Source organism: Paenibacillus sp. HJGM_3 (assembly GCF_045062745.1).
Classification (GTDB): domain Bacteria; phylum Bacillota; class Bacilli; order Paenibacillales; family NBRC-103111; genus Paenibacillus_AA.
In genome coordinates, this window is sequence record NZ_JBJGED010000023.1 from 56,033 (window position 1) to 113,703 (window position 57,671).

At 58.2% G+C, this 57,671-nt stretch carries 55 protein-coding genes (2 of these 55 running past the window's edge); 41 read left to right on the forward strand and 14 right to left on the reverse strand.

Features of this window, described 5'->3' with window-relative positions; genetic code table 11:
- Positions 1–355, forward strand: the 3' end of a protein-coding gene (locus ACI5FR_RS23085; protein ID WP_405458736.1) for a sporulation protein YpjB. The gene continues 527 nt to the left of window position 1, outside the view; the window shows 355 of its 882 coding nt (coding positions 528–882); its start codon lies off the left edge, out of view; it ends in the stop codon at positions 353–355.
- 5 nt (positions 356–360) lie between these two features.
- Here ACI5FR_RS23085 and ACI5FR_RS23090 read toward each other — a convergent pair whose 3' ends face one another.
- Positions 361–1,230 (reverse strand): YitT family protein, encoded by an 870-nt coding sequence (locus tag ACI5FR_RS23090; RefSeq protein ID WP_405458737.1) that lies wholly within the window; start codon positions 1,228–1,230, stop codon positions 361–363.
- Positions 1,231–1,442: 212 nt separating this feature from the next.
- Between ACI5FR_RS23090 and ACI5FR_RS23095 the strand changes: the two genes are divergently transcribed.
- The 14 genes from ACI5FR_RS23095 (at position 1,443) to ACI5FR_RS23160 (ending at position 14,721) form a co-directional block, all read left to right on the forward strand.
- Complete coding sequence (locus ACI5FR_RS23095; protein WP_405458739.1) at positions 1,443–1,772, forward strand: nucleotide pyrophosphohydrolase; 330 nt, start codon at positions 1,443–1,445, stop codon at positions 1,770–1,772.
- 40 nt (positions 1,773–1,812) lie between these two features.
- Positions 1,813–2,316: a tetratricopeptide repeat protein gene (locus tag ACI5FR_RS23100; protein ID WP_405458741.1), complete on the forward strand. Its 504-nt coding sequence runs from the start codon at positions 1,813–1,815 to the stop codon at positions 2,314–2,316.
- A gap of 13 nt (positions 2,317–2,329) precedes the next feature.
- Entirely contained in the window at positions 2,330–3,133 is an 804-nt protein-coding gene (gene dapB / locus ACI5FR_RS23105; RefSeq protein WP_405458742.1) for a 4-hydroxy-tetrahydrodipicolinate reductase, read from the forward strand.
- Positions 3,134–3,205: 72 nt separating this feature from the next.
- Positions 3,206–3,628: a methylglyoxal synthase gene (gene mgsA, locus ACI5FR_RS23110; protein WP_405458743.1), complete on the forward strand. Its 423-nt coding sequence runs from the start codon at positions 3,206–3,208 to the stop codon at positions 3,626–3,628.
- On the forward strand, positions 3,625–4,332 hold the full coding sequence (bshB1, locus tag ACI5FR_RS23115; RefSeq protein ID WP_405458746.1) for a bacillithiol biosynthesis deacetylase BshB1: 708 nt from the start codon (positions 3,625–3,627) through the stop codon (positions 4,330–4,332). Before mgsA ends, bshB1 begins: the two co-directional genes overlap by 4 nt.
- A 65-nt stretch (positions 4,333–4,397) precedes the next feature.
- A complete protein-coding gene (gene bshA / locus ACI5FR_RS23120) occupies positions 4,398–5,567 on the forward strand; it encodes an N-acetyl-alpha-D-glucosaminyl L-malate synthase BshA (protein WP_405458747.1) in 1,170 nt (389 codons plus the stop codon).
- A gap of 52 nt (positions 5,568–5,619) precedes the next feature.
- Complete coding sequence (locus tag ACI5FR_RS23125) at positions 5,620–6,945, forward strand: CCA tRNA nucleotidyltransferase (RefSeq protein WP_405458750.1); 1,326 nt, start codon at positions 5,620–5,622, stop codon at positions 6,943–6,945.
- The gene (locus ACI5FR_RS23130) at positions 6,938–7,906 is read left to right on the forward strand and encodes a biotin--[acetyl-CoA-carboxylase] ligase (RefSeq protein WP_405458752.1); all 969 of its coding nucleotides are present in this window, start codon (positions 6,938–6,940) and stop codon (positions 7,904–7,906) included. Before ACI5FR_RS23125 ends, ACI5FR_RS23130 begins: the two co-directional genes overlap by 8 nt.
- Positions 7,907–8,234: 328 nt before the next feature.
- Positions 8,235–9,086 carry a 3-methyl-2-oxobutanoate hydroxymethyltransferase gene (panB, locus tag ACI5FR_RS23135; RefSeq protein ID WP_405458877.1) on the forward strand — a complete coding sequence of 284 codons (852 nt, stop codon included), beginning with the start codon at positions 8,235–8,237 and terminating at the stop codon, positions 9,084–9,086.
- Positions 9,087–9,132: 46 nt separating this feature from the next.
- Positions 9,133–10,020 carry a pantoate--beta-alanine ligase gene (gene panC / locus ACI5FR_RS23140; protein ID WP_405458754.1) on the forward strand — a complete coding sequence of 296 codons (888 nt, stop codon included), beginning with the start codon at positions 9,133–9,135 and terminating at the stop codon, positions 10,018–10,020.
- Between the two features lie 5 nt (positions 10,021–10,025).
- Positions 10,026–10,412 carry an aspartate 1-decarboxylase gene (panD, locus tag ACI5FR_RS23145; protein WP_405458757.1) on the forward strand — a complete coding sequence of 129 codons (387 nt, stop codon included), beginning with the start codon at positions 10,026–10,028 and terminating at the stop codon, positions 10,410–10,412.
- 48 nt (positions 10,413–10,460) lie between these two features.
- Positions 10,461–11,108, forward strand: a complete 648-nt coding sequence (locus tag ACI5FR_RS23150; RefSeq protein WP_405458759.1) for a tetratricopeptide repeat protein — start codon at positions 10,461–10,463, stop codon at positions 11,106–11,108.
- A 114-nt stretch (positions 11,109–11,222) separates the two neighbouring features.
- The gene (dinG, locus tag ACI5FR_RS23155) at positions 11,223–14,087 is read left to right on the forward strand and encodes an ATP-dependent DNA helicase DinG (protein WP_405458761.1); all 2,865 of its coding nucleotides are present in this window, start codon (positions 11,223–11,225) and stop codon (positions 14,085–14,087) included.
- Positions 14,074–14,721 carry a redox-sensing transcriptional repressor Rex gene (locus ACI5FR_RS23160; RefSeq protein WP_405458763.1) on the forward strand — a complete coding sequence of 216 codons (648 nt, stop codon included), beginning with the start codon at positions 14,074–14,076 and terminating at the stop codon, positions 14,719–14,721. The genes dinG and ACI5FR_RS23160 overlap by 14 nt, the downstream gene beginning before the upstream one ends.
- 59 nt (positions 14,722–14,780) lie before the next feature.
- On the opposite strand, the gene ACI5FR_RS23165 is transcribed toward ACI5FR_RS23160, so the two are convergent.
- Both ACI5FR_RS23165 and ACI5FR_RS23170 read right to left on the reverse strand, forming a co-directional pair.
- Complete coding sequence (locus ACI5FR_RS23165; RefSeq protein ID WP_405458764.1) at positions 14,781–15,779, reverse strand: inorganic phosphate transporter; 999 nt, start codon at positions 15,777–15,779, stop codon at positions 14,781–14,783.
- A gap of 75 nt (positions 15,780–15,854) precedes the next feature.
- Entirely contained in the window at positions 15,855–16,475 is a 621-nt protein-coding gene (locus ACI5FR_RS23170) for a DUF47 domain-containing protein (RefSeq protein WP_405458766.1), read from the reverse strand.
- A gap of 240 nt (positions 16,476–16,715) precedes the next feature.
- Between ACI5FR_RS23170 and ACI5FR_RS23175 the strand changes: the two genes are divergently transcribed.
- From ACI5FR_RS23175 to ACI5FR_RS23230, 12 genes are all read left to right on the forward strand, one after another.
- Complete coding sequence (locus tag ACI5FR_RS23175; protein WP_405458767.1) at positions 16,716–18,014, forward strand: amidohydrolase; 1,299 nt, start codon at positions 16,716–16,718, stop codon at positions 18,012–18,014.
- The gene (locus ACI5FR_RS23180) at positions 18,011–18,499 is read left to right on the forward strand and encodes a cell wall elongation regulator TseB-like domain-containing protein (protein ID WP_405458769.1); all 489 of its coding nucleotides are present in this window, start codon (positions 18,011–18,013) and stop codon (positions 18,497–18,499) included. Before ACI5FR_RS23175 ends, ACI5FR_RS23180 begins: the two co-directional genes overlap by 4 nt.
- Before the next feature lie 236 nt (positions 18,500–18,735).
- The gene (locus tag ACI5FR_RS23185) at positions 18,736–19,272 is read left to right on the forward strand and encodes a heavy-metal-associated domain-containing protein (protein WP_405458771.1); all 537 of its coding nucleotides are present in this window, start codon (positions 18,736–18,738) and stop codon (positions 19,270–19,272) included.
- Entirely contained in the window at positions 19,265–20,782 is a 1,518-nt protein-coding gene (locus ACI5FR_RS23190) for an AAA family ATPase (protein WP_405458773.1), read from the forward strand. The genes ACI5FR_RS23185 and ACI5FR_RS23190 overlap by 8 nt, the downstream gene beginning before the upstream one ends.
- A 151-nt stretch (positions 20,783–20,933) precedes the next feature.
- Entirely contained in the window at positions 20,934–21,806 is an 873-nt protein-coding gene (locus ACI5FR_RS23195) for a 3-hydroxyacyl-CoA dehydrogenase family protein (RefSeq protein WP_405458775.1), read from the forward strand.
- A complete protein-coding gene (locus ACI5FR_RS23200) occupies positions 21,803–23,005 on the forward strand; it encodes an acetate/propionate family kinase (protein WP_405458778.1) in 1,203 nt (400 codons plus the stop codon). Before ACI5FR_RS23195 ends, ACI5FR_RS23200 begins: the two co-directional genes overlap by 4 nt.
- Before the next feature lie 8 nt (positions 23,006–23,013).
- Complete coding sequence (gene asnS / locus ACI5FR_RS23205; RefSeq protein ID WP_405458780.1) at positions 23,014–24,306, forward strand: asparagine--tRNA ligase; 1,293 nt, start codon at positions 23,014–23,016, stop codon at positions 24,304–24,306.
- Positions 24,307–24,321: 15 nt separating this feature from the next.
- Positions 24,322–24,996, forward strand: coding sequence for a DnaD domain protein (locus ACI5FR_RS23210; protein ID WP_405458782.1), 675 nt, complete (start codon positions 24,322–24,324; stop codon positions 24,994–24,996).
- Between the two features lie 244 nt (positions 24,997–25,240).
- Positions 25,241–26,917, forward strand: coding sequence for a spore germination protein (locus ACI5FR_RS23215; protein ID WP_405458784.1), 1,677 nt, complete (start codon positions 25,241–25,243; stop codon positions 26,915–26,917).
- A complete protein-coding gene (locus tag ACI5FR_RS23220; RefSeq protein ID WP_405458786.1) occupies positions 26,865–28,004 on the forward strand; it encodes a GerAB/ArcD/ProY family transporter in 1,140 nt (379 codons plus the stop codon). The genes ACI5FR_RS23215 and ACI5FR_RS23220 overlap by 53 nt, the downstream gene beginning before the upstream one ends.
- Positions 27,958–29,226: a Ger(x)C family spore germination protein gene (locus ACI5FR_RS23225; RefSeq protein WP_405458788.1), complete on the forward strand. Its 1,269-nt coding sequence runs from the start codon at positions 27,958–27,960 to the stop codon at positions 29,224–29,226. Before ACI5FR_RS23220 ends, ACI5FR_RS23225 begins: the two co-directional genes overlap by 47 nt.
- A gap of 21 nt (positions 29,227–29,247) precedes the next feature.
- A complete protein-coding gene (locus ACI5FR_RS23230) occupies positions 29,248–29,463 on the forward strand; it encodes a CLC_0170 family protein (RefSeq protein WP_405458790.1) in 216 nt (71 codons plus the stop codon).
- Positions 29,464–29,537: 74 nt separating this feature from the next.
- Here ACI5FR_RS23230 and mtnB read toward each other — a convergent pair whose 3' ends face one another.
- The 7 genes from mtnB to ACI5FR_RS23265 all read right to left on the reverse strand — a co-directional run bounded on the left by mtnB (position 29,538) and on the right by ACI5FR_RS23265 (position 37,090).
- Positions 29,538–30,185, reverse strand: coding sequence for a methylthioribulose 1-phosphate dehydratase (gene mtnB, locus ACI5FR_RS23235; RefSeq protein ID WP_405458792.1), 648 nt, complete (start codon positions 30,183–30,185; stop codon positions 29,538–29,540).
- Complete coding sequence (locus ACI5FR_RS23240) at positions 30,182–30,850, reverse strand: 2-hydroxy-3-keto-5-methylthiopentenyl-1-phosphate phosphatase (protein ID WP_405458794.1); 669 nt, start codon at positions 30,848–30,850, stop codon at positions 30,182–30,184. The genes mtnB and ACI5FR_RS23240 overlap by 4 nt, the downstream gene beginning before the upstream one ends.
- A complete protein-coding gene (locus ACI5FR_RS23245; RefSeq protein ID WP_405458796.1) occupies positions 30,847–32,094 on the reverse strand; it encodes a 2,3-diketo-5-methylthiopentyl-1-phosphate enolase in 1,248 nt (415 codons plus the stop codon). Before ACI5FR_RS23245 ends, ACI5FR_RS23240 begins: the two co-directional genes overlap by 4 nt.
- A 3-nt stretch (positions 32,095–32,097) precedes the next feature.
- Positions 32,098–32,988, reverse strand: coding sequence for a pyrroline-5-carboxylate reductase (proC, locus tag ACI5FR_RS23250; RefSeq protein ID WP_405458798.1), 891 nt, complete (start codon positions 32,986–32,988; stop codon positions 32,098–32,100).
- Between the two features lie 89 nt (positions 32,989–33,077).
- On the reverse strand, positions 33,078–34,325 hold the full coding sequence (locus ACI5FR_RS23255; RefSeq protein WP_405458799.1) for a glutamate-5-semialdehyde dehydrogenase: 1,248 nt from the start codon (positions 34,323–34,325) through the stop codon (positions 33,078–33,080).
- A complete protein-coding gene (gene proB / locus ACI5FR_RS23260) occupies positions 34,322–35,467 on the reverse strand; it encodes a glutamate 5-kinase (RefSeq protein WP_405458801.1) in 1,146 nt (381 codons plus the stop codon). Before proB ends, ACI5FR_RS23255 begins: the two co-directional genes overlap by 4 nt.
- Positions 35,468–35,890: 423 nt before the next feature.
- Positions 35,891–37,090, reverse strand: a complete 1,200-nt coding sequence (locus tag ACI5FR_RS23265) for a pyridoxal phosphate-dependent aminotransferase (protein ID WP_405458803.1) — start codon at positions 37,088–37,090, stop codon at positions 35,891–35,893.
- 134 nt (positions 37,091–37,224) lie between these two features.
- On the opposite strand from ACI5FR_RS23265, the gene ACI5FR_RS23270 reads away from it, so the two are divergent.
- From ACI5FR_RS23270 to ACI5FR_RS23285, 4 genes are all read left to right on the forward strand, one after another.
- Complete coding sequence (locus ACI5FR_RS23270; RefSeq protein ID WP_405458805.1) at positions 37,225–38,028, forward strand: carbon-nitrogen family hydrolase; 804 nt, start codon at positions 37,225–37,227, stop codon at positions 38,026–38,028.
- Positions 38,029–38,197: 169 nt separating this feature from the next.
- A complete protein-coding gene (locus ACI5FR_RS23275) occupies positions 38,198–39,457 on the forward strand; it encodes an aminotransferase class III-fold pyridoxal phosphate-dependent enzyme (protein WP_405458806.1) in 1,260 nt (419 codons plus the stop codon).
- 5 nt (positions 39,458–39,462) lie between these two features.
- Positions 39,463–40,200 (forward strand): amidohydrolase family protein, encoded by a 738-nt coding sequence (locus ACI5FR_RS23280; protein WP_405458808.1) that lies wholly within the window; start codon positions 39,463–39,465, stop codon positions 40,198–40,200.
- A gap of 37 nt (positions 40,201–40,237) precedes the next feature.
- On the forward strand, positions 40,238–40,999 hold the full coding sequence (locus tag ACI5FR_RS23285) for an amidohydrolase family protein (RefSeq protein ID WP_405458810.1): 762 nt from the start codon (positions 40,238–40,240) through the stop codon (positions 40,997–40,999).
- 69 nt (positions 41,000–41,068) lie between these two features.
- Here ACI5FR_RS23285 and ACI5FR_RS23290 read toward each other — a convergent pair whose 3' ends face one another.
- Complete coding sequence (locus tag ACI5FR_RS23290) at positions 41,069–42,238, reverse strand: hypothetical protein (protein WP_405458811.1); 1,170 nt, start codon at positions 42,236–42,238, stop codon at positions 41,069–41,071.
- Complete coding sequence (locus ACI5FR_RS23295; RefSeq protein ID WP_405458813.1) at positions 42,225–42,755, reverse strand: RNA polymerase sigma factor; 531 nt, start codon at positions 42,753–42,755, stop codon at positions 42,225–42,227. Before ACI5FR_RS23295 ends, ACI5FR_RS23290 begins: the two co-directional genes overlap by 14 nt.
- Before the next feature lie 290 nt (positions 42,756–43,045).
- Between ACI5FR_RS23295 and ACI5FR_RS23300 the strand changes: the two genes are divergently transcribed.
- Positions 43,046–43,477 (forward strand): methylglyoxal synthase, encoded by a 432-nt coding sequence (locus ACI5FR_RS23300; RefSeq protein ID WP_405458816.1) that lies wholly within the window; start codon positions 43,046–43,048, stop codon positions 43,475–43,477.
- A gap of 41 nt (positions 43,478–43,518) precedes the next feature.
- On the opposite strand, the gene ACI5FR_RS23305 is transcribed toward ACI5FR_RS23300, so the two are convergent.
- Both ACI5FR_RS23305 and ACI5FR_RS23310 read right to left on the reverse strand, forming a co-directional pair.
- Positions 43,519–44,319, reverse strand: a complete 801-nt coding sequence (locus ACI5FR_RS23305; RefSeq protein WP_405458818.1) for an MBL fold metallo-hydrolase — start codon at positions 44,317–44,319, stop codon at positions 43,519–43,521.
- 13 nt (positions 44,320–44,332) lie between these two features.
- Positions 44,333–45,250, reverse strand: a complete 918-nt coding sequence (locus ACI5FR_RS23310) for a LysR family transcriptional regulator (RefSeq protein WP_405458820.1) — start codon at positions 45,248–45,250, stop codon at positions 44,333–44,335.
- A 146-nt stretch (positions 45,251–45,396) separates the two neighbouring features.
- Between ACI5FR_RS23310 and leuC the strand changes: the two genes are divergently transcribed.
- The 9 genes from leuC to ACI5FR_RS23355 all read left to right on the forward strand — a co-directional run.
- Complete coding sequence (gene leuC / locus ACI5FR_RS23315; RefSeq protein WP_405458878.1) at positions 45,397–46,818, forward strand: 3-isopropylmalate dehydratase large subunit; 1,422 nt, start codon at positions 45,397–45,399, stop codon at positions 46,816–46,818.
- A gap of 27 nt (positions 46,819–46,845) precedes the next feature.
- Entirely contained in the window at positions 46,846–47,451 is a 606-nt protein-coding gene (leuD, locus tag ACI5FR_RS23320) for a 3-isopropylmalate dehydratase small subunit (protein WP_405458823.1), read from the forward strand.
- 91 nt (positions 47,452–47,542) lie between these two features.
- Positions 47,543–48,511: a Gfo/Idh/MocA family protein gene (locus ACI5FR_RS23325; RefSeq protein WP_405458825.1), complete on the forward strand. Its 969-nt coding sequence runs from the start codon at positions 47,543–47,545 to the stop codon at positions 48,509–48,511.
- 225 nt (positions 48,512–48,736) lie between these two features.
- A complete protein-coding gene (locus tag ACI5FR_RS23330; RefSeq protein WP_405458827.1) occupies positions 48,737–50,350 on the forward strand; it encodes an N-acetylmuramoyl-L-alanine amidase family protein in 1,614 nt (537 codons plus the stop codon).
- Positions 50,351–50,398: 48 nt separating this feature from the next.
- Complete coding sequence (locus ACI5FR_RS23335; RefSeq protein ID WP_405458829.1) at positions 50,399–50,956, forward strand: GerMN domain-containing protein; 558 nt, start codon at positions 50,399–50,401, stop codon at positions 50,954–50,956.
- Between the two features lie 24 nt (positions 50,957–50,980).
- The gene (locus tag ACI5FR_RS23340) at positions 50,981–53,719 is read left to right on the forward strand and encodes an S-layer homology domain-containing protein (protein WP_405458831.1); all 2,739 of its coding nucleotides are present in this window, start codon (positions 50,981–50,983) and stop codon (positions 53,717–53,719) included.
- A 236-nt stretch (positions 53,720–53,955) separates the two neighbouring features.
- On the forward strand, positions 53,956–54,621 hold the full coding sequence (nth, locus tag ACI5FR_RS23345) for an endonuclease III (protein ID WP_405458833.1): 666 nt from the start codon (positions 53,956–53,958) through the stop codon (positions 54,619–54,621).
- Between the two features lie 24 nt (positions 54,622–54,645).
- Positions 54,646–54,918 (forward strand): NAD/NADP transhydrogenase alpha subunit, encoded by a 273-nt coding sequence (locus ACI5FR_RS23350; protein ID WP_405458835.1) that lies wholly within the window; start codon positions 54,646–54,648, stop codon positions 54,916–54,918.
- A gap of 69 nt (positions 54,919–54,987) precedes the next feature.
- On the forward strand, positions 54,988–57,671 hold the 5' portion of the coding sequence (locus ACI5FR_RS23355) for a dynamin family protein (RefSeq protein WP_405458837.1). It continues 1,048 nt past the right edge of the window; 2,684 of the gene's 3,732 nt are visible here — the first part of the coding sequence; its start codon is at positions 54,988–54,990; its stop codon lies off the right edge, out of view.

Here is a 57,671-nt window from a genome sequence, read left to right on the forward strand (position 1 = left end):
GTACAAGGTGATCAAGCCATCCGTCATTATCAGCCGTACCCCATCCGAGGTAGAACGGATGGAATCGCTATTCTCCTTTATGAATACCCAATTGAACGCTTCCAAGTGGGACATGAACAACATTAAGAGCGGCATCGGCCATCTGGAGGAAGAGCTGAACCGGCTGTTCCAGCGCAAGGAGGCGGAAGCGTTCGTCCCTTACGTGCAGCCGTCGAATCCGGTTTGGAGCATCGCGTTTCTCGGCTCGATCATCGTCATGGTGTTGGCGTTTGCGGGCTGGCGTATTTTTCAGATCGAGCGCAATATCGTCGGCGGCCGAAGCCCCAAAGATCGGAACGACAAGTTTAGGAAATAATCCAACTAGTGGTCGATTCGGAACCCTTCGCCTAATACGTCATGCACATCGGTAATGACGATGAATGCGAGCGGATCGATCATCTTCACGAGCGTTTGCAGCGTGCGCATTTCATGCCGGGCGACAACGCTGTATACGACTTGTTTCTCTTGCTGCGAATAGGCGCCTCGAGCGGCGAACAGCGTCACCCCCCGATCCATCTCCCGGGTGATCGCTTCCGCCACTTGAGGCGCTTTGTCCGTAATAATCGTGAACGCCCTCGATGCATAAGCGCCTTCCGTCACGAAGTCGATGACCTTGGAAGCGATGAACACGGCAACTAGCGTGTACAGTACTTTCTCCTTAGGTATGTATAATAGTGAGCTTCCGATGACGATCGCATCGATGAGCAGAATCACTTGCCCCATGCTCCAGCCTTGTCTCTTCGAGACGAGCCTCGCCACAATGTCGGTTCCCCCTGTAGTCGCTCCGAATCGTAGGACGATGCCGAGCCCCGCCCCAAGTGTAACCCCGGCATACAACGTGGCCAGAAAGTAATCCTGCTGCGATTGGAAGGGGACGATCCACCCGCGATGGATGGCGATCTCCATTAGCCTTAGGAATACGATCAACGATAGAGTTCCGATTATGGTATAGATCATGGCCCTGCCCCCGAACGCCCGCCAGCCTACGAAGAACAAAGGAATGTTGAGAACGAGAGCCGAGATCGACGTAGGGATGGAGAGCGCATAGTTGAGCAGGAGGGCGATCCCGGTTAGGCCGCCTTCCATCAGCTCGTTCGGTATGACGAAGTAGTAGAGGCCGAAGGCGTACACAGCTGTGCCGAACAGGATGGGAAAGAGGGTACGGAGCTGCACTTTCGTTTTCTGATACACAGGATCACCTCGATTGGCCTACAGAGGCCCGCTTCACTTGTGGGGTATTAGACCATTATAACGGTATTTTGCACCAACGCATTCCATTCGAGCCTAAAAAAGATTTGTGTTCAAAACTGTGATGCGTTAACATGTAGAATAGACAAAATTCGATTGTCTTAAAACGCCGTTAAACCTAGCCTGGACAAGGCTGCCGGAGACAAGGGGGACTTATGGCCGACAAATCGATGAAGGCGATGCAGGAAGAAGTGGACGCCTACATCTCCCAGTTCAAAGAAGGATATTTCAGCCCGCTCGCGATGCTGGCCCGCATGTCGGAAGAGGTAGGCGAGCTCGCCCGAGAGGTGAACCATCAATTCGGCGAGAAGCCGAAGAAATCGACCGAAGCCGACAATTCCATCGAGCTGGAGCTGGGCGATATTTTGTTCATCACGATCTGCTTCGCGAACTCGCTCGGCATCGAATTGACGGAGGCGCACGACCGGGTCATGCACAAGTTTCAGACGCGGGACGCGGACCGTTGGACGAAAAAGAACACCTAAGAAGCACCTCTCTCATATGCTGTAAGAGGAGGTGAGGCATATGAGCGGGAATTCGAACATAAAGCTGGCGTACCAATCGATCCTGGAGCACGACTTCGAACAGGCCATCGAATGGTTCCAGCAAGCTGTCCTGGAGGAGCCGGACAATGCCGAATTTCATTACAAGCTCTCGATAACGTACGCCAGAAGCAACAAGCTGAGCCCGGCCCTGATGCATGCGCGCGAGGCCATGCGGCTGGATCCGACGTATCGGACGCACTACAACCATCTCCGGGCAAGAGAGCTGGTGAAGAAGGCCGGACGCCGCATGGAGCAAGGCATCGGCGATTTGCAGAGCGCCGCCGAGATGCTCAAGCGGGCGATCCAACTGGATGGGCTGTTCTTGGAAGCCTATTTGCTGCTCGGGGTAGCCTACACGGGGCTGCGACGATACGCATCGGCCGCCGAGACGCTGAAGGAAGCGCTCAGGCTGGACCCGATGAGGGAGGATGCCCGGCACTTGCTGCAGCAGCTGGAGCAGAACGAATTATACTCTAACCGTTAAAGGAGATCTCTTAATGAATTCAAACATAAAAGTAGCCGTAGCCGGAGCAAGCGGGAGGATGGGCCGCGAAGTCGTAAAAATGGTGCTGGACGATCCGACGCTCCAACTCGTGGCGGCCGTAGACCGGTCGAACGAAGGCAAAGACATTGCGAAACTAATCGGGTATGACGAGTGCGGCGTGCTCGTAAGCTCGGAGCTGGACGCCGTTCTGCTGCAATCGAAGGCGGACGTGCTAGTGGATTTCACGACGCCGCACTCGGTCATGGCCAACAGCCGCATAGCGATCGCGAATCGGGTACGTCCGGTGATCGGGACGACGGGCTTCACACCGGATGATATTGAAGAGTTGGACAAGCTGTGCCGGGAGAACGGCATCGGCGGCATCATCGCTCCGAATTTCTCCATCGGCGCCATTCTAATGATGAAATTCGCCGCGCAGGCAGCGAAATATATGCCGCACGTGGAAATCATCGAGTACCATGGCGATCAGAAGCTGGACGCTCCGTCCGGGACTTCGATCAAGACGGCCGAGCTGATCGCGGCGAACCGCGAAGAGTTCCGTCAGGGCAATCCGAACGAGACCGAGACGATCGAGGGCGCGCGCGGCGGGTTGTACAACGGCTTCCGCATTCACAGCGTTCGGCTTCCGGGGGTATTCGCGCAGCAGGAAGTCATCTTCGGCGGTCATGGCCAGACGCTCAAGATTCGCCATGATTCGTATGAGCGCGCAGGCTATATGCCGGGCGTCAACATTGCCGTCAAGAAGGTCATGGAGCTGCAAGGCATCGTGTACGGCTTCGAGCATTTCATCGACTGACCCGAAGTGAACTGATCTACATAGAACCGGCAGCCGGCATACCGTCCGGCATGCAGGAGTGGAGGAGTAGCCATGTTGAACATCGCACTAATCGCCCATGACCGCAAAAAAGAAGAGATGGTCAATTTCGTCACCGCCTATGAGCAGGTGTTCCAGAAGCACAAGCTGTACGCAACCGGGACGACGGGAACTAAAATTATGGAAGCAACCGGGTTGAACGTGCATCGCTTCATGTCAGGGCCGCTAGGAGGCGACCAGCAGATCGGCGCGCTCGTGGCGAAGAACGAGATGGACCTGCTCATCTTCCTCCGCGATCCGCTCATGGCACAGCCGCACGAGCCGGATATTATCGCCCTCCTGCGGCTGTGCGATGTTCAAGGCATTCCATGCGCCACGAACATCGCCACCGCCGAGATGCTGGTGAAGTCGCTCGATCGCGGAGATTTCGCATGGCGGGAGCTTGTCCATAAGTACAAGCCCGAGGTATCGGAATGAACCAGCAGCCGCTCGATATTCTGATCTTCGGGGCGCATCCGGACGATGCCGAGATCGGCATGGGGGCGACAATCGCCAAGCATACGGCGAATGGATATCGCGTCGGGCTATGCGACCTGACTTTGGCGGAAATGTCCTCGAACGGGACGGTGGAGACGCGCCAGCAGGAAGCGAAGGCCGCATCCGCCGAGCTCGGCGTAACGGTTCGAACGAACCTGGGCCTGCCGGACCGAGGACTGTATGTGACGCCCGACCATATACGCGCCATAACGCTCGAGATTCGGAGACACCGTCCCCGGATCGTATTCGCGCCTTATTGGATGGACCGCCATCCGGATCATGTGGCGTGCAGCCATCTCGTTCAAGAGGCCGTCTTCAACGCCAAGCTTAGGAACTACGCGCCCGAATCCGGGCTTGTTTCTCATCCTGTAGAGCAAACGTACTATTATTTTATCAACGATGTATACGAAGCCGATCTGACCGTGGACGGGACGGACCATTACGAGGCGAAGCGCCGGTCGCTCCGAGCGTACGCCACGCAATTCAATCCCGCGGCGAGCGGCAATGCATTCGTGCCGACTCCGCTGAACCAAGGGTATCTGGAGCGGGTGGAAGCCCGCGATTCGCTCTTGGGGCAGAAGTGCGGGGTAGCGTTCGCCGAAGGCTTTGTGAGCAAGCTGCCTTATTCCGTTCATCTATTCTAATCGATCGCGGAATACTATAGAACTAACGGAGACTCGATGCAGGCAGTCTGGGAGGAGGAATCGCGGTGAGCGACCGATTGAAGATCGGCATTACGTGTTACCCGTCGCTAGGAGGATCGGGCGTCGTCGCTACGGAATTGGGGAAGCTGCTGGCGGAAAAAGGCCATGAGGTTCATTTCATTACGCATAGCGTTCCGTTTCGCCTCGGGAAGTTTCATAAGAACATTTATTATCACGAAGTCGAAGTCAGCAACTATTACGTGTTCAAATACCCTCCCTATGACTTGGCGCTGGCCAGCAAGCTTGCGCAAGTCGCCAAGATGGAGCAGCTCGACCTGCTGCATGTGCACTATGCGATTCCGCATGCCGTCTGCGCCTATCTGGCCAAGGAGATGGTCGGCAGCCACCTGAAGGTCGTCACGACGCTGCACGGAACCGATATTACGGTGCTCGGGCAAGATGAGTCGATGAGCGACATCATTCGGCTGGCGCTGGAGAAGAGCGACGCGGTGACGGCGGTATCGCAGGACCTCATTCATGAGACGCGGCAGGCGATCGAGACGGACGTTCGCATCGATCTGGCTTACAACTTCGTGGACAAACGGGTGTATTATCCGCGAGACGTGACGAATTTGCGCCGGGAATATGCGCGCCCGGACGAGAAGCTGTTGATCCACATCTCGAACTTCCGTCCTGTGAAGCGCATTGGGGATGTCATCGACATTTTCGCCGAAGTGAACAAGAAGGTGAAGTCGCGGCTGATGTTCGTGGGGGAAGGGCCGGAGCTGTCCAAAATGATCTGCAAGGTAAAGGAGCTGGGCTTGACCGAACGGGTGCTGTTCTGTGGGAAGCAGGACGACGTGGCCCAGATTATCTCGCTCGCGGACGTCATGCTGCTGCCATCGGAGAAGGAAAGCTTCGGCTTGGTCGCCCTCGAGGCGATGGCGTGCGGGGTTCCTACGATCGGCTCCAACGCCGGCGGGATTCCCGAGCTGATCACCCATGGCGAAACCGGTTATTTGGCCGATATTGGCGATACGCAGACGATGGCGGAGCACGCGATCCGGCTGTTGTCCGATCCCGGCCTGTATGAGGCGATGTCGAAGGCATGCCTGGACCGGGCGCGTACGAAGTTTTGCAACGATCTGATCACGATCCAATATGAAGAGATCTACTACCGCGTGCTCGGACGTCCGATGCCGATGTATAACGTGGATGAGCTTTGCAAGGCGTAAAGCGATCGGTCGGAATAAGCCGGTTAAATCGTGCAAGTAGGAGATTGAAACGATGTCGGAACGGATGGAGCAAGTAGGGAAACGACTGCTGAGGCAGCTGACGACCCAAGGCTATGAGGCATTTTGGGTCGGGGGCTGCGTGAGGGACAAGCTCCTCGGCAGGCCGCTGAAGGATATCGATATAGCGACCTCCGCCACGCCGGATGATGTGATGCGGCTGTTTCCCCATTCCATCCCAACCGGGCTGCAGCACGGAACCGTCACGGTCGTGGAGGAAAGGATTCCATATGAAGTGACGACGTTTCGGCGGGAAACGGACTATGCCGATCACCGGCGCCCGAAGTCAGTCGAATACGTCTCGGAGCTGCAAGAGGATTTGAACCGCCGGGACTTCACGATCAATGCCATCGCCATGGATGCCGACGGCTCGATCGTCGACCCCTTCGGGGGGCGGGACGATCTGAAGCGCGGCGTTCTTCGCTGCGTGGGCGAGGCGAAGGAGCGGTTCGAGGAAGATGCGCTCCGCATGCTGCGGTGCATCCGCTTCGCTTGCGAGTATGGCCTGCAGATCGAGGCCGCCACTTGGCAAGCGCTGCTGGAGCACGCGCCGCTCCTTCGTTATATCGCGATGGAGCGGGTGCAGGCGGAGCTGGATAAAATCATAGGCGGAGCGGGGCCGGATCTCGGCATTCGGTTGCTGGGCGAGAGCCGGCTGCTGCAGCATACGAAGGAAGCTTTGCCTTGGCCGGCTGCTATGGCGGATGGAGACGAGCCGGAACCAGGCGGGCCTTCGGAGCTGTGGCCCGGGCCCTTGAACGTGCTCGAGGGAGCGGACTTGCGTTGGGCGTACTGGCTGCTTCAGCAAGGCGTCGGGACGGAGGAGGCGCGGGAGGGCTTCTCCCGCCTGCGGTTCTCCTCTGACAAGACGAGCACCATCACCGCGCTGCTGCGCGTCGAGGCTTGGATGGCGCCGCAGCTCGCCGAGGCGCCCGCCGCCGCGGACGCGCCCCTGCGCGAGGCGCTGGCGCGCGCCGCCGTGCGCTACGGCGCGGACGCCGTGCGCGGCTGGCTGCGCCTGCTCGCGCCCGGCGCCGCCGCGCCGCCGCGCGCCGGCCGCGCGCCGAGGGACGCACGGCGGCACCGCCTGCACCAATCCGGCACGGATTGGCTGCAGGCGGTGCCGGCGACGCGCGTCGGCGAGCTCGCGCTGGGCGGGCGCGACGTGCTCGCCGCGCTCGGGCGGCCGGGCGGCCCGTGGCTCGGCCGGCTGCTGGACGACCTGCTGCTGGCCGTAGCGCTCGGTCGGCTGCCGAATGAACGAGAGCGGCTGCTGGAAGCCGCACGCCAACAGATCGAGAGGGATGCGCACGATGAATGACCGCATTCTAGCCATATTCGAACAACACGCCGATGAGTTCGTGTCCGGCGAGCAGCTGAGCGAGATGCTGCAGTGCAGCCGCACAGCCATCTGGAAGCATATCCAGGCGCTGAAGGAAGCGGGCTACGAGTTCGAGGCCGTCTCGCGCCGCGGTTATCGCTTGCTGCGGCAGCCCGACCGCTGGTCGGCGGTCAAGCTGCTGGCCGCGCTGAAGACTCGGACGATGGGCCGCCGCTTGAAGCTGCTGGACGAGGTCGACTCGACGCAGACGGTCGCCCACCAGCTGGCGCTGGAAGGCGCGGACGAAGGCACGCTCGTCGTGGCCGAGCAGCAGCTGGCCGGCCGCGGCCGGATGGGGAAAGCTTGGCATTCCCCCAAAGGCAAAGGCATCTGGATGAGCCTCGTGCTGCGGCCGACGATCCCGATGCACTTCACCCCGCAGTTGACGCTGCTGACAGCCGTTGCGGTCTGCCGGGCGATACGCAAGCTAGCCGGTGTCCCGGCAGCCATTAAATGGCCGAACGATATTCTGATCGAAGGCCGCAAGGTGTGCGGCATTCTGCTCGAGTCGGTCGCCGAAGACGAGCGGCTGCGCTATGTCATCGCCGGCATCGGGATCAGCGTCAATCTGGAGCAGGACGATTATCCGGATGAGCTCCGGCCGATCGCTACCTCGCTGCGTTTAGCAGCAGGGCGCGAGATCGACCGTATCGCCCTTCTTACCCTCGTGCTCGAAGAATTCGAAGCTCTGTACACGTTGTATCACGAACACGGCTTCGAGCCGATTCGCACCTCCTGGGAGGCGCTCACGATGTCGCTCGGCGGCCAGGTCCGAGCGAATACGGCGAAAGGCACGATCACGGGAACCGCGCTCGCCATCGACGAGATGGGGGCGTTGATCGTCGAGACGGAGGCCGGGGACACCATCAAGCTCTACTCGGCGGAGATCCAGCACGCCTAATCGGTTTTTGCCGAATTGTTGAAAATGTCGTGAAACTTTCACGAAAGTTTGCTATACTGTAGCCATAGAGGCGGTATTCGCATTTTCCGGAGCTGCACTCGAAGCAAGTCGCAATTTTATTGAAGCATTTGGCCATAATGAGGGCAAATGCGTACGCATTGCAATGTTTTCTGCTCTGAGCCGAAGGGACCGAGACGGAAACCAATCGCAAGATTGATTCCTGCTGCATTTCGAAGCCTCTTCAGCCTGCCGGTTGAAGAGGCTTTTTAGTCATCCATGGCCCGGAGCCATCCTACGAAAGCAGGTGGATCCAGTGGAAACGAAAAAAATGAGCACGACCCGCATGCGCAAAATGAAAGCCGACGGCATCCCGATCTCCATGATTACCGCTTACGATTATCCGTCGGCTCGTCTCGCCGAACAGGCGGGCGTCGACGTCATCCTGGTGGGCGATTCGCTCGGCAATGTGGTACTCGGTTACGAATCGACGCTGCCGGTCACGCTCGACGACATGATCTACCACACGAAGGCGGTCACCCGGGCGGTGAGCCGGCCCTTGGTCGTGACGGATTTGCCGTTCCTGACGTATCACGGCACGATCGACCACACTTTGACCCAGGTCGGCCGCATTATGCGCGAAGGGCTCGGCCAGGCGGTCAAGATGGAGGGCGGCATCGAGATCGCACAGACCGTCGATGCGATCGTGAAGGCGGGGGTCCCGGTTATGGGGCACATCGGCCTGACGCCGCAATCGGTATTCCAGATCGGCGGCTACAAGGTGCAGGGCAAGACGTCGGCCCAAGCCCAAAAGCTGTTGGACGACGCCCTGGCGCTAGAGCAAGCGGGCGCGTTCGCCATCGTCGTGGAGCTCGTCACCGACGAGCTGTCGGAGCTCCTCACGCGGCGGCTGTCGATCCCGACGATCGGCATCGGCGCAGGCAAGCATTGCGACGGCCAAGTGCTAGTGTTCCACGACGTGCTGCAATATACCGCCGACCCGGTTCCCAAAAAGTTCGTAAAAGCTTACGCCAACCTTGGAGACCATATACGTGACGGCATCGCCCGGTATGTCCAGGAGGTGAAGGCGCGCAGCTTCCCGGCGGAAGAGCATTCGTTCCATACGGACCTCGAGCTCGGACAGCTGTACGGCCATCACCGCGACGAGTCGGACAAGGAATAACGGCAGTCATGCAACCCGATTCGTACTTACAAGGGAGAGAATTGTAATGCAAGTCCATACAACGATCCAACAGCTGCGAGCGGCCATCGCGGCGCGAAAGCAGGAGCTTCGGGCTACGCTTCTCGACCGCGAACCGCGCGTAGGCTTTATGCCCACGCTGGGTTATATGCACGCCGGACACCTGAGCTTGATCGACCGCGCTCGCCAGGAATGCGATATCGTCGTGGTGAGCATCTTCGTGAACCCGCTCCAGTTCGGGGCGAACGAGGATTTCGACAAATATCCGCGCGACAATGAGCGCGACACCCGATTGGCCGCGGAGGCGGGCGCGGATTTCGTCTTCATCCCTTCCGTTCAAGAGATGTACCCCCAATATCCGACGAAGACGAAAGTCGTCGTGAACGAGATTACGGACGTCCTTTGCGGCGCGTCGAGGCCGGGGCATTTCGAAGGGGTGGCGACGGTCGTCGCGAAGCTGTTCAACATCGTGCAGCCGGACCGGGCGTACTTCGGACAGAAGGACGCCCAGCAGGTGGCCGTCATCGAGCAAATGGTTCAGGATCTGAACATGCCGCTGACCGTCGTGCCGTGCCCTACGCTGAGGGAACCCGACGGCTTGGCGATGAGCTCGCGCAATGTGTACTTGTCCGAGGAGGAGCGGAAGCAGGCGCTCGTGCTGTCCCAAGCGCTCAAGCTCGCGGAGGACCTGACGGCGACCCATGCCGGCTCGATCACCGCTGAAGAGCTGCGCAGCCGTCTGGAATCGCATATCAGCACCGCACCTTTAGCCGTTATCGATTATATAGATATTCGCACGTATCCGTCTCTGCAGCCTGTAGAGACGCTTGCCACGGATCAGCCCGTTCTGATCGCGCTGGCCGTCAAATTCGGCCGGACGCGGCTGATCGACAATACAATCCTGAACAGGAGGTGACCGATATGTTTCGGACGATGATGAAGTCCAAAATCCATCGGGCGACCGTCACGGAAGCCAATCTGAACTACATCGGGAGCATCACGATTGACGAGGATTTGATGGATTTGGTCGACATATTGCCTAATGAAAAAGTTCAAATCGTGGATAATAACAATGGAGCGAGGCTCGAAACCTACGTGATTCCGGGGCCGCGGGGCTCCGGCGTCATCTGCCTGAACGGGGCGGCGGCGCGGCTCGTCCAGGTAGGGGATACCGTCATTATTATCGCTTATGCCCTGATGTCGAACGAAGAAGCCAAGACCAATCAACCGAAAATCGCCTTCATGGGGCCGAATAATCAAGTGATCGATACGGTCAATACGACGGAGACTCATTCCACGATTGTGTAACCCGTTCGAGAAGAAGCGGCTACAACCTTCAGCATAAGGTGGGATGTCATGATCAAGCAGCTGTTCGAGACGATGAATGACGTTCTGGATGAGATTGAACATGATTACGCGACGGCCGAGCCGGCCCTGAAGCAGGAGCTGAGTCAGAAGCTGAACGCCCTCAAGAGCATGAGCGATCATCTGATCGAGGAATGGCTGAAATTCGAGGAACGGTTCGGCAAAATCGCGCATAACCTCACCCAGCAGCCTTCGCCTGTATTCGCCCATCCCGAGCTGCCGCAAGGCTCGCCGGAGCCGGGACATCAATCCGAAGCGTTTACGAAAGGGCAAGGGTATTTCCAGCTCATGATGTTCGACCATGCGATCCGTTCGTTTGAGCAAGTGGTCAAGCAATATCCCGACTTCATGCTGGCGCGGCTGTACTTGGCGATGGGTTATATGCGCAGCGGGAACGAAATGGAAGCGTACCGCCATTTTAAGTTCATTATTTCCTTAACCGACCATGCTCCGATGAAGGCCATTTCTTACAACGCGATGGGCTGCATTCAAGCGAAAAACGAAAATCTGGAGCAAGCCGAGCATTTTTTCAAGTTGGCTTATATGGCAGATCCGTCGTGCATTCAACCCGTCATCAACCTGGAAGTTTGCGCGAAGCAAGCCGGATTGCCCGCGTCCGCTCCTCAAATGCTGCATTAATCGTACCTGCACCGAACCGACGATGCCCGGAGAAGGAATGGATTCACTCTTTCTTCCGCGGCATCGTTTTGGTATGCTTAGAGGGGAATGTGCAGAAAGGGTTGACTGTACCTGATGAAATTTACGGTAATTGATTTCGAAACTACAGGAGACCAACCTTCGGATGAGATCATACAGGTTGGTCTTGTTGTTATAGAGGATGGACAACTAACGGACCGCTATTCCGCCTTCGTCAAACCGAACAAGACGATTCCGGACTTCATCATCGAGTTAACGGGCATTACGAATGAGATGGTGCAAGAGGCGCCGGAGCTTGGAGATGTGGTGGCGGAGATGCTGCCGTATCTGGAGGATTCCGTCGTCGTTGCTCACAATGCGGCGTTCGACTTGGCGTTTCTTCAGCGTGCGCTCGAGACGAGCGGGTACAACGCTTTCTCCGGCCGAGTGCTGGATACGATCGGATTCCTCCGAGTTTTGTACCCGGGTATGCCCACCTTACAGTTGTCGATGGTAAGCGGAACCTTCGGCATCGCCCACGATCAGCCGCACCGGGCCGATTCGGATGCGGAAGCGACAGGACTGATCTGGCTGCGGTGCCTGGAGCGTCTCGAGAGCCTGCCGCTCCTGACACTCCAGCGGCTGTCGCAGCTGTACGAGATGGAGTTCAGCGATTTTGCCTGGTTCCTGCATGAAGTTCGCCTATGGAAGGAAACACAGATCAGCCTGGATCCCGAACAGCACCGGTATTTCCGGCAATTCGCCATGAGCGTGGACAATTGGGACTTGGAGACGCCGGCCCGGGAGGAGGGGGTGTCAGCCTTCCCCGAGGAAATGACGTTCGAAGCGTTCTATGATTCGATTCAGACGAATCTGAAGGAGCGATTCGAGCATTACGAGGAGCGGCCGGCGCAGAAGCAAATGATCGAAGAAGTGCAGACGGCCTTCGCAAGCGACCAGCATCTGATTCTCGAAGCGGGCACCGGCACGGGCAAATCGCTCGGCTACTTGATTCCATCGCTATACCATGGCCTCCGGGAAGCCAAGAAGATGATCGTCAGCACCCATACGATCAATCTGCAGGAGCAGCTAAGGGAGCGCGACATCCCGCTCCTGCAGGATATCGTGCCGGTTCCGTTCCGGGCGTCGGTGCTCAAGGGCCGCAGCCGATACTTATGCCTGCGCAAATTCGAGCAAAAGCTGCAGATCAGCGACTATGCGGCAGACAAGGACGATCGGCTGATGGCAGCCCAGATGATCGTCTGGCTGACGGAGACGAAGCATGGCGACGAAGAGGAGATTTACTTCGGGAATCGGGGCCGGGAATTCTGGCATACGGTGGCGAGCGACACGGATTCTTGCCTGAACCGGGCATGCCCCTGGTTCAAGAAGTGCTTCTTCCACCGGGCGCGTCACGAAGCGTCGATCGCCGATGTCGTCATAACGAACCATTCGCTCCTGCTCACCGACGTGCAAGCCGAGAACCGGCTGCTGCCGGGCTACAAGCATCTGGTCGTCGACGAGGCGCATCACTTCGAGGAGGTCGCCTCCAAGCTGCTTGGGTCGGAGCTCAGCTACATGGGGATGCTGAACGCGCTCACGCGGCTGTATAAGGACGCGAATAGCGGACAGCTGCCCGTGCTGCACGGCAGCCTGTCCAGAGCGGGTGCGGAAGCGTCCGCCGAGTGGCTCGACTGGATCGACAGCGTATATCCCCGCCTCGTCCGGGTCAAGGAAGAATGGGATCAGCTGACCGAGCTGCTGTTCCAGCTCGTCTCGGAGAACGGCGATTCTCAGGCGGCGGAGGGCGGGCAGTTCCAGCGGCGCATGAAGCCGGGTCAGTTGCCCCGACAATGGAAGTCGCTTGTGACGATAGAAGAGAACATCTACCTTGAGCTGACGGAAATCACGAAAAAGCTCGATCGGCTCGCCAACGAGTTGAAGGACAAAGCCGACGATATGGGCATCAGCGGCCTGTTGACCGACACGTCCGGCACGGTCAAGCAGCTCGCTCGCTGCCGGGATACGCTGCGTTTCTTTATGCAGATGAACAATGAGAACTATGTATACTGGCTCGAGGCAACGCCATACTTCCGCAGCAAATCGATTCAGCTGCTTTATGCGCCATTTGATGTCAGCGAGCTGCTCAAAGGATACTTCTTCGACGTGAAGGACAGCGTCGTGCTTACGTCCGCGACCTTGTCCGTCAACAAGTCGTTTCACTACAGCAGCAGCCAGCTCGGCTTGGAGCCGTTCCGGGACACGCCGAAGCTCCGTACGGTGCAGCTCCCCTCGCCGTTCGAGTACCGGAAGCAGGCGCTTGTGCTGATTCCGCGGGATTTTCCGAGCATCAAAGGACCTTCTGGCGAAGCCGCCTTCCTCTCGGCACTTGTGAAGTCGCTGCGCGATGTGGCGATTGAGACGCAAGGCCGGATGCTCGTCCTGTTCACCTCGTACCGGATGCTGAAGCTCGTACATCAAGACTTGAAGGAAGAGCTCAAGGCGAGCGGCATTCACGTGCTCGGCCAAGGGATCGACAGCAGCAATCGGACGAAGCTGACCCGGCTGTTCCAGGAGCAGGCCGCCTGCGTGCTGCTTGGGACGAGCAGCTTCTGGGAAGGCGTAGACATACCCGGCGACGCGCTCAGCTGCCTCGCGATCGTGCGGCTGCCGTTCCAGCCGCCGAACCATCCGATGACCGAGGCGAAGAGCGACCATCTGAAGAAGCAGCAGCAAAATCCGTTCACGGCATTGTCCGTTCCGCAAGCGGTCATCCGGTTCAAGCAAGGATTCGGCCGCCTCGTGCGCCGTTCTACCGATCGGGGCGTCGTCATTCTATACGACACGCGGGTGTTGGAGACGACGTACGGCAGGAATTTTCTATACTCGCTGCCGGGACCGAAGATCGAGCACATGAGCGTCACTCAGCTCGTCCCCCGAATTCATAGCTGGATGGGAAGTGATAGTAGTGAAAACGCCTAAAATCTCGGAAGCGGTCGTTCGGCGTCTGCCCGTGTACTTGCGATTCCTCAACGAGCTGAATAAGCGCAACATCCATATGGTATCGTCTCAGGACCTCGGTCAGAAGCTCAACGCGAACCCGGCGCAAATTCGCAAGGACCTCGCCTATTTTGGAGAGTTCGGCAAAAAGGGAATCGGCTACGATGTCCCGTATTTAATCGAGAAAATCCGCCAGATTCTGAAGCTCGATCAGCTCATACCCGTTGTGCTGATTGGCGCGGGCAACCTGGGCCGGGCGCTGTGCAATTATAATGCCTACTTGCAAGACAATATGAAAATCGTCGCCGTCTTCGACGCCTCGCCCGTGCGCGTAGGGGAGCAAATCAACAACTTGAAGGTGCAGCCGGTCGCCGAGCTCAAGGAGACGCTCATCCGTCATAAAGTCCGGATCGGCATCATTACGGTGCCGGCTCCGGAAGCGCAGAGTGTAGCGAATCAGCTCGTGGAAGCCGGGATCGAGGCGATCCTGAACTTCGCGCCGGTCATTATCAAGGTGCCGGACGCGGTCCGCGTACATCATGCCGATTTTACGACGGAGCTGCAGAGCTTGGCCTACTACCTGGAGACGAAGTCGGGGCAATTGCAGGGGAATTGAGATGGAAACACAAAAAAGACCTGAGACAAATCGCTCAGGTCTTTTCTCTATTGCGCACATTACAACAAGCCGAACATCAGCTTGTAAATGATGTAAGCAAGCGCGATACTGATCGGAATCGTAATGATCCACGTCAGCACCATCCGCGTCACCGTGCCCCACTTCACGTCCTTGAAGCGGATTACGCTCCCCGTCCCGATGATCGACGACGTGATGACGTGGGTCGTCGAGAGCGGCAGCCCCATGTGCGTCGACGTCTGGATGACGATCGAGGACGACAAGTCCGACGCGAAGCCGTTCACCGGCTCAATCTTCATAATCTTCTTGCTGACTGTCTTAATGATGCGCCAGCCGCCGATGGACGTGCCGAGCCCCATCGCGGTAGCGGCGGAGAGCTTCACCCAGAGCGGCACGTCGAGCGTGCTTTGATATCCCCCGGCCACGAGCGCGAAGACGATGATGCCCATCGCCTTCTGCGCGTCGTTGCCTCCGTGGGAGAAGGACAGCAGCCCCGCCGAGAGAACCTGGAACGAACGGAAGCCGCGGTTCAGCTTGGACCGGGAACGGTTGCCCGTGCCGAGAATGAAATATTTGATCAGCGTCATCACGACATACCCGACGGCGAATGCGATGATCGGGGACAAGATCAAGATTTCCACGATTTGGAGGAAACCGTCCCAGTTGAGCGCTTCCGATCCCGCTCCGGCTAAAACGGCCCCGGCGAGCGAGCCGATGAGCGTATGAGAGGAGGAGGATGGAATCCCGAAATACCAAGTCAGCAAATTCCACAAGATCGCGGAGAGCAGCGCGGCGACGACGACGTACGTCCCGTTCTCGATATCGGCCGGGTTCGCGATCTTGCCGCCCACGGTCTTGGCGACCTCCGACGATACGAGGGCGCCGATGATGTTCAGCACCGCCGCATAGAGCACGGCGAACCGGGGAGACATCGCCCGCGTCGAGATCGAGGTGGCGATCGCATTGGCCGTGTCATGGAACCCGTTGATAAAGTCGAATAGCAAGGCAAGCACTACAATGGCAATAATAAGCGTGAGCATGAGTTCCTCCTAGACAACGTAGGGAGGCTTGTCCTCCCGTGGCACTGCGGCATTGCAAGTTTTCAAGCCCGACCGTTAAGCGTAGCGCAGCACGACACTCTCCAGAATATCGGCCACGTCCTCGCATCTGTCCGTCGTTTCTTCGAGACGCTCGTACAATTCCTTCAGCTTGAAGTCGTGGTAAGGGTCTTTCGGGTTGGTGAAAATCTCGCGGATGCCTTCGCGCATCAGGCGGTCGCCTTCATTTTCCAGGGAGTTGATGTGGACCGTATGCTCGCGAATCTGCATGTACTTTTTCTTGGACAACAGCTTGAACGCGGTCAGCATGTGTTCGCAGGAGCCGACGATCACCTCGGAGAAATCCTTCATATATTGATTCGTGAACGGGATGTTCAAGTAATCGAAGCGGGCGATGGAAGCCTCGATGCCGTCCATGACGTCGTCGAGCTTGGATGCAAGCTCCATGATGTCTTCGCGGTCGAGCGGGGTAATGAACACTTTGTTCAGCCCCTTGAAAATCTCATGGGTGATCGAATCGCCTTTGTTCTCCATTTCCTTCAACACATCGTAGAATGTGGCCGGGGGTTTGTCGCCCATCATCGCGTTGCGGAACATCTGCGCCCCTTTCAGGGTATTCTCCGCGCTCTGGATGAGCAGGTTGAGAAAATCGATATCCCCTTTTTTATTAAAAATCATCAAGTCCATGACCTCCATCGTCCGCAAGAATGAAATTAGGTTGTCCTTTTTACACAAAATTAAAATTATCATACATGCCTTAGCATTTGCAATGCATTTGGGCAGTTATTATTAAACCGGATTTCCCGCTTATACAGATGTGTCCGAACTGTGACAGCCCGGAAACGTTTCTTGCTTTTGCAGCCGTGAACGGGTACATTGAAACCATATCTTACTTCTCGAAAGGATGGACAGGCCCGCATGACCAGGACGTTGATCAAAAACGGACGTTTTCTTACTTTACAGGATACCGTTCCTATTATAAAAGGATACATGGTGATCGAAGGAGATCGTATCGTCTACATAGGGGAAGAGGAGCCGGATGCGTCTCAAGCGTATGACGAAATCATCGACGGGACGCATCGGCTGTATATGCCGGGTCTCGTGAATACGCACGGGCATGCGGCGATGTCCTTGCTGCGTGGATACGGAGACGACCTGGCGCTGCAAGTATGGCTGCAGGAGAAAATGTGGCCGAATGAAGCCAAGTTCACGGGAGCGGACGTCCGCGCCGGCACGCTGCTGTCGATCGCGGAGATGCTGAAGGGCGGCACGACGTGCTTCGTCGATATGTACGATCATATGGACGAGGTGGCGCGCGCGGTGGAGCAGTCCGGGATGCGGGCGGTACTGACGCGCGGCGTGATCGGGTTGTGCCCGCCGGATGTACAGCAGATGAAGCTGGACGAGGCGACCGCGTTCGCCCGCAACTGGCACGGCCAGGCGAACGGACGGATCACGGCGATGATGTCGCCCCATGCTCCGTATACGTGCCCGCCGGATTACATCGAGCGGATCGTGCAAGCGGCGCATGACTTGAACTTGCCCCTCCACACCCATATGTCCGAATCGAGACGGGAAGTCGCGGAGAACGAAGAGCAATACGGCCTGCGTCCGGTCGCCCACCTCGAGAAGCTTGGCGTGTTCTCGCGGCCATGTCTCGTGGCGCACGCGGTGCACTTGACCGACGAGGAGATCGCCACGCTGGCCAAGTACGACGTGCGGGTCTCGCACAATCCGGGCAGCAATCTCAAGCTCGCGAGCGGCATTGCCCGCGTGCCGGAGCTGCTCCGGGCCGGCGTGCTCGTCTCCCTCGGGACGGACAGCTCGGCCAGCAACAACAACCTCGACATGTTCGAGGAGATGCGGCTCGCCGCCCTGCTGCACAAGGGCACATCGGGCGATCCGACGGCCGTGCCGGCAACCGAAGCGCTGCGCATGGGGACGGTGACCGGGGCGAGATCGATTTGGTTGAACGACATCGGCGTGCTGCAGGCGGGCATGAAGGCGGATTTCATCGCGATCGACATCGACCAGCCGCATTTCCTGCCTAAAACCGATTTCAGCTCCCATGTCGTGTACTCCGCTTCTGCTAAGGATGTTACGGACGTATACGTCGACGGGCGCTGTCTCCTTCGGGGCGGCGAACTGACGACGCTGGACGAGGAGAAGATCAAGTACGATGCCCAGCGCGCCTTCGAGGGACTGACACAAGGATGAAGAAGATCATCGCCGGAGTCATCGGGCTCCTTATCATAGCCATCATTCTACTCTCGAAGTTCTACATCGCCGTCCAGAACGATCAATGGACCGTACAGGCTCAAGCGGCCGAGACGGTCACCCAAAATACGTACATTTCGGAAGTGACGCGTATGGAGTCGTTTCGGGGCGAGCAGGCGTATACGATCGTGTTCGGCAAAGATTTCGCCGGCAAGGAAGGTGTCGCATGGGTCGGGGACGATGAAGTGCACATGGAGTACTTGGGAGACGGCGGCGGCGTGACCGAGGACTATATCCGCAACCTGGTGAGTCAGAAGGGCGGGGACGTGGAGATCAAGCGGGTGCTGCCCGGCAAGCTGGACGGAGAGTATGTGTGGGAAGTGCTCTATAAGCGGGATGACCAAGATGGAAGCCGGTTTTATTACGATTACTACCGGTTCTTGGACGGCATGCCGATCGATACATGGAAGTTAAGCAAACAATAGGGACCGTTCGCGGATCGTACATAGACCCGATCGGAGAAGGGCATTCTATTGACTGCGGATTGAAGGGAAGAGTTCCGGCGCGTCGGGTTCGACACGTCCGGAACTTTTTTTCATCCATGGATGGAATCAAGGCGGAGTGTGAGGCAGCACCCATGGTTTCCACACATTGCACAGGAATCGAGTATAGCTCGTGTGATATACTGGGTGTATATCAAAGAGAAGGGGGACGAACGCTGATGAAATTGCGTCTCTTACCGATCGGTATCAGTTTGCTTGTATCTCTGGCCGTCTTGTTCGGCGGCTGGTTCTTATATGACAGTTATGCGATGGAAACGCCATTGAACGAAGTGGTGAAAGAAACGCCGGGCGTTCAAAATGCGACGGTCGACATCACCAAAGATAAAGTGACGATTCATTTCACCCCTTCGTCGGATGCGAACCTTCGCGATATTTATGCCTCGATTACATCCCGCGGCGCTTCGGTGATCGGAACCCGAACCGTCACGCTGGACCCGGCCTCGACGACCAGCTCCGAGCTGGATCGCTGGTGGGGCCAAGCCATGTTCGACGTGGCGCAAGCGATGGAATCGAAGCAATATGGCGCCATTCCGAAGCGGCTGGAAGCGCTGAAGGCCCAATATTCCGGCTTGTCCGTGGATACCGAGATGGACGAAGTGAACGTCTATGTCACGCTGCATGACGGGGAGGGCAAAAGCAAATTTATTATTCTTCCCCGCCAACCCCAAAAGATAGGGGTGTGGCCGAATGAGTAAGCTTGGCAAGGAAGTGCTCATAGGGATCATTCCGGCGGTTCTCGCCTTCCTGCTGTACATGGGCGTTAATTTGCTCCCGGTGCTGCTGGTCGGCGTCGTCGGTTTTTCTTTGTACTTCGTTTCCCGCAACCGTACGGGGGGCGTGGGCGTCACCGCTTCCAGCGGGCGCAAGAGCCGTTCGGGGCGGACGCCTTCCTACTTGACCTTCGAGGATATCGGAGGGCAGGAGCGGGCGAAGGGCGAGCTCAAGGAAGCACTCGATTTTTTGATCCACTATGAAGACATTCAGAAATTCGGTATTCGCCCGTTGAAGGGCATTTTGCTCACGGGGCCTCCGGGAACCGGCAAGACGCTTATGGCGAAGGCGGCGGCGCATTACACGAATTCCGTCTTCGTGTCCGCCGCGGGCAGCGAGTTCGTCGAGATGTATGTGGGGGTCGGCGCGAGCCGCATCCGGGATTTGTTCAAGGAGGCGCAGTCTCGGGCCGCCAAGGAAAATAAGCAAAGCGCCATTATATTCATAGACGAAATCGACGTGATCGGCGGCAAGCGGGAGGGCGGCCAACAGCGGGAGTACGATCAGACGCTCAACCAGCTGCTGACGGAGATGGATGGCATCCATACAACCGACACGCCCCGCATCCTCATCATCGCCGCCACGAACCGCAAGGAAATGCTCGACAGCGCGCTGCTCCGTCCGGGACGATTCGACCGCCATATCCAGGTCGATCTGCCGGACAAGAAAGGGCGGCTGCACGTGCTGCAAATTCATGCGAAGAACAAACCGATCGACGATGAGGTGAGTCTCGATCGCGTCGCGGCGGAGTCGTTCGGCTTTTCGGGCGCGCAGCTCGAAAGCGTAATGAACGAGGCCGCGATCTATGCGATGCGGGATGGCGATTCCCGCATCCGGCAGCCTCACTTCTCGCAGGCCATCGACAAGGTCATGATGGGCGAGAAGACCGACCGCGAGGCGACGATGGAAGAACGCCGGCGCGTAGCGCTGCATGAGCTCGGCCATGCGATCGTCGCGGAAGAGGTGAAGCCTCGCTCCGTGTCCATGGTGTCGCTCAGCCCGCGCGGGCAAGCGCTCGGTTACGTGCGGCACAATCCGCAGCAGGATCAATATTTGTACACGAAATCCGAGATCGAGCATCAAATCATGATCGCCCTGGGCGGCTCCGTTGCGGAGGAGATGTTCTACGGCGGACGCAGCACCGGCTCGCGCAACGACTTCGAACAAGCGCTCAACCTGGTCGGCACGATGGTCGATTCCGGACTCACTGGACTCGGCATCGTAGACCGCCGGATGGTGACGAAGGAAGAGCTGATGAAGGCGAATGCCGACATCATGGGCGGATTGATCGACCGTACCCGGGAATTGCTGGAACGGTTCCGTACCGTGTTCGAGATGAGCCTCGATATCCTCATCCGCGAGGAAGTGTTGAACGGCGACCAGTTCCGGGCTTTGATGCAATCGATTAAGGACAAGGAGAAAACTTCGGCTTAAACGCTGAGGTTTTCTTTTTTTGTTCACAGACCTACGTCTCTTGTGGGGGATAAGCTTGCGTCTCGTCGCCATAAGTAGTACGGTTACTTAGATAGCTAGTTTGCTGAACTTACGCAGATGGAACGGATAGCCGGATGGGGGTCGGGAGAGCGTGGCATTTGTGAAATTGGGGGTAGTCGGCGGAGGAACGATGGGTCAAGGGATCGCCGAGATGCTGGCGAGCGCCGGGCTGGACGTACTGCTCCTCGAGCAGACGGAGGAGAAGCTGGAGCTCGCCCTGCACCGCATCGAGACGAGCTTGGATAAACAGATCGAGAAGTGGGGCATTACATCTTCAGAGAAGAAGAGCATCTTATCCCGCATTCAACCGGCCTCGGATATTCGCGCCGTCGCCGATTGCCAGATGGTCATCGAGACGATTACCGAGAACTTGGAGGAGAAGCTGGCGCTGTTCGGGCAGCTGGACCGGATCTGCGAGCCGTCCGTCATCCTGGCGAGCAACACGTCGACACTCAGCTTGACCGAGCTGGCGAGCGCCGCCGCTCACCCGGAACGGGTCATCGGCTTGCATTTTGTTCACCCGGCGGCTAAGATCGATCTCGTGGAAATCGTAAGAGGGCTGAAAACATCGGATACGATCTATGAGCGCACCAAGTCGTTCGTCGAGGATACGATTCAAAAGAAGGGTGTCATGGTCTACGAATCGCCAGGCTTCGTCACGACGCGGCTGATCAATGTCCTGATCAACGAGGCGATGCATACGTTGTCCGAAGGCGTGGCGACTGCCGAGGACATCGACTCGGCTATGAGAATCGGGTATCATTTTAAGTATGGTCCCCTGGAGCTGGCCGACCGGTTCGGGCTCGATGCCGTGCTCGCGGCAATGGACCGGCTGTTCCGGGAATTCGGGGATTTGAAATACAGGCCTTCCCATATGCTGCGCCAGATGGTGCGGGCCGGTCGGCTGGGCGTCAAGACCGGTGAAGGCTTCTTCCGCTACGATAAGGAGGGGGACCGGCTGTGAATGTGCTGGTGATCAACGCAGGCAGTTCCTCGCTCAAGTATGAGCTGTTCCGGATGGAGAACGAGACGACGCTGGCGAGCGGCAAGGTCGAGCGCATCGGGCTGGATACGGCGATCGTCACGCATGAACCGTCCGGGAAGGATGAGTATCGGGATGTGCTGGAAATTCTAGATCATACCGCTGCAATGCGCGAGGTGCTCCGGCTTCTGACGCATCCGGAGCACGGGGTCGTGCAGTCGATGTCGGAGGTCCACGCGGTCGGGCATCGCATCGTTCATGGCGGAGAGACATTTTCCCAATCCGTCCGGGTGACGAGCGACGTGAAGAAAGAGATCAAGCGGCTGTACGACTTGGCGCCTCTGCACAACCCGGCCCATATGATGGGGATCCAGGCCGTCGAGGCGATCTTGCCCGATGTGCCCCAGGCGGTCGTCTTCGACACGGCGTTTCACCAGACGATGCCCGCGAAGAGCTACCTGTACCCGATCCCGATGGTGCTGTATCGCAAGCATCGCATTCGCCGCTATGGGTTTCACGGGACGTCCCACGCCTATGTAAGCGCCCGGGCCGCGCAAGTCCTGAACCGGCCGCTCGACGCGCTCAAGATGATCACGTGCCATATCGGCAACGGCGCGAGCGTGACGGCGATCCAGGGGGGCAGGTCGATCGACACGAGCATGGGGATGACTCCGCTCGAAGGGCTCATGATGGGGACGCGCAGCGGCGACCTTGACCCGGCGATCGTCCCTTATGCGATGGAGAAGGAAGAGCTGACACTGCGCGAGGTGAACTCGATGCTGAACAAGCACAGCGGCTTGTACGCGGTGTCCGGAATCAGCAGCGATATGCGGGAGATCGTCCAGGCGATGGAGGAGGACAATGGCAACGCCCGTCTCGCGTTCGAGATGTACGAGTACCGGCTGCGCAAATATATCGGCGGTTATGCGGCGGCGATGAACGGTGTGGATGCGATCGTGTTCACCGCCGGCGTCGGCGAGAACAGCTCGGTGCTCCGAGAGGCGGTGTGCACGCAGCTGACGTATATGGGGGTCCGGCTGGATGAGGAGGCTAATCGGGCGGCGAGCTCGCAGGAGCGGCTCATCTCGATGCCGGATTCCCCAGTAGCGGTTCTCGTCATTCCTACGAATGAAGAATTGATGATAGCCCGGGATACGTACCGATTGATTAATGGAGGTTGATGTTAACGATGAGCGGAGCGACGATTCGCCAAGTGAAAGATTATGTGGGACAGAGCGTGACGATCGGCTGCTGGCTGTACAACAAGCGTTCGAGCGGCAAAATCCAGTTTTTGCAATTGCGGGACGGCACGGGATTCATTCAAGCCGTTGTGGTGAAAAACGAAGTGTCCGAGGACATCTGGGCCCAAGCGGGCAAGCTGACGCAGGAGAGCTCCCTCTACGTGACCGGGACGGTGCGGGTCGATGAACGCAGCCAGAGCGGGTTCGAGCTGTCGGTGACCGGACTCGAGACGATCCAGATCGCCTCGGAATATCCGATTACGCCGAAGGAGCACGGCGTCGACTACTTGATGGACCACCGCCACTTGTGGCTGCGGTCCCCGCGCCAGCGTGCGGTGATGGTCGTTCGCGCGCATATCATCCGCGCCGTGCAGGAGTACTTCGATACGAACGGCTTCTACTTGGTCGACCCGCCGGTGCTGACACCGTCCTCCTGCGAAGGCACGACGAACTTGTTCCACACGAAGTATTTCGATGAGGACGCCTACTTGACGCAGAGCGGCCAGCTGTATATGGAAGCGGCCGCGATGGCGCTCGGCCGCGTCTACTCCTTCGGACCGACGTTCCGGGCCGAGAAATCGAAGACGCGCCGCCACCTGATCGAATTCTGGATGATCGAGCCGGAGATGGCGTTCGTCGACCATGAAGAAAACTTGCGGATCCAAGAGCAGTTCGTGTCGCACGTCGTGCAATCCGTGCTGAAGAATTGCGAGCAAGAGCTGCAGACGCTGGAGCGCGATCTGACTAAGCTGCGGAACGTCACGGCGCCGTTCCCGCGCATTACGTACGACGAAGCGCTTGTCCTGCTGAAGGACAACGGCCTCGAGCTGCCGTGGGGCGAAGATTTCGGGGCGCCTCATGAGACCGAGATCGCGAGACACTTCGACAAGCCAGTGTTCATCACCCATTACCCGGCGTCGTTCAAGGCGTTCTATATGAAGCCGGATCCGAACCGGCCGGAGGTCGTGCTGTGCGCCGATCTGATCGCGCCGGAAGGCTACGGCGAGATTATCGGCGGCAGCCAGCGCATCGACGATCCGGAGCTTATGCAGGAGCGGTTCGTGCAGCATGAGCTGCAGCAGGACGCCTACAACTGGTATTTGGATTTGCGCAAGTACGGCACGGTACCGCACTCCGGATTCGGGTTAGGCCTCGAGCGGACCGTGGCCTGGATTTGCGGGCTGGATCACGTCCGGGAGACGATTCCGTTCCCGCGTCTGCTCAACCGACTCTATCCATAAAGCGAGGAACCGACGATGCGAAGAAAGGAACAAGGGGAGCGGCTGGAAGGGATGGCGGCAACCATGCTTCGCGAAGGGTCGGTGTCCGTCCCGGCTCTACTGCTGCAGACGTATGCGCAGCTGAAGCTGTCGGAGACGGAAGCGATGCTGCTCATTCACCTGATGGCGTTCCAGGACAAGGAGGGCAAGCCGTTCCCGACAATGGATGAGCTGGTGAGCCGGATGTCCGCCGGTCCCGAGACGGCGATCAAGGCGCTGCAGAGGCTCGTGCAGCAGCAGTTCCTGCAGATCGACGAGGAGGTCGATCCGGCGACCGGCGTGCTGTCGGAGCGGTACAACCTGATGCCGCTCTACCGGAAGGTGGCGGCGATGTGGCTCGAGCAGCGCCTGCGCGCGGAGCCGCCGAGCCGTCCGGAGCCGGACAAGGACGTGTTCACCGTGTTCGAGAAGGAGTTCGCCCGTCCGCTCACTCCGATGGAGTGCGAGACGATCACGCAGTGGCTCGATCAGGACCAATACCCGGTGCCGCTTATCTTGACGGCGCTGAAGGAAGCGGTGTTCGCCGGCAAGCTGCATTTCCGCTACATCGACCGAATTCTCTTGGAATGGAGCCGCAACCGGGTGTTCACCCAGGAGCAAGCGAAGGAATATACGCAGAAGTTTCGCGGGGGTCGCCCGCTCTCCAAATAAATAAAACGCCCTTCCAAGTAAAGCAGAGCCGAGTCACTTGACCCGGCTCTGCTTTTATTTTTTGCATGATAGAATTTATTAATCCCGGGGTCCCCGCAAAGTACTAGGAATATGCAACAGAGCATTCCTTCACTTTGTGGGGTAAAAGGATAATTTGCCTTCCTTCTGCAAATAATGAAACCGATTCTTGTCTACTCATCCAGGATTGGAGTGAACATCCATGGCTTTTACCCCACGCAGGAGAATGAAAAAAAAGAGCTTAAAGAAGTGGCAAACGCCTGTGATTCAATCCACCGGAGCTGAACTGGAAGAGAATCCGGACGCCACCATATCGCTTGATGTTGAAGAGAACTTTGCCTTTCTTAACAAGCTGTTGGGAGAGAGCGACGATTTCATCCTTCGGCGATTTCAAGTAATGGGATCCGTACCCGCGTTGATCACTTACTATTGCAATATGACGGAAACCGCACAGAAAGATATCTTAAAGCCGCTCATGACCGTGGGAAGTCGCCGGGAACAAACGAATCTCGAGGGAGACGATCTGCGAGATGTGTTGATGAACGATTTTTTGTACCCCAGCGACGGGAAAGCGGAGGCGCGTTGGAGCATAGTCGTCGAAGCGGTAATGGCCGGCTGTACGGTCGTTCACGTTCAGGGAATCAGTGAAGCTTTTATCTTCGAGACACGCAGTATCGCCAAACGCTCGATCGACCAGCCTCAAACGGAACAAGTGATTCGCGGACCCCGGGAAGGATTCATTGAGATGTTGACGACGAACATCTCCCTTATGCGCTACCGGCTGCAAACGCCTAATTTCAAAGTCAAAATCATGAAAATAGGAACCATTACCCGAACTATGGTGGCAGTCTGTTACATAGAAGGTATCGTCAATCCTGCATTAGTCGAGGAAGTGAACAACCGACTCAGGATGATTGAGATCGATGGAATTATGGATTCGGGCTATTTGGAGCAATTTATTCAAGATAACCACATCTCTCCATTTCCACAAATCCAAAATACCGAAAGGCCGGACAAAGCGGTGGCCAACATGCTGGAAGGACGCGTGATTCTCGTTGTGGACGGATCGCCGAACGCGTTAATCCTTCCTACCGTGTTTACCCAGTTTTATCAGACGATCGAAGATTACACGGAGCGGTTTCTATTAGTCAGTTTCATTCGTCTCGCTCGATTGCTTGCTCTGGTGTTTTCCCTGATTTTTCCTGCTTTGTACGTGGCGATCATTTCCTTTAACCCGGAGCTGATCCCTACCGAATTCGCCGTAGCGGTAGCGGGTGGACGGGCAGGCGTACCCTTTCCGTCCGTCGTCGAAGTGCTTGTTATGGAAATATCCATGGAGGTGCTACGGGAGGCCACGATCCGGCTTCCGCAGCAGGTAGGGGGCGCTCTGTCCATTGTTGGCGTTCTCGTGGTCGGACAAGCGGCCGTGTCGGCGGGTTTCGTCAGTCCGATCACGGTCGTCGTGATTGCGTTGACAACGATCGGATCGTTCGCCACACCGGCTTATAATGCCGCCTTGGCGCTTCGGCTGTTACGATTTCCGCTTATTATCCTGGCGGGCACATTCGGCCTGTACGGAGTCATGGTCGGTCTTATCTTGATCGTAAACCATACCCTTTCCTTGAGATCGTTCGGGGTCCCTTATCTAAGTCCGATCGTACCAGGCAATTTCCAAGGAATGAAGGATACCGTAGCCCGGGCGCCCCTATGGTGGCTGAAGCACCGTCCTGTCATGCTCCACCCTTTAAAGGATAAAACGGTTAACGAGAAGGAATACTTGCGGCGTGCGCAAAGCAAATCCAATGTGCTGGACCCGGTGTCACCCGGTATACCAAAGAAAGGGGATTCCAATGGAAAATCCGCGTCAAATAACAGCGATTCAGGCGTCACTAGTGATGATTAGTACGATTATCGGGGTAGGCGTTCTGCCTCTGCCGCTATTTGCCGCAAGGGCCGGCGGTTCAGGCGCACCATTAGTCACGATAATCGGAATCGCTGTGGCGCTCTGCGGCTTGGTTTTGATTACAAGACTGGGTCAACGGTTTCCCCATCAAACGATCATCGAATACAGCGAAGATATCGTGGGAAAGCTGCTCGGACGGATTGGAAGCGTGCTTATCATCCTCTTTTTTGCCGTCTTGACTTCTCTCGCCGCAAGGGAGTTCGGGGAAGTGGTCGTAACCTCCGTTTTGAAAAAGACACCGCTGGAGGTTACGGTTATTGTTATGCTTCTGCTCTCAGCGCTCTCCACACGCTCAAGCATGACCACGTTCACTTATATCCATCATTTCTACTTTCCTCTGCTGGTGTTCCCGGCCATTCTTATTGTGGCCTTGTCGCTGAAAAACGCGAATGTGTTATTTTTACAGCCTGTCTGGGGCACAGGCGAGTGGGGGAGTATGTTTCGAGGCGGGCTGACGATTGCCGCTCTATTCCAGGGATCCTTCGTTATGACCATGGTTATCCCTTTTATGCGCAATCCTTCTCGGGTGATGAAATCCGCCTGTTGGGCCATTGTCATTGCAGGCGGGTTGTACCTCTCCATTGTGACCGCAACGGTATCCGTGTTCGGATCGGATGAAACGATCAAGCTGCTGTGGCCGACATTGGAGCTCGCCAAAACGACATCGCTCCCGGCCAACATCTTGGAACGATTGGATGCCGCCTTTTTGGCCGTATGGGTGACGGCGGTATTTACGACTTTATTTTCCACCTATTATTTCATGAACCATGCGCTCAGCAGATTGCTTCGTTTGAAAGACCACCGGATGTTCGCCATGATGACCCTTCCATTCGTTTTCGTCATTGCCATGCTCCCGCAGAATGTGCTGAACATGTACGAAATTATCCAGGTGGTCGGACAGATCGGGTTATTGATTACGGTTGGGTATCCATTGCTTCTGTTGGTAGTGGCACGCTTTAGGAAAAAAGGGGGGGACATCCATGGCGGCCAAAACTCCGCCGAAAGTAGATCGGGCAACGAGACCTAATCCAATCGGACGCTTTTGGCGAATGGGGGTACTCTTCGTATCAGCAACGCTATTGCTAACGGGATGCTGGGACCGGCTAGAAATTGAAGAAAGGGCTGTCGTGCTAGGCATCGGCATTGATCTAGTCAGGTCGGATACTGAGAAGAAAGAAGGAGATATCTCGGAACTCACAGGTGTATTCCCGGCACCAACGAAGGATAGACTCAAGCTTACCGTGCAAGTCGCCATTCCGGGACGAATCCCCCTTGGACCCGGCGAAGGCGGGGGAAGCCCGACTGGAGCAACGAAGCCGGTCTGGGTGCTTAGCGTAGTAGGTCACACTCTGGACGATGCGATTAGCAATTTACAGCAACAAATCGCCGGCAGGCTGTTTTTCGGCCATCTTCGAGTGATCGTGATCTCCAAAGACGTGGCTCAAAAGGATTTGTCGAACATTAGCGACAACTTGCGAAGGAACCCGGATGTCCGGCGGACCAACTGGATGGTGGTGTCTGAGGGGAAGGCGGAAGAATTGATGAAGACCTCCCCTCAGCTGGAACGCGTACCTTCGCTCTATTTATTGTCGACGATGGATCGTGCGGTTCAGATGGGCAAGCTTCCCAATGCGTTTGTAGGAACTTTCTTTTCGGCGGGGTCTGCGCTTGGAATGGAGCCATTCCTTCCCTATGTAAAATTGTTAGAGAATGGCGTCATCCAAATTTCCGGATTGGCTTATTTCCGCGGCGAGCGCATGGTCGGCCACACCGAACCGTTGGAGATCGGAGCGTACATGGGGATCAAAGGACTCGAACCTGGAGGCTATAGCGTGATTACGCAAATACCGGGCTCTGAGACAGCCTTTATGTACCAGGTCACACACCGGAACTCGAGAATCGATGTTGCCATCAAGAACGGACGGCCGCAATTTAATGTCAAAGTGCATAATGAAGGCAACCTCAGGGAAAAAACGAACGAAGTCACGCGGCTGGATACCGGAGTGATTCGTCAAATCGAGAAGCAATTGTCCGAGACGGGTTATAAAGCGTATGAGAATTTAATAAAAAAAACGCAGGAGAAGAGCTCCGATATATTCGGTTTTGGAGAATATGTGCGCGCCAAAGAGCCGAAATATTGGAAGGAGCATATAAAGACCGAAGACAATTGGCGGAAAATGTACAAAGATGTTGAGATTCATGTGCAAGCTCAATTCAACATTCGAAGAATCGGCGGGAAAACCACGTGAGGAATAGGATTGAGGTGTTGTATGGGGCTAGTATCCGGTTATGTAGGCTATCTAAACTACATTGTAGGCCTGTTACTTACCACAGGCGTGTACATCTTATGGGTGGATATAAAAAACTATAAAAAAGACAAAATGGAAAAAGAGAAGACCGCTGCGAAAATATCGGGATGGATCAACTTGACGTTGGGCGCGCTCATGTATATCGTGAGCTGGGTTTACAAACGATATTTGTGGTAGGACTGAATAGCCGATCCCGCGCTTCCTCATTGCCAGTGGAGGAGGGCAGGATCGGTTATTGGTGATCCCCGAGATTATCGCTTGAGCAACTGCCAACGATACACATACTCGAATAAAAACTCGAACGCCTCCAGATGCCGCTTCGCTTCGAACGCGTTCGCACCCCAGGCATAGATACCGTGCTTGCGCAGCACGATGCCGGGCACGGTCGGGTCGAGGCGGCCTTCCACCAGCTCGGCGATGCGCGGAATGTCGGAGTAATTCGGCAGGATCGGCACTTCGATCTCGGCGTCGTCGTGCCAAATGTTGAACGCCTTGATCAGCTCGACCCCTTGCACCGGAATCGACCCGCGCTCCCAGAACAATTCCGAGACGAGGCTGTTGAACACGGAATGGATGTGGAAGATGGCGCCGCATCCGGTGAGCCGGTATATCTCGCAATGGATAAGCGTCTCCGCGGACGGCTTGAGCGACGTCGGCTCCAGCGGCTTGCCGTGCTCGTCGACGAGCAGGAAATCTTCCGGCGTGTGGACGGACTTGTCCTTGCCGCTCGCCGTGATGGCGAAGGCGAACCGGTCGGGGGCGAAGTCGCCGACGCGGACGGACAGATTGCCGCTCGTGCCTGGGAACCAGCCTCGGTCGGCGAACGTCTTCTTGATGTCGCGCAGCTCCGTGAAGGCGCGCTGTTTCTGCTCCAGGAGCAGAACGGGACGGTCGGTCATCGGGATGCTCCTCTCCGAGTGTGAAGTGCGTTCGTGACTTCATGAAACGTCTCGAACGGAATGTACGGAATGCCCAGCTCCTCGCATTTGTCCAGCAGATGGGAGCGGGCGAACACGAGCTCGGCCAGCTTCGCGCCCTCGAAGTCCGTGACGCTGTCGCCGATCAGGATACGCTCGTAGCGGTCCGCAGGGAACCGGCGAATAATCGTCGTCTTGCACATGCCGCAATCGACCGTGCAATGCTCGTCGCACGGATGCGGCCACTCGATGCGAATCGTCTCGCCATCGAAGCTGCTGCCGTTGCAGTAGATGTGATCCGGCTCGATCGGGAACGGGGCGAGGAGCGGATAGACGAAGAAGTCGATGCCGCCGCTCGTTACGTAAAACTCGATCCCATGCTCCCTGCAGTAGTCGAGCAGCTCGGGGAAGCCCGGGCGGATGACGGCATTCTCGATGGAGTAACGGACGATCTCGTCCTTGCGCGAGGCGGGGAACAGGTTGAACATCGCCCCGACCCCCTCGCGAATGCTGATCGACCGGTCGAGAATCCGGGAGACGATATCGGTCCAGCCCGGCGGGTCGAAATGCTTCATGATCGCAACAATGTTGTCGTTGTTCGTGATGGTTCCGTCAAAATCGCAAAAAATGACCGGTTGTCGTTTCACTCGCGCGACCCCCATAAGTCGATCGCCGTCTTCAATTCTTGACGATCCGGCCGGGAGGCCGCCTCTTGAAGCGGGATGCCGGCCAGCGCCGCCTCGATCGCTTGGCGGAACGCCCGTCCGCCCGCAGCGGTCCCCATCGGGTGGCCGTGAATGCCGCCGCCGGCATTGACGACGACGTCGGTGCCGAAGTCGCGCAGAATGAGCGGCACGAGGCCGGGATGGATGCCGGCCGACGGCACCGGGAAGCTCGGGCGCAGGTCGGCGGGCGCTCCGTAATCCGTCTCGAGGCGGTCGGTCGTCAGGGCATCCCTGATGGCGAGGTTTTCCTCGCGCGGCATGACGACGGAGCCGTACGGCGACGGGAACAGCACGAGATCGGCGCCGGCGAGCCGCATCAGCTTGCCGAGCAGCACGGAGGCCGCTATGCCGTAATACGGCGACGGGTACAGGGCGCCGGCCAGCGCGGGATGTGCCGCGATGGGGACGCGGATGTCCGGATGGCGGCTCAGCTCGTGCAGCACGTCGAAGCCGTAGGCGAGCACGTTGAACAGCAGCGCGTTCGCGCCGGCGTCGATCGCTTCCTTCGCCTTCGCGACGAGACCGGACGTCGGGCCGGTCAAGTTCACGGCGTAGAGCAGCTTCTGCCCGGTGACCCGCTCCGCTTCGGCGGCTGCGGCCATGCAGGTCTCGACCCGCTTGCCGATCGGAGTGAGCGGATTCTCGAACAAAATCTCGTCGTCCTTGATCAGATCGACGCCGCCTAGCGCCTGATTGTAGAACTGCTCGCGTAGGCCGCTCAGATCGTGGCCGATGACGGACTTGAAGATGCTCATGAGCAGCGGACGCTCCGATACGCCGAGCTGGTCTCGAACGCCGTGCATGCCGAATTTCGGCCCGGGGAACCGGCTCATGAACGACTCCGACACGTGTAGATCGATCAGCCGGATGCAGCCGTCCATCGACAGCTTGCCGAAGACGGTGACGAGCAGCGCCGGGATGTCGGCGCTGAAGTTGATATCCGGATAGGCGATGCGGATGTCCGCATAGCGCTCGGTGTTGGTGGAGTCCACCTCATGCACCTCGACGGACAGGACGCGGCCGAGATGCTTGTCCATCTCGGCTTTTTTCGCTTCCGGCAAGTCGGTCCAGCTGCCGACCGTTAGGCCGACCGCGATGGACAAAGCTTTTTTCTCGAAATCGGCCTTCTCGTCGAAGCACCGGTATGAGGCGACACAGTAGCTCATCGATTATCCCTGCTTTCCTGCGGCAGGCACATACTTCGCCGCCAGCTCGTCGCCCATCTCGCGCGAGCGGTCGGCGGAGCGGTGGACGGCGGAGATGACGCCTGCCGTGAAATGATGCGCGTCCAGCTTCTCTATCGCGGCCTGGGTAGCTCCGTTCGGCGAAGTGACCTTGCGGCGCAACTCGGCCGGATCTTCGCCCGTCACCCGGACCATCTCGCCGGCCCCGAGCACCGTCTGGATCGTCAGCTCCCGGGACGCCTCCGGGGTCAAGCCTCCCTGGACGCCGGCGGCGATCATCGCTTCCATCATGTAATAAATGTAGGCGGGACCGCTGCCGGATACGCCGGTCACGATCTCGAGCTGCCGCTCCTCGACCTCGACGGCGATGCCTACGGCACGGAACAGCGCGAGCGCGATCTCGCGCTGTTCGCCTGACACGCTCCCCGAGAAGCTGACACCGGAGGCGCCGAGTCCGATCGTGCTCGACGTGTTCGGCATCGTGCGCGCGATCGGGCGCGGCCCGCCGAGCAGCGTTTCGATCGTGGCGATGGAGACGCCGGCGAGCACCGAGACGACGAGCTGACGCTCGGAGATGAGGGAGGCGACCCGGCCAATACCGGCGCCGGCATCCTTCGGCTTCATCGCCAGGACGACGATGTCGGCCGACCGGATCAGCTGATCCTTCCTGGCCGGCTCCTCGGCGAACTGTACGCCGTAAGTCTCGTTCAGCTCGCGCAGCCGTTCGTTGTTGGCCCGGTTCACGACACTGATGGCCGCCGGTTCGACGAGCCTGCGCTCGATGAGCCCGCGGAAGATTGCTTCGGCCATCGAGCCCGCCCCGACGAAGCAAAGGCGGCGTCCGGCCAGCAGGCTGGGGGTATGGTTATCGTTCATCTTAACAAACCTCCTCCATTTTGCTTCGGATATTGAATGATAAAGGGTCCATCCCGTTATCGTAACCTAGATGGACCCAGCAACACAACTTACCCTCGAATCTGGCCGCTCCCCACAATCGTGAACTTAGTGGACGTCAGCGCCGGCAGCCCCATCGGGCCTCTCGCATGCAGCTTCTGCGTGCTGATGCCGATCTCGGCGCCATAGCCGAACTCGAAGCCGTCGGTGAAGCGAGTGGAGGCGTTATGGTAGACGGCTGCGGCATCCACTTCCTGCAGGAAGCGGGCCGCGTTCTCCGCATTCTCCGTCACGATGCATTCTGAATGAAGCGTGCCGTACGTACGGATGTGAGCGAGTGCTTCGTCCAGGCCGTCGACGACCTTGACGGCGAGGATGTAGTCGCCGAATTCGGTGCCCCAATCCGCATCGGTCGCCGCCTTCATCCACGGGACGAGCTCGCGGGAACCGGCACAGCCGCGCAGCTCGACGTTCAGTTCGCGGAACCGTTCAGCCAGAGCAGGCAGCTCCCGCACCGCATAGTCGCGATGGACGAGCAGCGTCTCCATTGCGTTGCACACTGAAGGGCGCTGCACCTTCGCGTTGATCGCGATCGACGTCGCGAGCTCCGGAGTCGCTTCGCGGTCCAGGTACGTGTGGCAGACGCCTTCCCCGGTCTCGATGACCGGCACGGTGGCGTTCTGCACGACGTTCTGGATCAGCGCGCGGCCGCCGCGCGGGATAACCACGTCGAGAAGGCCGTTCAGTTTCAGCATCTCATCGACCGAAGACCGGTCCGAGCTAAGCACGAGCTGGAGCGCCTCGGCCGGCATTGCCGTCTGCCCGAGTGCCGCCCGCATCGTCTCGACAATGCGGCGGTTCGACTCCAGCGCCGCGGAGCCGCCGCGCAGGACGACGGCGTTGCCGGTCTTCAGACACAGCCCGGCGGCATCGACGGTGACGTTCGGCCGGGCCTCGTACACCATCCCGATGACGCCGATCGGTACGCTCCACTTGCGGATGAGCAGGCCGTTCGGGCGGTGCGTCTCCTCGAGCAAGCGGCCGACCGGGTCGGGCAGATCGGCGACTTGGCGCAGCCCTTCGGCGATCCCTTCGATCCGCGCTTCGTTCAGGGCGAGCCGGTCGAGCAGGGAGGCGCTCGTGCCGTTGTCCCGCCCGCGCTGGAGGTCGATCGCATTCGCCTCGAGAATCGCGGCCGTATCTTTCAAGAGCGCCTCCGCCATACGCCGCAGCGCTTCATTCTTCTGATCGGTGGTCAAGCCGGCCATCCGGCCCGCGGCGCCCTTAGCCAGCGCCGCCTTCTCTCTTACTTCACTCATCTCGGTACCCCTCCATTCTCGGATTGCAGCCCCTGCGGGGCCAGGGTGATCCATTCGTCGCGGTGGATCACCTCGATGCGGCTCACGTCGACGCGCCGCTGCACTTCTTCCGTAGACAGCCCGGCGGCTGCCTGCAGTTGCCACGCGGCGTAGTTCACCACGCCGCGGCCGAGCACATCCCCGGCGCGGTTCACGACCTCGATGACGTCGCCGGGGTGGAAGTCGCCCTCGACACCGACGACGCCGGCCGGAAGCAGGCTGCGACCGCCGGCGACGAGCGCCGTCTCCGCGCCGGCGTCGACGACCGCGCGCCCGTGCGCGAGGGAGTGGAAGCCGATCCACTGCTTCTTCGTCGAGAGTGTATGCAGGCTCGTCTCGAAGTACGTGCCCTTGCCGTCCTCGCCGACGCCGAGTGCTAGATCGCCGGGCTCGGCCGCCTTGCCGACGAAGACGGGCACTCCGCCGCGGACGGCGATACGCGCCGCCTCGATCTTCGAACGCATCCCGCCGGTGCCGACGGAGGAGCCGGAGCCGCCGGCCATCCGGAACAGCTCCTCGCTGATGACGCCAACCCGCTCGATGCGCCGGGCCTCGGCGTTCTTCCGCGGATCGTCCGTGTACAGGCCGTCCGTGTCGGTGACGATCAGCAGCCGGTCGGCCTTGATCAGCGTAGCCACGAGGGCGGACAGCTTGTCGTTGTCGCCGAACTTCTGCTCCAGCTCGTCGACCGCCACCGTATCGTTCTCGTTAATGATCGGGATAACGCCATGCTGCAGCAGCTCCTCCAGCGTGTGCAGGGCGTTGTCGATCCGCTTGCGGTTCGAGAAGTCGGCCCGTGTGAGCAGGATCTGCGCGACCGCATAGCCGTGCCGGGCGAACGCTTCATTATAGCATTGCATGAGCAGCGCCTGGCCGACGGCGGCTGACGCTTGCTTCTCGTGCACGAGTTTGGGCCGCCTCGGGTAGCCGATGCGCCGGAAGCCGGCGGCTACGGCGCCGGACGTCACGAGGAGCACTTGGTAGCCCAGCTCCCGGAGCGCCGCGAGCTCAGAGGCGAAATATTCGATTTTGTCGCGGTTCAGTCCGCCTTCGTCGGAAGTGAGCGAGCTGCTGCCGATCTTCACTACGATTCGTCGGTTCATTAGAGGGACGCTCCTTCCCGAGAAACCCCACAAAGTGACGTAGGACTTCGAAGTTTATTCCAGGGCAAAGCCTCTTTGCGGAGACCCCGGATTAATAAAATCTACAAGGTCAAAAAAAGACTTCCGTCCTTAATGTATAAGGACGAAAGTCTGAGCTTCCGCGGTACCACCTTAGTTGATGAGTCCAACACTCATCCGTCTTCATAAAGCCCATGTAACAGCGGGCCGCGCTGTCCGGCTCGTCGCCGGCCGTTCGGGGATGGGTTCGGTCAGTCAGGTCGGTAAATTTTCGCAGCCTGGAAATTTACTCTCTGATTCGACTGGGGCTGGCCTACTGGTCCCGTCTTCACGTTTATGTGGATGTTGCGATTCGATTTCTTATTAGAATAGCACGGGGAAGGGCGGTTGTAAAGATGATCCGGCCTAGAACAAATTCAGCCCGCCGATCCGGCTCACCGCTTCCTTCAGCCGGTCCTCCGAGGAGAGGAGGCCGATGCGCACATAGCCTTCGCCGTTCCGGCCGAAGCCGATGCCGGGCGCAGCCATCACATTCGCCCGCTCCAGGAGCGTGTCGGCTAGCTCGGCGGATGTGAAGCCCTTGGGGACCGGCAGCCAGGCGAAGAATGAACCCGGCGACGGCAAAGCCTGCCAGCCGATGTCGGAGAGAGCCCCATAGAAAGCATTGCGTCTCGATTCGTACATGGCGACGAGCTCCCGCACGCAGTCCTGCGGCCCGGTGAGCGCCGTCGCCGCGGCCGCCTGTATGCCACCGAACAGGCTGCAATAGTAGTGATCCTGCATCAGATTGATGAGCCGGACGAGCTCCGGATTGCCAAGCGCGAAGCCGACTCTCCAGCCGGCCATGTTATATGTCTTCGACAGCGTATAGAGCTCGATGCCGACTTCCTTAGCGCCAGGCTGCTCAAGGAAGCTGACCGGCCGCTTCCCGTCGAAGCCGATCGCACCGTAGGCGAAGTCGCTGACGACCGCGATCCCGTTCTTGGCCGCGAAGCGGATCGTCTCCTCATAGAAGGAGACGGGGGCGGTCGCGCCGGTCGGGTTGTTCGGATAATTGATGAACATCAGCTTCGCCCGTTCCAGCTCGCGTGGCGACAGCGCGGAGTAGTCCGGCAGGAAGGCGTTCGATTCGCGCAGCGGCATGAACGCCATCTCCGCGCCCGCAAGCGCGACCCCCGACCAATAGTCGGGATAGCCCGGGTCCGGCACGAGGCACACGTCGCCCGGACCCAGCATAATTTGGCTGATCTCCACGAGCCCGGTCTTCCCGCCGAACAGCACCGCCACTTCCGTATCCGGGTCGAGGTCGACGCCGTAATCTTCCTTGTACCGGGCGGCGACGGCCTCCTTCAGGAACCGATAGCCGCTGAAGGGCGGATATTTATGATAAAGCGGATTGGGCGCGGCTTCCTGCAGCGCAGCGACGATATGCGGCGGCGTCGGCTGATCCGGATTGCCTTGGCCCAAATTGATGACGTCATGGCCAAGCGAGATCTGATGGTTGACCTTGCTTACAAGGGAAGCGAAAAATTGCTCCGGGAGCCGCTTCATGCGGTCGGCCGGCTCGATGGCGAATGCAGATTTTACAGGGGCAGGATAAGTCAAAGTTCTCACTCCGATTGTTGGAATATCCTGATTATACTTCGAACCGGTTCATTTTCCAATTCATCCGGCGGTTGTCGTCGCATCTAAGTTAGTCTAAGATAGAAGAAAATGAACGTAAGCGGGGGAAATGGACGATGACTGAACAGGCGCCACTACGAGTATCCGTCCTGCAGATGGATATCGCCATCGGCGAGCCGGATCGCAATTTCGCGCGGCTGAACGAGCTGCTGTGCGAAGCGGTTGCGTCGGAGCCGAAGCCGGATGTGATCGTCGTACCGGAGATGTGGAACACCGGCTATGCGCTCGATCGCATCCAAGAGCTCGCCGATCCGAACGGCGAACGAACGAAGCGGACGATCTCGGCCTTCTGCCGCGAGCATGGCGTCCATGTAATCGCCGGCTCCATCGCCGAGAAGACGGGGAATGACGTACGCAACACAATCTATGCCTTCGACCGGAAAGGGAGGGAGAACGGAAGCTATTCCAAAATTCATCTGTTCCGGTTGATGGATGAGGAGAAGCACCTGGCTGCAGGCGACCAGTTGGGCGAGCTGCAGCTGGACGGCGTACAGGCCGGGATGATGATCTGCTACGACATCCGATTCCCGGAGCTGTCCCGCAAGCTCGCGCTCCAAGGGGCGAAAGTATTGTTCGTACCGGCCGAATGGCCGCATCCGAGGCTCCATCATTGGCGTACGCTGCTGACCGCCCGTGCGATCGAGAATCAGATGTACGTCGTCGCCTGCAACCGGGTCGGGCGCAGCGGGACTACCGACTTCTTCGGCCATTCCATGATCATCGATCCGTGGGGCGATGTGATTGCGGAAGGCGATGAGGAAGAAAGGATTATTCGGGGGGAGCTGGATCTCAGCCTCGTGGACAAAGTGAGAACGACGATCCCGGTATTCAAGGACCGCAGGCCGGAGCTTTACGTCTAGTCCGTGCATGCAGCGAGAGACGGTTTGACGAAGCACGATGGCGTTCGCTGCGAGCGCAATTCGACTCTTGTCAAACCGTGTTTTGTGTGCTTGAATAAAGACAGGTTAGAAACATGTATGCACAAAGTAGGCATCTGATCTGAGAAGATTTTCGGGGAGGAAATCAGCGATGAGTGAATGGTCTGCGATTACGAACGAAAGTTGGAATTCCCGGCTCAAGGCATCCGTTCCATGGGGATCCAGTACGAGCTCGAAGGCACCGGGTTTGATGCCGGAAGAGCCGGCCGTCATAGTGAAAGGCCAAGGATGCCGGGTGTGGGACGCGGAGGGCCGGTCCTTTATCGATTTCCGCAACGGGCTTGGCCCGATTACGCTCGGCTACCAGTACCCGGATGTGGATGAAGCGATCCGCGCTCAGCTGTCGAACGGCATTATTTTCGGGCATCCCCATCCGCTCGAAGCGGAAGTGGCGGAGCTGCTGTGCGAGGTTATTCCTTGCGCCGAGCAGGCGCGGTTCCTCAAGACCGGAGGGGAAGCGCTGGCTGCGGCCATCCGCATCGCACGCGCTTACACCGGTCGCGATCATATTATTCAGGTAGGCTACAACGGATGGGTGAACACGCTCGGTTCCGGCGGACTCTCGCTTCCGGGCGTGCAGTCGTCCGGCTCTTCTATCCCGGGCGTCCCCGCCGCGCTAACGGCGTTGCATCACGTCGCGCGATGGAACGATGTCGTCGGGCTCGAGCAGCTGCTGGACGCCTATACCGGCCAAGTGGCGGCCGTCGTTATCGCGGCCGATTATGTGGGGATGGCGGCTGGAGCGCAGTATTACCCCGCCGTCCGCGAGTTGACTCGCAAGCACGGGACGCTGCTCGTGTACGATGAGATCGTCACCGGCTTCCGGATGGCGCTGGGCGGCATTCAAGAGTACTTCGGCGTCACGCCCGATCTTGCCGTGTTCAGCAAAGGGATGGCGAACGGCATGCCGATCTCCGCGTACGTAGGCCGCAAGGAAGTGATGTCGGTCGTCAAACCGGGCGGCGCAGTCGTCTCCTCCACGTTCGGAGGGGAGACCTTGTCCCTGGCGGCTGTCAAGGCTGCCGTGAACGTCTATCGGACGCAAAACGTGATCGACCATATCTGGAAGCAAGGCGAAGCGATGTGGACGGGGTTGAACGAGCGGTTCGCCCGCCACGGCATCGCTCTGGAGATGAAAGGGATGTTCCCTTGTCCGTCGATTACGACGAAGCCAGGTGCCGAGGACGGATTAACGAACCGATTCCTGCGCGAAGCGTATCGTCAAGGCGTCTCGCTGTACAACGTCTCTTATGTGAACTTCAGCCATAAGGAGGCCGATATCGCCGAAGCGCTCGACCGCCTCGATGAAGCTTGCCGCAACGTCGCCGCCGTGCAGCTGGGGCAGGGGTAAGCGCGATGATCATAGATGCGCACACCCATGTGTGGGGGGAGCGATACGAGGCGAGTACCCGGGATTTGCTGAAGGCGTGCGAGCAGTATCACATCGACAAGCTGTATGTCTCCGGGCTGCAGACTCATTATTCCGACTCGTCCGAGATCGCTAGGCTGAACGGCGATGTCCATCGGTTCATGCGGGAGCAGCCTGGGCTCGTGGAAGGGTACTGCTATGTGAATCCGGCCAATGATGATGCGCAGGACGTCCTGAAGCGCGGTATCGAAGAGTACGGCATGTCCGGGATGAAGCTGTGGGTGGCGACTTTTTGCGATGACCCTCGCGTATTCCCGCTTGTCGAGATGTGTATCGGTTACAAGGTGCCGATCCTCATTCACGCTTTTCACAAAGCGGTCGGCCAGCTCGAGCACGAATCGACCGGCGTCCATGTGGCTAGGCTCGCGGCTCGATATCCGGAGGCGAAGCTGCTCATGGCGCATTTCGGCGGCAATGGCTATCACGGTATCAAGGCGATTCGGGATTGTCCGAACGTATGGGCCGATTTCTCCGGCACGTACTTCCGCCGAGACGAGTTGGATTATGCGATCGGTCAAATCGGCGCTGGGCGGATCGTGTTCGGCTCAGACATGAACATTACGTATTTGGTCAACGTCGGCCAGCTGGAGGAAGCGGAGCTTACGCCGGAAGAGAAGGACTTGATTTATTATAAAAATGCTTTGAAGCTGTTCGATCGGACATGATATTCGCTCCGTTGAACGGAAGCCAGGGGGGATGAACTTGTACCAGGACGTTAACGCGCTGCTCGGCCAATGGCCGTTTCGCAAAGTACGCAAAAACACGCTGGGCGATCTTCGTAAGGTGCATGCAGCGAACAAGATCTCCGGCGGTTATGTGGCATCGCTGAACAGTGTGTTTTACAATGACCCGTTCGAAGGCGACGAGGAGCTGCACGAGCAGATCCAAGGCACGGAGTATAAGCATATTCTGACGGTTAATCCGGAGCTGCCGGGCTGGGAGCGGGATATCGAGGAGGGCATCCGCCGGTTCGACATTCACGGGGTGCGCATTTATCCGTGCTACCATGCGTTCGATCTCAATGGAGAAGATGTGGCGCGGCTGTGCAAGCAGCTGATCCGCCATAAGCTTCCGCTGTTCATCTCCCACCGGATGGAGGATGAGCGGCTCGACTACTTGCTGAAGCAAACTCCGTTGCCGGTCGATTCGGTGCGCCGGTTCATCGAGAGTCAGCCGGAGCTTACAATCGTGTTGCTGACGATTCGGATCGGGGAGATCGAGACGCTCCGGGAGGAGATTAACGCTCATTCCCGCGTCTATATGGACACCTCCGGGTTGAAGGACCGAACCTTTGTCGTCGAGGATCTCGTGAAGGTCGTACCGGTCGAACGGATTTTATACGGCTCCTTGCATCCGCTATTTGCCCTCAAGAGCTCTTACTTGCTGGTGGAGATGGCGGACGTGGCGCCGGACATCAAGGAATGTATTTTCGGCAGGAATGCGGACGTATTGAAGAGGAGTTAAACGGAGGAAAAAATAGGGCTGTCCCTGAGCCGGATGAACGGCGCGGGACAGCCCTTCTCGTCGTATCGCTTACCGGTAATCGATCGTCCAACGGTCGATCTTGACTTCTCCCTTTTCCTCTTTCAAGATGCAGGTCAAATAGGCGTCCTGGGTGCCGGACATGACATAAGTCATTGTGAAGGTCATTTCCTTCTGGGCCGCATCCCGAATCGTAAGCGAAGCGTCCTTCACCGACTTGATCGGGCCGGGCGGCAGAAGGCCAGGGGAGCCGCCTGTCACCATATACCCGTCTCCTGAGGAGATGACATACTGGTTCAATAATTCGCTTGCTTTGGACGCGACGAACGCACCGCTCAGCCATGACCGGATTTGCTCCCGCTGATTGGCGTTCGCCTGCTTCTCCGACATCGGAAGCCGAAAATGAGCATCTATCGCTTGGATCCAATCCGCCACCGGGGCCGGGTCGAGGGAACCGTTCGGATCGAACCTCGGTCTCTTTGTGGCGGAATACGGCTGCAGCAGGCCGGACAGCTCGTCGGAGCTAAGCGCAGGAGGCGCCGTCACGGTGCTTACCTGAATGTCTTGTACGCTGCCGGAATTCGGGGTGCCGTCGAGAATCGGCGCGGAGATCGAGTTATAGCGCGTCAATACGAGCATGGCCGTTCCGGTGGAGCCGGGGGTGCCGAACTTCGTCTTCTCTCCCTCGTCGCGGAAGCTGAGCCTGAATCGGACGGAATCGGCAGCCATCGACTCTGCCCGGGGCATCCGGGCAGCCGACGTCGGCGACGGGGTGAAGACGACTTCCTCCGGATGATACCCGCTGAGCGGGGTGGAATATTCGTACGTTCCTTCGAGCGGCACACTGCCGGAGAACACGACGGTTGCCGATTGTTGCCCGTTCGGGTCCCTCTGGGTGGATTCAACGGTCATCCCGCCAACCTTGTCGCCCGGATGAAGCATAGCCGGATCGTAAGTGACTGCGGTGGAGGCTGTCGGTGTGGACAGCGGGGTGTCGATCGGATCGGGAGCCTCGCTTCTTATGAACAGGATTGCTGCCGCTATTGAGAGTACTGCAAGCGGAAGCGTCCACGACAGGCGGAACGGTCGGCTTTTAACGGAACCTCGGTCTGACTCGAAAAGTCGCTTCTCCACCTTTTGCATCATTGAGGGGGTGAAGGGCTTGCCGGACACCGGTCCCTCTCTCAACGCGTTGTACCAATCCGGTTTAGGTGCGTTCATAAGGGGCATCCTCCTTCAGCTTCGATGCGATTCTCGTCCTGGCTCGGGCTATGCGGGATTTGACCGTACCTTCGGGAATTCCGAGCAGCTGCGCCATTTCTTTGACCGGCAATCCGTAGCTGGCATCCAGCATGAGCGCTTCGCGGTATGGCTCAGGCAGCTCCAGCACATACTCCCACAAGGTGTGTGCGTGTATCCGGGACAACGCTTCAGATTCGGCGGAGGGAGAGCTCTCGGTCCGGGTTATCCAATCAACCAGGAATACTTTGCGGATGAACGCCGACCGCTTGTAGTTGAGCACGAGGCGGCGCGCAATCGTGAACAGCCATGTCCTCACCGAGCATTCGCCCCGGAACGACTCCATCTTTTCGTACACGCGGATGAATACTTCCTGGGTCAGATCGTCGGCCGAGTCCACCTTGCGGGTCATGCAGTAAATATAGTTCCACACGTCAGAGCCGTACGTCTCCATCAAATCCCGGAGCGAGCTGCGGTCGAGCTTACTAACGTAAGGCAAGTAGTAGGGCTCCATCGAATCACCTCAATCAGATTAGACACCGTTGCGAGCAATTGGTTCCCGAATTTTTAACTCGTTTTTAATGTCACATAAACTAACATTAACTTATGTAAATTCCCGAGATTGCATCGGAGATCGCTAAAATATTTACGAAAATAGCGCTTACATGTTAGATAACATAACACAGACATATTGCTATACGCGAAATCCACGGGTATAATGAGGTTGTAATCGACGGAACGAGTGCTTTTGATGCAAGCAACCTAACATTGAGAAGGGGAGAGATTGTCATGAACATTGCACTGATTGCGCACGATGTGAAGAAAGAGGAAATGGTCAACTTCGTCATCGCTTATAAGGCTGTGTTCGAGAAGCACACGGTATTCGCGACCGGTACGACCGGTACGAAAATCTCGGAGGATGCCGATCTGCACGTCTATAGGTTGAAATCCGGACCATTGGGCGGCGATCAACAGATCGGAGCGCTCGTGGCGCAAAACGAGATCGACCTCGTCATTTTCCTGCGCGACCCGCTGATCGCCTTGGCCCATGAGCCGGATGTGACGGCGCTGCTCCGGTTGTGCGACGTTCAATGTGTGCCGGTAGCGACGAACATCGCGACGGCGGAAATGCTTGTGAAGGCGCTCGATCGCGGCGACTTGAGCTGGAGAGAAGTGGTGCATAAGTACAAATCGTACAAACGGAGCGGCACGGAGGGCTGACCGGCGAGCCTCGAATCGATCAGCGCTTGATCTTGCCTGATTCAGCCGCTAACGCGACCGGCGCTCCGGGTCAGCGCGACGTCCAATCCATGGTAAGCTAACTTTACTTGGGGCGGCAAATCATACGCAGCGTTCCGATCCACGCCGTGCGACAGATGGGTGAAATACACACGGACCGGTACCAGCTCTTGAATCAACTGAACCGCTTCTACCATATCATACACGGATCGAGAGCCAGGTTCGGCGTCTTCTTTGTAAAAGTTCGTTCCCAATACAAGCAGATCAAGCCGCATTAGCGGCTCTTTTTGTTGTTCGGTGAGCGAGATCGCATCCGAACAATAGGCCCACCGGTATCCGGGCCGCTCGAAGACGTAGGCGTAAGAAAGTCCGTTGCGGCCATGGCACACCTGAACTGGTCGTATCCTCCAGTCACCAAATTCGCAGCCGTCCTCATTCGGGATAAAGTGCAGGAACCGTTCGAGCCAGGGATATTGGCTGCGGATCGTAACGAAGACGTCGGAAGGAGCGTACACCCGGCCCTTCATCTTCGTCCAGCGGCATGCGTCCGCCCATTCCGGCAGTCCGGCGATATGATCGTGGTGGGCGTGCGTGATGAGGGCCGCGTTTAAGCTTCGCAGACCGAGCAGGCGCATCTGGTCGAGCCAGTCCGGACCGCAGTCGATCATCAGCCGGTCGCCGTATGGATCCGTTAGTAAGGCGGACGACCGGTATCGCCGGTTCAAACCCGTCGAACGCGCTTCCGTACAGATCGGACAGTCGCAATATACCCGGGGAACTCCCATGGAGTCACCGGTACCAAGGAACGTTAAAGTAGTAGTCATAATTGCTCACACCTTATGCAGGAGAATGAATATCGGAAGCCTGCTCCTGCAGCACTTCCCGCATTGTCGCAATAAACGCTTCCGCCGCCTTGGACAAGTACCGGCCTTTGCGATACGAGATGACCAGCGTCCGTGTCGGATTGCCGGACAGCTTAGAATAAGCGGGCGTGATCTGGCTCCACTGGCCGCGCGCGACCATCGCCGGTACGAAGGCGATCCCCATGCCGGCGGCGACCAGCGATTGGACCGTCTCGATATTGCTGCTCTCGAAGACGATGTGCGGGGCGAACCCGGCTTGGCCGCATAAATCGAGGGTGATTTTGCGGAAGCCTTGGCCTTTCTTCAGGACGATGAACGGCTCCTGTTCGAGCTGCCCGATGTCAATCTCGCCGGATGCGTCCTCCGTAAGCGGATGCTGCGGAGGCAAGGCGAGCCAGATCTCTTCCTCGAGCAGCGGCTGGTACGACAACGCCTCATCCTGCAGCGGGAGCGAGAGCAGAGAGAGGTCGGTCTGGCCGTTCGCGGTCAGCTGCTCCAGACGTGAGGAGGAGTCTTCGACGAGCACGATCTCGATCTCCGGAAAACGTTGCTGGAACACGGGCAGCACGCGAGGAAGCACATGCGCTCCGGTAATCGGAAGGCTGCCGACAATGAGCCGGCCTTTGCGGGTTTGGGAGATGTCGTCCATCTCCTGTTTAATTTGCTCCACCATGTCGATGACCTTCTGCGCCTTCTCAATAAATAGCGAGCCGGCGTGCGTCAGCTCGACCGCATTAGTATTCCGGTGAAAGAGCAGGACGCCGATCTCCTTCTCCAGCTTGGACAGCTGCTGGCTGAGCGACGGCTGGGCGATATGAAGCTTCTCCGCGGCGCGGGAGAAGTTTTTGTCCGCCGCGATTTGAATCGCGTATTGCAGCTGGCGCAGTTCCATATCCTCTATCTCCTTAGTTTGAGTATTCTGCATTTCCCGAAAGAATAGCTTATAGCTATTTCCTATCGCGCTTATAGATATTATATAGTGGATCAATTAAGGTGGAAAGTGTTATGATCGTTTCAAAGAACGGACGAGGTGAGAACATGGCGAAGAAAACGATGTTTGAGAAAATTTGGGATAATCACGTTATTCATGAAGAAGCAGGCAAGCCGAGTATTTTGTATATCGATCTCCATTTGGTACACGAGGTGACGTCTCCGCAAGCGTTCGAAGGACTTCGGTTGGCCGGCCGCAAGGTTCGCCGCCCGGAGCTGACGTTCGCGACGATGGACCACAACGTGCCTACGCAGGACCGGTTCAACATTAAGGACCCGATCTCCAAGCAGCAGATCGACACGCTCTCCAAGAACTGCGCAGACTTCGGCGTCAAATTGTTTGACCTGAACCATGTGGACCAAGGCGTTGTGCATGTAATGGGACCGGAGGTGGGCCTGACTCATCCCGGCAAAACGATTGTGTGCGGCGACAGCCATACCTCTACACATGGCGCTTTCGGCGCGTTGGCGTTCGGGATCGGCACGAGCGAGGTCGAGCACGTGCTTGCCACCCAATGCTTGCAGCAGTCGAAGGCGAAGACGCTGGAAGTTCGCGTTGTCGGCGACCTGAAGCCTGGCATTACCGCGAAGGACTTGATTCTGGGCATTATCAGCAAGTATGGTACGGACTTCGCGACGGGCTACGTCATCGAGTATACGGGCGCGGCGATCCGCAATCTGACGATGGAAGAGCGCATGACTGTCTGCAACATGTCCATCGAAGCAGGTGCGAGAGCGGGTCTGATTGCACCGGACGAGACGACGTTTGAATACTTGCGTGGCCGCGATTATGTGCCGCAGGGAGAAGCGTTCGACAAGGCCGTAGCCGAGTGGAAGAAGCTCGTTACAGACGAAGGCGCAACCTACGACTGGGTGGTCGAATTCGACGCGGGCACGCTTGTGCCGCAAGTGACTTGGGGAACGAGCCCGGGGATGGGGACGGACGTTACGGCGACCGTACCGGTACCGAGCGAATTCACAACGGAGAATGAGCGCAAAGCGGCCGAGAAAGCGATCGAATATATGGGTCTCGTACCTGGAACGCCGATGACCGAATTGAAGGTGGACCGCGTGTTCATCGGATCGTGCACGAACGGCCGGATCGAAGATTTGCGCGCGGCGGCCGCTGTGGCCAAAGGCTACAAAGTGTCGTCGCACGTCAATGCGATCGTCGTCCCGGGCTCGGGGCGTGTGAAGCTGCAGGCTGAGAAGGAAGGCTTGGACCGAATCTTCATCGAGGCCGGCTTCGAATGGCGCGACGCGGGCTGCAGCATGTGCCTCGCGATGAACCCGGACGTACTGAGCCCCGGCGAGCGCTGTGCATCGACATCGAACCGGAACTTCGAAGGCCGTCAAGGACGCGGCGGACGCACTCACCTGGTGTCGCCGGCCATGGCTGCCGCCGCGGCGATCGAAGGCCACTTCGTCGACGTCCGCGACTGGAAATTCAAAGTAGAAGCCGGCGTGTAATCGGTCGGACGAGAGGAGATTCTATACATGAAAGCTTTCAAAACGCTTACCGGAATCGTAGGTCCCGTGGACCGTGTGAACGTAGATACAGACGCCATCATCCCTAAGCAATTCCTCAAGCGCATCGAGCGGACCGGCTTCGGCCAGTTCCTGTTCTTCGAATGGCGCTTCGACGAGCAAGGCAACGTGAACCCGAGCTTCGAGCTGAACAAGCCGCGGTATCAAGGCGCTTCCGTGTTGCTGTCCCGCGTGAACTTCGGCTGTGGCTCTTCCCGCGAGCATGCGCCGTGGGCGATTCAGGATTACGGCTTCGAAGTCGTCATCGCGCCTACGTTCGCCGACATTTTCTACAACAACTGCTTCAAGAACGGCATCCTGCCGATCAAGCTGTCGGAGGAGCAAGTCGAAGACTTGTTCCAGCGCACCGCCGCTCACGAGGGCTACAAGCTGACCGTCGATCTCGAGAACAAGAAGCTGACCGACGAGTACGGGCTCGAGCTGTCGTTCGACCTCGATGAGCACCGCCGCCAGTTCCTGCTGCTCGGCCTCGACGATATCGGACTGACGCTGCAGCATGAAGATGCGATCTCCGCTTATGAAGCGAAGCAAGCGGAGCGCCTTGCGCTAAGGTAAGATATCCAACATGAACCGTCCGATCTATCGGGCGGTTTTTATCTTTGCTTGTTGCGGCAAGCGTACATAACCGGAGAGGAGATCTTGCGGGATGAAGACAATCCGTTGGGGCATTATCGGCTGCGGGAACGTGACGGAGGTCAAGAGCGGCCCGGGCTTTCAGCTGGCCGAGCATTCGGAACTGGTGGCAGTGATGCGGCGAAACGCGCGGCTCGCGGAGGATTATGCGAAACGGCATGGGGTGCCGAGATGGTATGACGACGCGGATCGGCTGATCGCCGATCCGGAAGTGGACGCGGTGTATGTGGCCACTCCGCCGGACAGCCATCTGGAATATGCGGCCCGGGCCGCAGCTGCGGGGAAGCCCGTCTATGTGGAGAAGCCGATGGCGCTCAATTACGCCCAATGCGAGGCGATGCTGGATGCTTGCCGCACGGCCGGGGTCCCCTTATTCGTCGCCTATTACCGCCGGGCTTTGCCGCGGTTCCTGCACATCAAACGGCTGATCGAGGATGGCGCGATCGGACAAGTCCGGTTCGTCCATACGAGACAGACGAAGAAGCTGACGGAGCGGGCGGACGCGCTGCCATGGCGGCTCGATCCGAGCGTTTCGGGAGGCGGCTATTTCTTCGATTTGGCGAGCCATACGCTCGATGTGCTGGACTTCCTGCTCGGCCCGATCCGATCGGCATCCGGCCAGTCGTCCAATCTCGGAGGCGCCTATACGGCCGAGGATACCGTCTCCGGGGTATACGAATTCGAGTCCGGCGTGCAGGGGACGGGCACATGGTGCTTCTGCGGGTATGAGAACGTGGATGTGAACGAGATCGTGGGCGATCTGGGGAAGCTGACGTTCTCTACGTTCGGTCACGAGCCGATCGTTCAGACGACCGCGGCCGGCGTGACCGCTCACCCGTTCGAGGCGCCGAAGCATATTCAGCAGCCCCTTATCCAGACGATCGTCGACGATTTGCTTGGTATCGGGAAATGTGCGAGCACCGGGGCATCTGCGGCTCGAACGAGCAGGATTATGGACGAAATCGTAGGAAATCGGCGATAATCTATTAAATCCGACGGTTAAGAACTCTATTTTTTCGTTATGGCGAAACGATAGAGTTTTTTTGTTGTTTTTCGCAACTTTCACCCAAATTCTGGCGTCTAATAGTATGTCTGCTTTGCACGGATAGTGTCTTTTGGTAACGAGATTTGATAGAATATAGCTGAAGTTGCCAGATTGGACTCGCAGCGTGCAGGCAAAAAATCGAGAGATTGCTAGAGGTGAACCATGAAGGACTGGAAATGGCTGCTGCCGCTCGTCATGCTGCTAGTCGCCCTGTTGCTGCCTGCCACGACGGAGGCCGCCTCGCCTGTACAGCTGTTTTTGAACGGGAAGAAGCTGGAACCGGAAGTGCCGCCGAGAATCGTGAACGACTTGACCATCGTTCCCCTGCGGATCATCTCCGAGGAAGTGGGAGCACGCGTATCGTGGATTCCCGAAGGGTCGCGCATTAAGGTCGAGCAGGGCACGACCGCCATCGAGCTGCAGATCGGCAATCCCGTTGTGACGCTCAATGGCGTCGAGAAGAAGCTCGATGTAGCACCCGAGAATGTGGAAGGCAATACGATCGTGCCGGTGCGCTTTTTCTCGGAATCGTTCGGCTTGAAGGTGGGCTATGACGATCTCACGCGGTCGGTGTCGCTGTACAAGCAACCGGATGCTGGCTCTACGGCCGGCGGGTCTGGGACGAACGGGAGTACGAACGGCAGCGGAAGCGGGAGTACGAGCGGGGCTGCACCCGGGACGAATACTGGCGCTTCGAATGGAAACGGATACGGGAGCGGATCAGGCACTACAACCGGCGGTACCTCCGGCAACGGAGCATCCGGGTCTTCGGGCGGTTCGACGGGAACCGGCAAGCCGACCGGAGCGGGGACCGACGGCAAAGGCACGACAGGGAGCGGCTCGCCGGGATCAAGCGGCTCCGGTGCAGGTTCGGGCACGACAGGTACAGGGGCCAAACCGGGATCGACTCTAACGTTCTCCAAGCTGGAGCTGGCCGGTGACGAAGTCGTGATCCAGACGACAAGCGCGGTCGCTCCCAAAGTCTCGTTCCTGAGCTCGCCGGAACGGATGGTGATCGACCTCCCGGGCGTAACGCTCGCAGGCACGCCGCTTGCAGCGTTGAATCCGAAGGGCGGAGAGATCGCCGTGAAGCATCCGGTGCTGCAGAAGATTCGGTACGCCCAGTTCAGCGACAAGCCGCTGGTAGCGAGAATCGTGCTCGACCTCGGACAAAAGATGGATTTCAAGCTGACGGAGGACAAATCGACGAATACATACCGGATCCAATTGGTGAAGAAGCGGATCAAAGTTGTCATCGATGCCGGCCACGGCGGCTCCGACCCAGGGGCGATCTCGCTTAATTCGCGCTCGGAGAAGGATTTCACACTCGCGATGGAATCCAAGGTCGTCGATCATTTGAAATTGATCCCGGATCTGGATGTATATGAAACCCGCGCCGGCGACACATATCCTTCATTGCAGGAGCGTGTGGACTTCGCCAACGGGATGAACGCGAATTTATTTCTGTCGATCCACGCCAACAAGTTCGATAACCCGTCGGTGAACGGTACCGAGACGTACTACAATCGACCGGACAGCATCGCGTTTGCGAATTTGCTCCATGACAAGCTAATGCCCGTTACCGGGCTGGGCGATCGCGGTGTCAAGCTAGGCGATTTCAAAGTCATCCGAGAAACGACCATGCCTGCCGTATTGCTGGAGATGGGCTTCCTGTCGAACAAAAACGACGAAGCTTTGCTGTTCTCGAGTGAGTTCCAGGACCGGGCAGCTGCGACTATCGCTGCGGCGATCAAGGAATATTTGCTCGGTAAGTAAGCACATGGAAAAGTGTGGTCCACTAAAAAGGTTTGGAGAGTGAAGCCGATGTTCAACCGTACAATCCGAAGGGCGGCCGTACCCGCGATCTTGCTGCTGGCAGTAAGCGCCGCGGGCTGCGGCTCGAAACCGACGACACCTGCCGGGACACCCGCTCCGACCTCGACTCCGGTCGCGACGCAGCCGGTCCAGCCGGCTTCCACACCAAAGGAAACCCTTAAGGAAGCGAAAATAAAAGCTTATTACTCGGATACGGACTTGACGAAGCTCGTCGAAAAAGAAACGAGCATCTCATACGCGGCGGATGCCGACAAGTACAAGCTGGCGCTGCAAAAGCTGCAGGCCGCTCCGGATACTACCGTCCTTCCTCTGATGAAGGGGATTACGATTCAATCCGCCAAGCTGGAAAACAGCCAAGTGACTGTGAACATGACCATTTCGGACCAGGGACGTCTCGGTTCGCCGGGTGAAGCGCTGCTGCTCGACGCGCTCAAGAAAACGCTGTTCCAATTCAGCGAAGTGCAGACCATCGAGCTGCTGGTGGACGGCAAGCAGACCGAGTCCTTGATGGGCCATATGGATGTCCCGCATCCAATGAAACGATAAAGAACGATAAGAGGAGCGCACGGAATGATCAACCCTAAGAATCGGAAAATAAAATTAGCAGTGACCGGATCATTGATCACATCCATGGTACTGGCCTCGGCCGCTTATGCGGCCCCGGCTCCCCAGAACACCGGCGGAGTGGCCGCTTTGGCCGTGACGAACGGACAGACCGTGCCGACCACGATGAAGCTGTCGTTCCCGGACGTGCCTTCGACGCATTGGGCGTCCAAGCATATCCTGAAGCTGGCCGCCCTCGGCATCGTGGAAGGGGAAGATACGGGCTACAAGCCGGAGAATGAGGTCAGCCAACAAGACGTGATCATCATGGCGATTCGAATGATGGGGTTGGAACCGCAGGTGAAGAGCTCGACCGCCACGACGAACCTGCCGTTCGCGGAGGTGCGCGACGATGCCAAGGGGTATGTGGCGATGGCAATCGAGAAAGGCCTCATCGCGATGAACGAGGAGCTGGCCTCTCCGGTGAAGTGGGGCAGCCGCGCTGCCACCCGCGAATGGGTAGCGAAGATGATTATCCGTGCAATCGGCAAGCAAGATTTGGCCACGACTTCCACAGGGCCGAGCTCCTTCGCGGACGCATCCAAATTCTCGGCAAGTTCGCTTGGCTATATTAACGCGGCGGTAGCGCTGAAGCTCGTCTACGGATTCGAAGACAATACGTTCCAGCCTGCCGGTACCGTAACGCGAGCGCAGATGGCTACGTTCCTCAGCCGGGCCGAGCCCTACATGGAGACCCGGTCCGCCAAGGGCTATACCGGCTTCCTGACTCAGGTCGACGGCAGCACGTGGACGCTCCAGGATAAGAATGGACAGACGAAGCAGATTCAGATGTATCCTACGGCTCCGGTTTATAATACCGGGGAAGATACGCGCAAGCTAGCCATCGGAGACGTGAAGCTGTATTCCGAAGTGTACGTCGTAACGGACAACAATGTCGGCTATTTCGGCGAAGTGCTGAGCGATGAAGTTCAGCTCCAGTCGATCACCGGCACGGTAGTATCCGTAGATATCAACGCGTTGACCGTAACCGTATTGATCGACGGGATGGAAAGTACATACGCATTGGCCACGAACGTAAGTATTCTTGATAAGAACGGCGGCGGTGTCAGCTTAGGCAGCCTGCTCGTCGACTCCGTCATCGAGATGAAGAAAAACACGCTCATCCCTTCCTCGAAAATTCAGCAAATTCTCGTGAAGCAAGTCCCGGTCAACAAGACAGTGGATGGGACGTTCGTAGCGATCGATACGCAGGCGAAAATTATCAAGATCAAGGAGGCCGTATCCGGTCTCGAAGAATCGTATCCGATCACCGCACTGACGACGGTGACGCTGGCCGACAAGCCATTCGACCCGGCAGGCTTGTACGAGGGCGACACGATCCGTATCGATGTGAAGAGCGGCAAGGCGAACGCCGTCACGGTCGTCAAGCAGCTCGTCGAGCTGCGGGACGAAGGCAAGATCAAGATTATCGATCTGAACTCGATGATCATCAACTTGCAACGACCGACCGGGTCCGGCTTATCAGCCTACTCGCTGTCGAGCGCCACACAAGTCGTCATTAACGGCAATCCGTATGCCACCATCAAGGATCTGAATGTGGGCGACGACGTGAAGGTCGAAGTGAACGGCAATGTAGTCGACCGCATCATTGTCACGGCGAGCAAGGTACAGAGCTTTTCCATGGCTACGATCTTCAGCTATGACGCGACGGAGAAAATCTTGACGGTGAAGGACGAGTTCGGCAATTTCGCCGTGTATCCGCTGTCGACAAAGACGAAGATGCTATACGACGAAATGGATGTGTCGCTGGACAATTTCTCCACGTACTTCGTAAAAGGCAAACGCGTGAACTTATCCGTCACCGACAAGACGCTCGTCTCGATTCAAATTACGACTCGGCTGGACGGCACGCTCGCTCAGATCAACACGACGTCCGGGGAGATGACGATTCGGACTTCTAACAACTTGATTTACACGTACAAGTATGTGAATCCTTACATCGAGCTGGCCGGGAAGTCGAGCGCCGCGATCGCGGATTTGAAGCCGGGCGATTCGGTGCGCATCGGATTCAACGCCTCGCAGGACCAGATCGTCCACGTGCAAGTGCGTACAGCGCTTATTGTACAGACGATCTCCAAGGACATCCCGAATCAAAAAATTACGGTACGCGAGAACGATACGACGACAGCCGAATATTATCTGAACGCGATTCCGATCGTCCGGAACGGACAGACGGCTTTGTCGTTGTCAGATATTCCGCTCGATGATTGGGTGGAGTTCGATTACATCGGCCGGACGCTGGAGACGATCCGGTTGGTGAACCCGATTCGCGGGAAGGTGACCGCGGTGGACGCCTCGCAAGGGAAGGTGACGCTGACGGATTACAACAACGCCACGCAGACGATCACGGCAGGCACGAACTTCCAGATCAAGAGCGGCACCACCACCTACTCGACGCTCGAATCGCTCAAGCCGGAAGATCGGGTACAGGTCGTGACGGATTCGAAGGGCAAAACGATGTTTGTCGTCTTGTCCGGCCAAACTCGCGTCGTATCCACGTATAATGCGGGAACGAAGGAAGTTGCGTTCCAACGCAGTTTGTTAACCGAGCCTTACTTGTATGTCCTGCACGACAATGCGTATGTCCATCAAGGGACGTCCGTCATTAGCCCGAGCTTCCTTGCTTATGGCGATACCGTACAAGTGTATTTCCTCGGGGGTAAGATTATTGAGATTTCGAAATGATCGGGTTTTCGGTGGTCGGCGCGCTGCGGTGCGCCGGCTTTTTTTGTGCCGTGAGGCTCATCTGATCGGAGTTAGCCTGAGCGCCACGACCAAGCACCTTTTCGGGTTCTCACAAAAATGTCGAAATTGTAACAGAAACGGACTTGAACCGCCCGTCCACTTTCGTTAAACTGAATCACAATGAGTTAAACCTAACGCTTCGTGTGAGTGGGTAGTGAGATCGGGAGGGAACGGAGATGACCGCGAAGAAGGTGCGACACATTCTGGATACGATCGCCACGATGTTCCCGGATGCGCATTGCGAGCTGCACCATTCGAATCCGTTCGAGCTCACGATCGCGGTCCTGCTCTCGGCGCAATGCACGGACGAAACGGTGAATAAAGTAACGGCCGACTTGTTCCAAAAGTACAAAACCCCTGCCGACTATCTCGCGGTGCCGATCGAGGAACTGGAGCAAGACATCCGCCGCATCGGACTGTACCGCAATAAGGCAAAGCATATTCAGAGCCTGTGCCGACTTCTCCTCGAACGCTATGACGGCATCTTGCCGGAAAAGCACGAGCAGCTTGTGGAGCTGCCCGGCGTCGGCCGCAAGACGGCCAATGTGGTCGTCTCGAATGCGTTCGGCGTGCCGGCGATCGCTGTGGACACCCATGTAGAGCGCGTCTCGAAACGCCTAGGCTTGGCCGACCCGGACGATACGGTGCTGCAGGTCGAACAGAAGCTCATGAAGAAGGTGCCGAAGCCAGAATGGACCCAGACGCATCACCGCCTGATCTTCTTCGGGCGTTATCATTGCAAGGCGCAAAATCCGCAATGCGGCATTTGTCCGCTGCTCGACGTGTGCGGGGAAGGCAAGGGGCGTATGAAAACCCCGAAAAAAAGGAAATCTAAGGAATGACGACAAGAGAAAGGGACGATAAGCATGAAATGTATTGCGGTGTATACGAGTGACTTCGAATTGTTCTCCGATATATTCGAGAAAGTCATCAACACCCCTCTCGGAACCGATGAGGAAGCGGAAGTGGAAGGCGTGACGATCTTCGAATCCGGAGACGTGCCCGAGCATTACTTGGACAAAATGAAATCGAAGCCGGACGTCGTGGTCATGAAGCATCGCGACCGCAACATTACGATTTTGCAGCATGGCGACGTGTTTGAAATTTTTATCCCTGAAAATGAAAATGTGGTACACTAGAAACCGGAGAAATTCGGTTTTTTTCTTTATTTTGCGACAAATAGAGACTTTCTGGGGGAGAAACTACTCATGAACGCATTGCATCACTTCCGCGAGACGGCGGCCACCGAGGCCGTCGCCGCCATCCGGGAACGGATGGCGCAGGAAGGAGATCGGACGAACGCCGGCAAGATGGGAGAGCTTGCCGAGCTGGCTCACGATCCGCTGCTGCGGATCGCCTTCTGCGGCCATTTCTCGGCGGGCAAATCGAGCCTGATCAATAAATTGTGCGGCCATCCGCTGCTGCCCTCCAGCCCGATCCCGACGAGCGCGAACGTAGTGACGATCCGCAGCGGGACGGCGGGGGCTACGATTATTCCGGTTGCATCGGCCGGAGTCGCCGGCGGCGCTGCTCAGCCGGTAGAGGTTCCGCTTGATAAGCTGGGCGAGTATGCCCGCAACGGACAAGAGATCGCGTCGATCGAGATTCGCTATCCGATCTCGCTGCTCGACGGCAAGGCAGCCGTGCTGGACACGCCGGGCATCGATTCGACCGACGCCGCGCACATGCTCGCCACGGAATCGGCGCTGCACCTGGCAGACGTCGTGTTCTACGTGATGGACTACAACCATGTCCAGTCGGAAGTGAACTTCGCCTTCTGCAAACGGCTGAAGGAGTGGGGCAAGCCGCTGTACTTGATCGTGAACCAAATCGACAAGCACCGCGAGCGGGAGCTGACCTTCGATGCGTACCGGGTGAGCGTACGCCAGGCGTTCGAGAACTGGCATATTGTGCCGGACGGCATTCTATATACGTCGGTGAAGGCGTCCGACCATCCGCTGAATGAATGGCGCAAGCTCGAGCGGCTCGTGACCGAGCTCGCCGGCTTGTCGGAGCCGCTGCGCGCTCGGAGTGTCATCCAGTCGGCGCGCCACTTGAGCGGAATGCATACGGCCTGGGTGAGCGAGCAGAGTGAAGCGGAGAAGCAAGCTGCGCGCGAGGCGCTCGATGAGGAGGCGCTGCCGGCCGTGCTGGAGCAAGCGAACGCGTTCGACGCCGAGCTGAAGGCGATTGCCGAGCAAGCCCAGTCTTACGAGCAGGGGTTGAAGAAGGAGATCGTCCATCTGCTCGACAATGCGACGATCACGCCCGCCGCAACGCGGGATCTGGCGCATCATTATTTGCAGAGCCGCAAGCCGGGGTTCAAGGTCGGCTTCTTCTCGCGGGCGGCGGCGACGGCGAAGGAGATCGAGACGCGGCTCGCCGCGTTCTCGGCCGACTTCGCTGAGCAGATGCAGGTGCACATCGTATCGCACCTGCGGCAGTTGTTGATCCGCGAGGCGGAGGCGCATGCCGCGGGGGCTCTGGCCGCCGCGGATATCGACGCGCGGCTGGCTAATGCAGCCGGCGAGGCGAACGCCGAATGGCTGGCGGCGCAAGTGCAGAGCGGGGCGAGCTTTAGCGGTGAGTACACGCTGAATTACTCGCGTCAGCTGGCGGCCGACGCGAAGTCGTTCTTCCGCCGCGAGGCGTTCGCCCTCGCGGAGGCACTCGCCGCGCGTGCGGCAGAGGCGGGCCGCGAGCGTGCGGCGGCGCTCGGCGCCGAGCGGGGCGCGCTCGAGGCGCGGCTAGGCGCGTACCGGCGCCTGCAGGCGCTCGAGGCGCGCGAGGCCGCGTACGCCGCCGAGCTGGCGGCGCTGCTGCCCGCCGCCGACGCGGCCGCGCTCGCGCTGCCCGACCCCGCCGGGTACCCGGCGGCGGGGGCGGGCGCGGGCGCCGCAGGCGCCGGCGCGGCGCAGCCGCAGACGCTCGCGCGCGCCGCAGTGCCGGGCGCGCCGGCGGTGTCGCTGCGCGCGGCTAGCGCCGGAGGCGCAGCGGGCGCCGACGCGCCTGTCGCAGGCGCGCCCGCGGCCGCGGGCGATCCGCGCGGCGGCATGCGCCGCACGGCGCAGCGGCTGACGGCCGGCGCCGACCTGCTGGCCGGCATCCCGGCCATGCAGTCGATCGTGGCCGCCATGCGCGAGAAGGCCGAGCGCCTCACCGGCAGCACGTTCACGATCGCCCTGTTCGGCGCGTTCAGCGCGGGCAAGTCGTCGTTCGCCAACGCCCTGATGGGCGACGCGATCCTCCCGGTGTCGCCGAACCCGACGACGGCGGCGATCAACAAGATCGTGCCGCCTACGGCGGAATGGCCGCACGGCTCGGTCAAGGTGCAGATGAAGTCCGCCGAGGCGATGCTGGACGACGTACGCTTCTCCTTGCAGGTACTCGGTTATAACGTCGCGAGCATGGACGAAGCGCTGAGCCAGATCGACCGGCTAAAGCCGGAGACGGTCGCCCCGAGCGGCAAGCCGCATTATACGTTCCTGAAGGCGGTGCGCCGCGGCTGGAACTTCGCGGCCGGTCAAATGGGCGAAGTCATCCGGGCCGATCTCGAGGAGTTCCGCGACTATGTCGCCGAGGAGAGCAAATCGTGCTATGTCGCTTTCATCGAGCTCCATTATGCTTGTGCGCTGACGAATCAAGGCATGGTGCTCGTCGATACCCCGGGAGCCGATTCTATCAATGCCCGGCATACCGGCGTGGCGTTCGATTATATCAAGAATGCCGACGCGATCCTGTTCGTCACTTATTACAATCACGCGTTCTCCCAGGCCGACCGCGAATTCTTGCTCCAGCTCGGCCGGGTGAAGGAGACGTTCGAGCTCGATAAAATGTTCTTCGTCGTCAACGCAGCCGATCTCGCTGCCGACGAGCAGGAGCTCGCCGGCGT

What these genes read in the sequence shown, in the direction of transcription:
- ACI5FR_RS23095 (WP_405458739.1), top strand. Translation starts at nt 1,443, where the DNA reads ATGGCCGACAAATCGATGAAGGCGATGCAGGAAGAAGTGGACGCCTAC.
- ACI5FR_RS23100 (WP_405458741.1), top strand. Translation starts at nt 1,813, where the DNA reads ATGAGCGGGAATTCGAACATAAAGCTGGCGTACCAATCGATCCTGGAG.
- dapB (WP_405458742.1), top strand. Translation starts at nt 2,330, where the DNA reads ATGAATTCAAACATAAAAGTAGCCGTAGCCGGAGCAAGCGGGAGGATG.
- mgsA (WP_405458743.1), top strand. Translation starts at nt 3,206, where the DNA reads ATGTTGAACATCGCACTAATCGCCCATGACCGCAAAAAAGAAGAGATG.
- bshB1 (WP_405458746.1), top strand. Translation starts at nt 3,625, where the DNA reads ATGAACCAGCAGCCGCTCGATATTCTGATCTTCGGGGCGCATCCGGAC.
- ACI5FR_RS23125 (WP_405458750.1), top strand. Translation starts at nt 5,620, where the DNA reads ATGTCGGAACGGATGGAGCAAGTAGGGAAACGACTGCTGAGGCAGCTG.
- ACI5FR_RS23130 (WP_405458752.1), top strand. Translation starts at nt 6,938, where the DNA reads ATGAATGACCGCATTCTAGCCATATTCGAACAACACGCCGATGAGTTC.
- panB (WP_405458877.1), top strand. Translation starts at nt 8,235, where the DNA reads ATGAGCACGACCCGCATGCGCAAAATGAAAGCCGACGGCATCCCGATC.
- panC (WP_405458754.1), top strand. Translation starts at nt 9,133, where the DNA reads ATGCAAGTCCATACAACGATCCAACAGCTGCGAGCGGCCATCGCGGCG.
- panD (WP_405458757.1), top strand. Translation starts at nt 10,026, where the DNA reads ATGTTTCGGACGATGATGAAGTCCAAAATCCATCGGGCGACCGTCACG.
- ACI5FR_RS23150 (WP_405458759.1), top strand. Translation starts at nt 10,461, where the DNA reads ATGATCAAGCAGCTGTTCGAGACGATGAATGACGTTCTGGATGAGATT.
- dinG (WP_405458761.1), top strand. Translation starts at nt 11,223, where the DNA reads ATGAAATTTACGGTAATTGATTTCGAAACTACAGGAGACCAACCTTCG.
- ACI5FR_RS23165 (WP_405458764.1), bottom strand. Translation starts at nt 15,779, where the DNA reads ATGCTCACGCTTATTATTGCCATTGTAGTGCTTGCCTTGCTATTCGAC.
- ACI5FR_RS23170 (WP_405458766.1), bottom strand. Translation starts at nt 16,475, where the DNA reads ATGATTTTTAATAAAAAAGGGGATATCGATTTTCTCAACCTGCTCATC.
- ACI5FR_RS23175 (WP_405458767.1), top strand. Translation starts at nt 16,716, where the DNA reads ATGACCAGGACGTTGATCAAAAACGGACGTTTTCTTACTTTACAGGAT.
- ACI5FR_RS23180 (WP_405458769.1), top strand. Translation starts at nt 18,011, where the DNA reads ATGAAGAAGATCATCGCCGGAGTCATCGGGCTCCTTATCATAGCCATC.
- ACI5FR_RS23185 (WP_405458771.1), top strand. Translation starts at nt 18,736, where the DNA reads ATGAAATTGCGTCTCTTACCGATCGGTATCAGTTTGCTTGTATCTCTG.
- ACI5FR_RS23190 (WP_405458773.1), top strand. Translation starts at nt 19,265, where the DNA reads ATGAGTAAGCTTGGCAAGGAAGTGCTCATAGGGATCATTCCGGCGGTT.
- asnS (WP_405458780.1), top strand. Translation starts at nt 23,014, where the DNA reads ATGAGCGGAGCGACGATTCGCCAAGTGAAAGATTATGTGGGACAGAGC.
- ACI5FR_RS23210 (WP_405458782.1), top strand. Translation starts at nt 24,322, where the DNA reads ATGCGAAGAAAGGAACAAGGGGAGCGGCTGGAAGGGATGGCGGCAACC.
- ACI5FR_RS23215 (WP_405458784.1), top strand. Translation starts at nt 25,241, where the DNA reads ATGAAAAAAAAGAGCTTAAAGAAGTGGCAAACGCCTGTGATTCAATCC.
- ACI5FR_RS23220 (WP_405458786.1), top strand. Translation starts at nt 26,865, where the DNA reads ATGGAAAATCCGCGTCAAATAACAGCGATTCAGGCGTCACTAGTGATG.
- ACI5FR_RS23225 (WP_405458788.1), top strand. Translation starts at nt 27,958, where the DNA reads ATGGCGGCCAAAACTCCGCCGAAAGTAGATCGGGCAACGAGACCTAAT.
- ACI5FR_RS23230 (WP_405458790.1), top strand. Translation starts at nt 29,248, where the DNA reads ATGGGGCTAGTATCCGGTTATGTAGGCTATCTAAACTACATTGTAGGC.
- mtnB (WP_405458792.1), bottom strand. Translation starts at nt 30,185, where the DNA reads ATGACCGACCGTCCCGTTCTGCTCCTGGAGCAGAAACAGCGCGCCTTC.
- ACI5FR_RS23245 (WP_405458796.1), bottom strand. Translation starts at nt 32,094, where the DNA reads ATGAGCTACTGTGTCGCCTCATACCGGTGCTTCGACGAGAAGGCCGAT.
- proC (WP_405458798.1), bottom strand. Translation starts at nt 32,988, where the DNA reads ATGAACGATAACCATACCCCCAGCCTGCTGGCCGGACGCCGCCTTTGC.
- ACI5FR_RS23255 (WP_405458799.1), bottom strand. Translation starts at nt 34,325, where the DNA reads ATGAGTGAAGTAAGAGAGAAGGCGGCGCTGGCTAAGGGCGCCGCGGGC.
- proB (WP_405458801.1), bottom strand. Translation starts at nt 35,467, where the DNA reads ATGAACCGACGAATCGTAGTGAAGATCGGCAGCAGCTCGCTCACTTCC.
- ACI5FR_RS23270 (WP_405458805.1), top strand. Translation starts at nt 37,225, where the DNA reads ATGACTGAACAGGCGCCACTACGAGTATCCGTCCTGCAGATGGATATC.
- ACI5FR_RS23275 (WP_405458806.1), top strand. Translation starts at nt 38,198, where the DNA reads ATGAGTGAATGGTCTGCGATTACGAACGAAAGTTGGAATTCCCGGCTC.
- ACI5FR_RS23280 (WP_405458808.1), top strand. Translation starts at nt 39,463, where the DNA reads ATGATCATAGATGCGCACACCCATGTGTGGGGGGAGCGATACGAGGCG.
- ACI5FR_RS23290 (WP_405458811.1), bottom strand. Translation starts at nt 42,238, where the DNA reads ATGAACGCACCTAAACCGGATTGGTACAACGCGTTGAGAGAGGGACCG.
- ACI5FR_RS23300 (WP_405458816.1), top strand. Translation starts at nt 43,046, where the DNA reads ATGAACATTGCACTGATTGCGCACGATGTGAAGAAAGAGGAAATGGTC.
- ACI5FR_RS23305 (WP_405458818.1), bottom strand. Translation starts at nt 44,319, where the DNA reads ATGACTACTACTTTAACGTTCCTTGGTACCGGTGACTCCATGGGAGTT.
- ACI5FR_RS23310 (WP_405458820.1), bottom strand. Translation starts at nt 45,250, where the DNA reads ATGGAACTGCGCCAGCTGCAATACGCGATTCAAATCGCGGCGGACAAA.
- leuC (WP_405458878.1), top strand. Translation starts at nt 45,397, where the DNA reads ATGGCGAAGAAAACGATGTTTGAGAAAATTTGGGATAATCACGTTATT.
- leuD (WP_405458823.1), top strand. Translation starts at nt 46,846, where the DNA reads ATGAAAGCTTTCAAAACGCTTACCGGAATCGTAGGTCCCGTGGACCGT.
- ACI5FR_RS23325 (WP_405458825.1), top strand. Translation starts at nt 47,543, where the DNA reads ATGAAGACAATCCGTTGGGGCATTATCGGCTGCGGGAACGTGACGGAG.
- ACI5FR_RS23330 (WP_405458827.1), top strand. Translation starts at nt 48,737, where the DNA reads ATGAAGGACTGGAAATGGCTGCTGCCGCTCGTCATGCTGCTAGTCGCC.
- ACI5FR_RS23335 (WP_405458829.1), top strand. Translation starts at nt 50,399, where the DNA reads ATGTTCAACCGTACAATCCGAAGGGCGGCCGTACCCGCGATCTTGCTG.
- ACI5FR_RS23340 (WP_405458831.1), top strand. Translation starts at nt 50,981, where the DNA reads ATGATCAACCCTAAGAATCGGAAAATAAAATTAGCAGTGACCGGATCA.
- nth (WP_405458833.1), top strand. Translation starts at nt 53,956, where the DNA reads ATGACCGCGAAGAAGGTGCGACACATTCTGGATACGATCGCCACGATG.
- ACI5FR_RS23350 (WP_405458835.1), top strand. Translation starts at nt 54,646, where the DNA reads ATGAAATGTATTGCGGTGTATACGAGTGACTTCGAATTGTTCTCCGAT.